55 protein-coding genes and 1 pseudogene (1 of these 56 running past the window's edge) are annotated in these 56,498 nt (G+C 64.3%); 27 read left to right on the top strand and 29 right to left on the bottom strand.

Annotated features, from left to right (window positions below):
• Positions 1-265: 265 nt before the first annotated feature.
• Entirely contained in the window at positions 266-637 is a 372-nt protein-coding gene (locus ABIE38_RS17325; RefSeq protein ID WP_354058414.1) for a hypothetical protein, read from the top strand.
• 356 nt (positions 638-993) lie between these two features.
• On the opposite strand, the gene ABIE38_RS17330 is transcribed toward ABIE38_RS17325, so the two are convergent.
• The 3 genes from ABIE38_RS17330 to ABIE38_RS17340 form a co-directional block, all read right to left on the bottom strand.
• Positions 994-1,575, bottom strand: coding sequence for a recombinase family protein (locus ABIE38_RS17330; protein ID WP_354058416.1), 582 nt, complete (start codon positions 1,573-1,575; stop codon positions 994-996).
• A 70-nt stretch (positions 1,576-1,645) separates the two neighbouring features.
• Positions 1,646-2,311, bottom strand: a complete 666-nt coding sequence (locus ABIE38_RS17335; RefSeq protein WP_354058418.1) for a hypothetical protein — start codon at positions 2,309-2,311, stop codon at positions 1,646-1,648.
• 94 nt (positions 2,312-2,405) lie between these two features.
• Positions 2,406-3,017, bottom strand: a complete 612-nt coding sequence (locus ABIE38_RS17340) for an NYN domain-containing protein (RefSeq protein WP_354058420.1) — start codon at positions 3,015-3,017, stop codon at positions 2,406-2,408.
• Positions 3,018-4,183: 1,166 nt separating this feature from the next.
• Here ABIE38_RS17340 and ABIE38_RS17345 point away from each other — a divergent pair.
• The 3 genes from ABIE38_RS17345 to ABIE38_RS17355 all read left to right on the top strand — a co-directional run bounded on the left by ABIE38_RS17345 (position 4,184) and on the right by ABIE38_RS17355 (position 7,327).
• Positions 4,184-4,585, top strand: coding sequence for a helix-turn-helix domain-containing protein (locus ABIE38_RS17345; RefSeq protein ID WP_354058422.1), 402 nt, complete (start codon positions 4,184-4,186; stop codon positions 4,583-4,585).
• A 392-nt stretch (positions 4,586-4,977) separates the two neighbouring features.
• Positions 4,978-6,651 carry a PQQ-binding-like beta-propeller repeat protein gene (locus ABIE38_RS17350; RefSeq protein WP_354058424.1) on the top strand — a complete coding sequence of 558 codons (1,674 nt, stop codon included), beginning with the start codon at positions 4,978-4,980 and terminating at the stop codon, positions 6,649-6,651.
• Positions 6,652-6,982: 331 nt separating this feature from the next.
• The gene (locus tag ABIE38_RS17355; protein ID WP_354058426.1) at positions 6,983-7,327 is read left to right on the top strand and encodes a histone-like nucleoid-structuring protein Lsr2; all 345 of its coding nucleotides are present in this window, start codon (positions 6,983-6,985) and stop codon (positions 7,325-7,327) included.
• A gap of 832 nt (positions 7,328-8,159) precedes the next feature.
• On the opposite strand, the gene ABIE38_RS17360 is transcribed toward ABIE38_RS17355, so the two are convergent.
• The 4 genes from ABIE38_RS17360 to ABIE38_RS17375 form a co-directional block, all read right to left on the bottom strand.
• The gene (locus tag ABIE38_RS17360; protein WP_354058427.1) at positions 8,160-8,954 is read right to left on the bottom strand and encodes a hypothetical protein; all 795 of its coding nucleotides are present in this window, start codon (positions 8,952-8,954) and stop codon (positions 8,160-8,162) included.
• Between the two features lie 521 nt (positions 8,955-9,475).
• Positions 9,476-11,380 carry a DUF262 domain-containing protein gene (locus ABIE38_RS17365; protein ID WP_354058429.1) on the bottom strand — a complete coding sequence of 635 codons (1,905 nt, stop codon included), beginning with the start codon at positions 11,378-11,380 and terminating at the stop codon, positions 9,476-9,478.
• Positions 11,373-12,764, bottom strand: a complete 1,392-nt coding sequence (locus tag ABIE38_RS17370; RefSeq protein WP_354058430.1) for a DUF262 domain-containing protein — start codon at positions 12,762-12,764, stop codon at positions 11,373-11,375. The genes ABIE38_RS17365 and ABIE38_RS17370 overlap by 8 nt, the downstream gene beginning before the upstream one ends.
• Before the next feature lie 1,962 nt (positions 12,765-14,726).
• Positions 14,727-15,533 (bottom strand): DUF932 domain-containing protein, encoded by an 807-nt coding sequence (locus ABIE38_RS17375; protein ID WP_354058431.1) that lies wholly within the window; start codon positions 15,531-15,533, stop codon positions 14,727-14,729.
• A gap of 168 nt (positions 15,534-15,701) precedes the next feature.
• On the opposite strand from ABIE38_RS17375, the gene ABIE38_RS17380 reads away from it, so the two are divergent.
• The gene (locus ABIE38_RS17380; RefSeq protein WP_354058433.1) at positions 15,702-16,154 is read left to right on the top strand and encodes a hypothetical protein; all 453 of its coding nucleotides are present in this window, start codon (positions 15,702-15,704) and stop codon (positions 16,152-16,154) included.
• Here the strand turns inward: ABIE38_RS17380 and ABIE38_RS17385 are convergent.
• A pseudogene (locus tag ABIE38_RS17385) lies at positions 16,073-16,334 on the bottom strand (hypothetical protein); the annotation flags it as partial. The gene ABIE38_RS17380 and the pseudogene ABIE38_RS17385 sit on opposite strands and share 82 nt — an antisense overlap.
• A gap of 8 nt (positions 16,335-16,342) precedes the next feature.
• Complete coding sequence (locus tag ABIE38_RS17390; protein ID WP_354058435.1) at positions 16,343-17,596, bottom strand: AlbA family DNA-binding domain-containing protein; 1,254 nt, start codon at positions 17,594-17,596, stop codon at positions 16,343-16,345.
• A gap of 572 nt (positions 17,597-18,168) precedes the next feature.
• On the opposite strand from ABIE38_RS17390, the gene ABIE38_RS17395 reads away from it, so the two are divergent.
• The 7 genes from ABIE38_RS17395 (at position 18,169) to ABIE38_RS17425 (ending at position 24,305) form a co-directional block, all read left to right on the top strand.
• Positions 18,169-18,351, top strand: coding sequence for a hypothetical protein (locus ABIE38_RS17395; RefSeq protein WP_354058437.1), 183 nt, complete (start codon positions 18,169-18,171; stop codon positions 18,349-18,351).
• A gap of 70 nt (positions 18,352-18,421) precedes the next feature.
• Entirely contained in the window at positions 18,422-18,580 is a 159-nt protein-coding gene (locus tag ABIE38_RS17400; RefSeq protein ID WP_354058439.1) for a hypothetical protein, read from the top strand.
• 285 nt (positions 18,581-18,865) lie between these two features.
• Positions 18,866-19,627, top strand: coding sequence for a cytochrome P450 (locus ABIE38_RS17405; protein ID WP_354058441.1), 762 nt, complete (start codon positions 18,866-18,868; stop codon positions 19,625-19,627).
• Positions 19,628-19,716: 89 nt separating this feature from the next.
• Entirely contained in the window at positions 19,717-20,823 is a 1,107-nt protein-coding gene (locus ABIE38_RS17410; protein WP_354058443.1) for a tRNA lysidine(34) synthetase, read from the top strand.
• 11 nt (positions 20,824-20,834) lie between these two features.
• The gene (locus tag ABIE38_RS17415; RefSeq protein WP_354058445.1) at positions 20,835-21,644 is read left to right on the top strand and encodes a Fe(II)-2OG oxygenase family protein; all 810 of its coding nucleotides are present in this window, start codon (positions 20,835-20,837) and stop codon (positions 21,642-21,644) included.
• A complete protein-coding gene (locus ABIE38_RS17420) occupies positions 21,644-23,419 on the top strand; it encodes a carbamoyltransferase C-terminal domain-containing protein (protein WP_354058447.1) in 1,776 nt (591 codons plus the stop codon). Before ABIE38_RS17415 ends, ABIE38_RS17420 begins: the two co-directional genes overlap by 1 nt.
• Before the next feature lie 31 nt (positions 23,420-23,450).
• On the top strand, positions 23,451-24,305 hold the full coding sequence (locus tag ABIE38_RS17425; protein ID WP_354058448.1) for an aldo/keto reductase: 855 nt from the start codon (positions 23,451-23,453) through the stop codon (positions 24,303-24,305).
• Positions 24,306-25,533: 1,228 nt separating this feature from the next.
• On the opposite strand, the gene ABIE38_RS17430 is transcribed toward ABIE38_RS17425, so the two are convergent.
• The 6 genes from ABIE38_RS17430 to ABIE38_RS17455 all read right to left on the bottom strand — a co-directional run bounded on the left by ABIE38_RS17430 (position 25,534) and on the right by ABIE38_RS17455 (position 31,261).
• Positions 25,534-26,265, bottom strand: a complete 732-nt coding sequence (locus ABIE38_RS17430; protein ID WP_354058450.1) for an MgtC/SapB family protein — start codon at positions 26,263-26,265, stop codon at positions 25,534-25,536.
• Between the two features lie 6 nt (positions 26,266-26,271).
• Positions 26,272-27,636 carry a magnesium transporter gene (mgtE, locus tag ABIE38_RS17435; protein WP_354058452.1) on the bottom strand — a complete coding sequence of 455 codons (1,365 nt, stop codon included), beginning with the start codon at positions 27,634-27,636 and terminating at the stop codon, positions 26,272-26,274.
• 470 nt (positions 27,637-28,106) lie between these two features.
• Positions 28,107-28,418: a cation transporter dimerization domain-containing protein gene (locus tag ABIE38_RS17440; RefSeq protein WP_354058454.1), complete on the bottom strand. Its 312-nt coding sequence runs from the start codon at positions 28,416-28,418 to the stop codon at positions 28,107-28,109.
• 70 nt (positions 28,419-28,488) lie between these two features.
• Positions 28,489-29,415 (bottom strand): undecaprenyl-diphosphate phosphatase, encoded by a 927-nt coding sequence (locus ABIE38_RS17445; protein ID WP_182611124.1) that lies wholly within the window; start codon positions 29,413-29,415, stop codon positions 28,489-28,491.
• 312 nt (positions 29,416-29,727) lie between these two features.
• Complete coding sequence (locus tag ABIE38_RS17450) at positions 29,728-30,813, bottom strand: hypothetical protein (protein WP_354058456.1); 1,086 nt, start codon at positions 30,811-30,813, stop codon at positions 29,728-29,730.
• Between the two features lie 211 nt (positions 30,814-31,024).
• Positions 31,025-31,261 carry a hypothetical protein gene (locus tag ABIE38_RS17455; protein WP_182611126.1) on the bottom strand — a complete coding sequence of 79 codons (237 nt, stop codon included), beginning with the start codon at positions 31,259-31,261 and terminating at the stop codon, positions 31,025-31,027.
• A 34-nt stretch (positions 31,262-31,295) separates the two neighbouring features.
• Here ABIE38_RS17455 and ABIE38_RS17460 point away from each other — a divergent pair, with 34 nt between their 5' ends.
• The 4 genes from ABIE38_RS17460 (at position 31,296) to ABIE38_RS17475 (ending at position 34,108) form a co-directional block, all read left to right on the top strand.
• Entirely contained in the window at positions 31,296-31,538 is a 243-nt protein-coding gene (locus tag ABIE38_RS17460; protein ID WP_182611127.1) for a hypothetical protein, read from the top strand.
• 923 nt (positions 31,539-32,461) lie between these two features.
• Positions 32,462-33,019 carry a CAP domain-containing protein gene (locus ABIE38_RS17465; protein WP_182618123.1) on the top strand — a complete coding sequence of 186 codons (558 nt, stop codon included), beginning with the start codon at positions 32,462-32,464 and terminating at the stop codon, positions 33,017-33,019.
• Positions 33,020-33,192: 173 nt separating this feature from the next.
• Positions 33,193-33,609: a hypothetical protein gene (locus tag ABIE38_RS17470; protein ID WP_354058459.1), complete on the top strand. Its 417-nt coding sequence runs from the start codon at positions 33,193-33,195 to the stop codon at positions 33,607-33,609.
• A 139-nt stretch (positions 33,610-33,748) separates the two neighbouring features.
• Positions 33,749-34,108, top strand: a complete 360-nt coding sequence (locus tag ABIE38_RS17475; RefSeq protein ID WP_354058461.1) for an immunity protein CdiI family protein — start codon at positions 33,749-33,751, stop codon at positions 34,106-34,108.
• Between the two features lie 32 nt (positions 34,109-34,140).
• Here the strand turns inward: ABIE38_RS17475 and ABIE38_RS17480 are convergent, their stop codons facing one another.
• The 3 genes from ABIE38_RS17480 to ABIE38_RS17490 form a co-directional block, all read right to left on the bottom strand.
• Positions 34,141-34,485, bottom strand: a complete 345-nt coding sequence (locus ABIE38_RS17480; protein WP_182618188.1) for a hypothetical protein — start codon at positions 34,483-34,485, stop codon at positions 34,141-34,143.
• A gap of 248 nt (positions 34,486-34,733) precedes the next feature.
• Entirely contained in the window at positions 34,734-35,156 is a 423-nt protein-coding gene (locus ABIE38_RS17485; protein ID WP_182618189.1) for a hypothetical protein, read from the bottom strand.
• 633 nt (positions 35,157-35,789) lie between these two features.
• On the bottom strand, positions 35,790-37,397 hold the full coding sequence (locus ABIE38_RS17490) for an immunity protein CdiI family protein (RefSeq protein WP_354058463.1): 1,608 nt from the start codon (positions 37,395-37,397) through the stop codon (positions 35,790-35,792).
• Positions 37,398-37,750: 353 nt separating this feature from the next.
• Between ABIE38_RS17490 and ABIE38_RS17495 the strand changes: the two genes are divergently transcribed.
• Together ABIE38_RS17495 and ABIE38_RS17500 are read left to right on the top strand one after the other, a co-directional pair.
• Positions 37,751-37,921 carry a hypothetical protein gene (locus tag ABIE38_RS17495; RefSeq protein WP_182615385.1) on the top strand — a complete coding sequence of 57 codons (171 nt, stop codon included), beginning with the start codon at positions 37,751-37,753 and terminating at the stop codon, positions 37,919-37,921.
• Entirely contained in the window at positions 37,914-38,243 is a 330-nt protein-coding gene (locus tag ABIE38_RS17500) for a hypothetical protein (RefSeq protein WP_182615387.1), read from the top strand. The genes ABIE38_RS17495 and ABIE38_RS17500 overlap by 8 nt, the downstream gene beginning before the upstream one ends.
• Positions 38,244-38,273: 30 nt before the next feature.
• Here the strand turns inward: ABIE38_RS17500 and ABIE38_RS17505 are convergent, their stop codons facing one another.
• The 3 genes from ABIE38_RS17505 to ABIE38_RS17515 form a co-directional block, all read right to left on the bottom strand.
• A complete protein-coding gene (locus tag ABIE38_RS17505; RefSeq protein ID WP_354058465.1) occupies positions 38,274-38,708 on the bottom strand; it encodes a DUF6653 family protein in 435 nt (144 codons plus the stop codon).
• 95 nt (positions 38,709-38,803) lie between these two features.
• The gene (locus tag ABIE38_RS17510; protein ID WP_182615390.1) at positions 38,804-39,427 is read right to left on the bottom strand and encodes a class I SAM-dependent methyltransferase; all 624 of its coding nucleotides are present in this window, start codon (positions 39,425-39,427) and stop codon (positions 38,804-38,806) included.
• Positions 39,424-39,927 (bottom strand): TetR/AcrR family transcriptional regulator, encoded by a 504-nt coding sequence (locus ABIE38_RS17515; protein WP_182615392.1) that lies wholly within the window; start codon positions 39,925-39,927, stop codon positions 39,424-39,426. The genes ABIE38_RS17510 and ABIE38_RS17515 overlap by 4 nt, the downstream gene beginning before the upstream one ends.
• Before the next feature lie 124 nt (positions 39,928-40,051).
• On the opposite strand from ABIE38_RS17515, the gene zapE reads away from it, so the two are divergent.
• Positions 40,052-40,909 carry a cell division protein ZapE gene (zapE, locus tag ABIE38_RS17520; protein WP_354058600.1) on the top strand — a complete coding sequence of 286 codons (858 nt, stop codon included), beginning with the start codon at positions 40,052-40,054 and terminating at the stop codon, positions 40,907-40,909.
• 204 nt (positions 40,910-41,113) lie between these two features.
• A complete protein-coding gene (locus tag ABIE38_RS17525; RefSeq protein ID WP_354058466.1) occupies positions 41,114-41,932 on the top strand; it encodes a mycofactocin-coupled SDR family oxidoreductase in 819 nt (272 codons plus the stop codon).
• Between the two features lie 161 nt (positions 41,933-42,093).
• Here ABIE38_RS17525 and ABIE38_RS17530 read toward each other — a convergent pair whose 3' ends face one another.
• Complete coding sequence (locus ABIE38_RS17530; RefSeq protein ID WP_354058467.1) at positions 42,094-42,948, bottom strand: SDR family oxidoreductase; 855 nt, start codon at positions 42,946-42,948, stop codon at positions 42,094-42,096.
• Between the two features lie 124 nt (positions 42,949-43,072).
• Between ABIE38_RS17530 and ABIE38_RS17535 the strand changes: the two genes are divergently transcribed.
• The 5 genes from ABIE38_RS17535 (at position 43,073) to erm (ending at position 47,723) form a co-directional block, all read left to right on the top strand.
• A complete protein-coding gene (locus ABIE38_RS17535) occupies positions 43,073-43,465 on the top strand; it encodes a winged helix-turn-helix transcriptional regulator (RefSeq protein WP_354058469.1) in 393 nt (130 codons plus the stop codon).
• A 9-nt stretch (positions 43,466-43,474) separates the two neighbouring features.
• Positions 43,475-44,362, top strand: a complete 888-nt coding sequence (locus ABIE38_RS17540; protein WP_354058470.1) for a dihydrodipicolinate synthase family protein — start codon at positions 43,475-43,477, stop codon at positions 44,360-44,362.
• A 162-nt stretch (positions 44,363-44,524) separates the two neighbouring features.
• A complete protein-coding gene (locus tag ABIE38_RS17545) occupies positions 44,525-46,135 on the top strand; it encodes a GMC oxidoreductase (RefSeq protein ID WP_354058472.1) in 1,611 nt (536 codons plus the stop codon).
• Between the two features lie 66 nt (positions 46,136-46,201).
• Positions 46,202-46,759, top strand: coding sequence for a TetR/AcrR family transcriptional regulator (locus ABIE38_RS17550; protein ID WP_354058474.1), 558 nt, complete (start codon positions 46,202-46,204; stop codon positions 46,757-46,759).
• A 184-nt stretch (positions 46,760-46,943) separates the two neighbouring features.
• Complete coding sequence (gene erm, locus ABIE38_RS17555) at positions 46,944-47,723, top strand: 23S ribosomal RNA methyltransferase Erm (protein ID WP_354058476.1); 780 nt, start codon at positions 46,944-46,946, stop codon at positions 47,721-47,723.
• A gap of 30 nt (positions 47,724-47,753) precedes the next feature.
• Here erm and ABIE38_RS17560 read toward each other — a convergent pair whose 3' ends face one another.
• Positions 47,754-48,770: a zinc-binding dehydrogenase gene (locus ABIE38_RS17560; RefSeq protein WP_354058477.1), complete on the bottom strand. Its 1,017-nt coding sequence runs from the start codon at positions 48,768-48,770 to the stop codon at positions 47,754-47,756.
• Positions 48,767-50,491, bottom strand: a complete 1,725-nt coding sequence (locus tag ABIE38_RS17565; RefSeq protein WP_354058478.1) for a PEP-utilizing enzyme — start codon at positions 50,489-50,491, stop codon at positions 48,767-48,769. Before ABIE38_RS17565 ends, ABIE38_RS17560 begins: the two co-directional genes overlap by 4 nt.
• A gap of 159 nt (positions 50,492-50,650) precedes the next feature.
• Here ABIE38_RS17565 and ABIE38_RS17570 point away from each other — a divergent pair, with 159 nt between their 5' ends.
• Complete coding sequence (locus tag ABIE38_RS17570; protein ID WP_354058480.1) at positions 50,651-51,427, top strand: SDR family NAD(P)-dependent oxidoreductase; 777 nt, start codon at positions 50,651-50,653, stop codon at positions 51,425-51,427.
• 43 nt (positions 51,428-51,470) lie between these two features.
• On the opposite strand, the gene ABIE38_RS17575 is transcribed toward ABIE38_RS17570, so the two are convergent.
• The 5 genes from ABIE38_RS17575 to ABIE38_RS17595 all read right to left on the bottom strand — a co-directional run bounded on the left by ABIE38_RS17575 (position 51,471) and on the right by ABIE38_RS17595 (position 55,941).
• Positions 51,471-52,238, bottom strand: coding sequence for a ThuA domain-containing protein (locus ABIE38_RS17575; RefSeq protein ID WP_354058482.1), 768 nt, complete (start codon positions 52,236-52,238; stop codon positions 51,471-51,473).
• A 21-nt stretch (positions 52,239-52,259) separates the two neighbouring features.
• Positions 52,260-53,654, bottom strand: a complete 1,395-nt coding sequence (lpdA, locus tag ABIE38_RS17580) for a dihydrolipoyl dehydrogenase (protein ID WP_354058483.1) — start codon at positions 53,652-53,654, stop codon at positions 52,260-52,262.
• A complete protein-coding gene (locus ABIE38_RS17585) occupies positions 53,654-54,415 on the bottom strand; it encodes an SDR family NAD(P)-dependent oxidoreductase (protein ID WP_354058485.1) in 762 nt (253 codons plus the stop codon). The genes lpdA and ABIE38_RS17585 overlap by 1 nt, the downstream gene beginning before the upstream one ends.
• Before the next feature lie 51 nt (positions 54,416-54,466).
• A complete protein-coding gene (locus ABIE38_RS17590) occupies positions 54,467-55,174 on the bottom strand; it encodes a histidine phosphatase family protein (RefSeq protein WP_354058487.1) in 708 nt (235 codons plus the stop codon).
• A 104-nt stretch (positions 55,175-55,278) separates the two neighbouring features.
• Positions 55,279-55,941, bottom strand: a complete 663-nt coding sequence (locus tag ABIE38_RS17595; RefSeq protein ID WP_354058489.1) for a TetR/AcrR family transcriptional regulator — start codon at positions 55,939-55,941, stop codon at positions 55,279-55,281.
• Positions 55,942-56,062: 121 nt separating this feature from the next.
• On the opposite strand from ABIE38_RS17595, the gene ABIE38_RS17600 reads away from it, so the two are divergent.
• Positions 56,063-56,498, top strand: partial view of a TetR/AcrR family transcriptional regulator gene (locus ABIE38_RS17600; RefSeq protein ID WP_354058491.1) — the 5' portion only. Its footprint extends 431 nt past the window's final position; the window shows 436 of its 867 coding nt (coding positions 1-436); the start codon lies at positions 56,063-56,065; its stop codon lies off the right edge, out of view.

Here is a 56,498-nt window from a genome sequence, read left to right on the forward strand (position 1 = left end):
GTGGAGGTCCGGTTGGACTGTGCGCCAGGGTGTGTCTGTGGACTAGTGGCACGCATCCGGCAAGATTTGGGGATCGTCGGCAGATTAGGAAAGGGGCGGGGCCCGGCAACAGGTCATTCGTCGGGTCGTTTGGGCCCGCCTACATTGCCAGTTGGTGGCATTTGAGTAGCATTGATGGTGCTGAAGCGTTCCGCCGTCCGCGTCTCGCCCTAGGTGGCGGTGGTCGTCGGAGACGCCGGAGGGCAGGTGTTTTTGAATGACTGGGGTGGAGTCGACGACCTTGGCACATACCGAGACCATGCGTCTGTCGACCGCGGAGTTAGCGCGCCAGCTTGTTCAACACCTCGGGCCAACCGTGGTTGCGGTGCTGGCTGGAGTCCGCGACAAGAAGCTGCCATATAAGTGGGCAAGAGAAGGTGGCCCTGTTCCCAGGGACGGGGCGCTGCAGCGGCTGCAGGTGGCGCACCGGGCATGGGTGGCCCTTGCAACGGCCGAGGGGGCGGACATCGCCCGTGCGTGGTTCATCGGGGCGAATCCTCGATTGGATGAGCAGCCGCCGTTCATGGCGATTGCTGGTGGTGAGTTTAGGGAAGTGATGAGCGCTACTGCAGCGTTCGTCGACGGCACCGAACAGTAGTTTTCATTCCTCTGTGCTCGGAGTCGTTAGGACCCCCGTTCGAGTTGGGGCCCGCAATGGACCACATCGCGATTCGACCTGGCAAGCGCAGTAGAAGCGCGTGGAAATGCCAGTTTGAAATTGCTTGAAACAGGCAGGTTCTTGCACTGCACCGATGCCGAAGGTCTATCCGGCACTATCGGCAGCAGTCCTGAACCAAGCTCCCGAAGCGAGGCGGGAGAGAGTCGCCCACGAAATTAAGCTATAGGGGATGTCTGCTCGTGCTCTCAGTCGTGGTGCCGGTGTGTGTGAGTCTGTGGCCAGGCAGGAACCCGCGAGACCAGGAACCAGGCAACGGTTCGACCAGCTGGTGGCCGCTAGGGGGCGAGCTTGTATTCGTTGATGTAGCGGTAGACGGTGGCGCGGCTGACGCCTGTTTTGCGGGCGATGTCGGTGATGGTGTGACGGCGGTTGCCGTGTTCGTCCAGTTGGACTGCCAGCAGGATGATGGCGTCGATTTTCTTGGACTTTTTGATGGTGGGTCGGCCGGGCCGTCTTCCCTGTTCCTTGGCGGTGGTGATGCTGCGGCGGATTCTTTGGGAGCGGCCGGTGGTGTTGACCTCGTCTATGGCGGCGATGGTGCGGAAGAAGATGTGGTCCGGGTCGTTGCGGGTGTGGAGGTCGCTGTCGAGGATGTGCAGGTGGGCGCTGAGGTCTTCGATGTGGGCAACGTGTGTGACCAGGGCCTTGTTGTGGTGCGCTAGGCGATCCAGGCTGGTGACGGTGAGCGTGTCGCCGGGCCGGAGGTGTTCGAGTGCGGCAGTGAGTTGGGGTTGTGCGGCGCCGGTCTGGCGTGTGTCGTCGGTGTAGATGCTCATGCAGCCGGCATCCGTGAGGGCGGCAGACTGCCTGGCGGGGTCGGGGTCGGAGGGGTAGATCCGCTCGTAGCCGATGCGCATAGCGGTGAAGTTACCGGCGCGGGGAGGTCCCTGCCGGGGAGTTGTGCCTGGCTGGGACCTCCGTGTTGGGTTACGCGGCGGAGGGGAAGTGGGCGTCGCGCTCGGCGCGGGCTTGTTTGGCGCCGTCGAGGATGGTGCGCAGCATCCCGACCCCGTCCCACGTGTCGAGGTGGTGTTCGATGTGGTCGTGCGCGGTGGCCAGCACGTCCCATGCGTTCTGGGTGTAGCGGGCATCGAGGTCGGTCTCGTCGAGGAAGACCTCGGGTGTGCGTTGCAGGCGGATGCTGGCCAGGGTGGTGGCGGTGGCCAGTGGCCCGTTGATCGACTCGGTCATGGTGATGGGCACCGTGTTGGCGGAGGTGTTCGTCGCTGTGTGGTGGTGCAGCTCGAGGTGGCAGTCTTCGGCCACGCCCATCGGGTCGGTGTCGTGGTGGATATCGAGCATGGCATCGACGGTGCGGGCCGCTGCTGCCAGCAGGGCCCACGCCTCGTCGCGTGCCCCGGCGTCGAGCAGGATCGCTCCGACGCTGATGAGCCCGGTGGCGCGGGCGAGGTACCCCACGAGGGCGGTGAACTGGCGCTTGTCGAGATCGGTCTCCCACAGGTCGACGTAGGCATCGTCTTCGACGAGGTGGAGGGCGGTGCGGATGTCGGTGCCGACGGTGTGGAGGGCGAGGGCGTCGGTCTCTGCGCTGATTACGGCGAGCCGCAGGGTGGTGGCGAAATTTTCGGTCATGGTGGGTCTTCTTCCTCTGGTGTGTTTTTGGGGTGGGGATGGGAGGGCCGGCCAGCGATCAGGCTGACCGGCCCTGGAGAGTTGATGCTGGGTGTTACGCGGCGAGCTGGTGGTTGCGGGGTGTGGCGCAGCGGTAGAACTGCTCGGGCTCGAGCCAGTGGCACCATCCCTTTTTGCCGCTGGGCAGGGTGACCTGCGGGCCTCCGCGTTGTCCCTGCCAGCGGGCCAGTTCGATGTGCGCGCCCCGCATCCGGACCGCGCGGTCAATGGCTGGCTGCATGTCGCGATCGGCTGAGCACAGGACGACCGCGTCCAGGGAGCGGTCGCCGGACATTTCGAGCAACTGCATGCCGAGCTCCATGTCCACGCCTTTTTCGGGGCCGTGGATGCTGTTTTCCATGCCGATGGCGGTGATCCGGCTGTCGCGCTGCCAGTAGCGGATGTACTGCTCGGTGATGGCGCGGGCACGCGGGTTGTGCTGCGGGTGGTGCAGGCCGATCACCACGGTGATCCGGCTGATCCGAGACGGGCGGTTTCGCTTGCTGGTGATCTGGTCGGAGATTCTTCCGAGGTGGAGCACGTGGTTGTCGATGTTGTCGCCGAAACCCAGGACGGTGTCGGCTCCCCGCAGGAAGTTCCACCCGTCGTATAGGAGACCGATGTTCTCGGCGAGGGGGGTGACGTTGGTGGTGGCAGTGGTGTTCATAGCTTTCCTTCTTTCGTTGTTTTTTAATTGCGCGATGCAGAGCGGGATATTTCGCGTAATGTCAGCAGTAGATTGAACTTTTCTTGGCCTCTATTGAGTTCTCGAAGAATGTCGTTCGGGGCCTCCTGGCGAGGGGGCCGGCGTGCTGACAAGAAGGACACTGCCGGATTCTGGCGGGTCGCGCAAGGGCGCTCGGTGGCGTCCGTGCGACACAACTTGGAGCATCTGCGAACATGGTTTATCAACGCGCTGACGTGCAACAACACACGCCTGTGGGGCGGAAGGTCGCGAACTTTAGTTCCCGGTTTAAACGCTAAAATTCGCCCTTTTTCCTGCGGAACTATCCGGGCTTCTCTATTTTAGTTCGATCAATTCCCAGCACAATTCCAGGATAGTTATGAGTTCACCCGATTAAATCGAATCGAGACCTGGCCAATAAGGGCGCTTGTCGGGTCTGCCTGCAGATATGTGCAAGCCGCGGCGGGCGGCGTGCATGGAGTGGCTGGAGCTCGCGCGGCGCCTCGAACCTGGGCGAAGGGGCGGCCGGCGCGGGCAGGGCGGGTCCGGCGGGGCGTGGCCGCCTTGCCGGAACGTTGCGGCAAGGCGGCCCGAGACCGTAGGAGGAGGGCGCGGGGATCCAACGCAACGCCATCCGCACCAAAACTGTGAGATAGATCACACTACGTCGTGACCTGCGTCTTTATTGGATCCGGCGAAGTGGGACGTCGATCCCTGAGCGCCCAACTTGGCGCTTGGCACCCGCTGTGGCCGTATCACGACAGGACGAGGCGAGCCCAGCTTGAGGCAAGCAGTGCACCTCCTGAGGCTGGCTGCTGTAGAAAAAGTGAGCTTGCGGGTGCCCGCCACGGGCACCCGGGGAGCTCTCTGTCGGGCGCGACGTCGTCAGGGTCCGCACTGTCGCTGGCGTCAATATCGACATCGCGCACTGTTCCACCGACTGGCAAGGGGGCCAAAGTCAGTGAAGTTCATCGTCGGCACGGGCCCGACGGAGGTGCACGCGCACATTGACTTGGACGGGCGAGTGGCTGGTCTCGATCACCCGGGGGGCTGGCAATCTCTGAGCGTGACAGTTGTAGGTACGACGCAGTGCGACGGCCAATGGTCTGTCGTCGCGACAGTGTGCTCGAGGGCGGAGGACGTGGGGCATGACTCCTGATGAGGCTCGATCTCTTGGGCGCGCTATCGGGGCCGCTCGCCTAGAGAAGGGGTTGTCGCAGCTCAAGCTTGCGGTGGCCGTCGGAGTCAGCGGCGGGCAGGTGAGCATCTGGGAACGAGGCCGAGTGTCGGCCTCTCGCGGCCGGCCAGCGCACCCGCCGACCATCAGCCGCGATCAACTCGAAGCGATCGCTCGGGCCCTGAACTGCAGTGTGGCGTCGATTGCCGACCGCGCGGCCCTGACTGCCGCCACCCGGATCCTCTACGGACTGGAGCCTCTTGGCCCCGCCCGCACCCTCGTCGCGGGCCGGGAGTTCGACCTCACCGACAACGAGGCCGACCGCGTCGCCGATTTCATCACAGGACTCATTGCAGCTCGCAGCCTGGACTAAGAGGTTTAGACGGAAGTTCCATGTCGGTCTACCGCGTGGACGAGCTGTCGGGGCCCCGTTGCCGGGCCGCTGGGGAGATCGGCGAACCCACTTCTGCTCACTCGTGCACCGACGCCATTCCTAGGCGGAACCTCTTGGCCTCGACCGAAGGATCTCTCGGCCCTTGACCAGTCGAGATGACCCTCTCTGGCGGAGATGGAGTCGCCCAATTCTGGCGCGGCGTACGACAGCCGGGTTCCCGGCGGTGCACCAGCTACGAGGCGTGCTCATCACTCGGATCCGCCCCTGAGCCCGCCCAGGTGCCACCCCACCGCTGGACTCATGACACCTACAGTGCCTGTCGTTCACATCGCGATGCGCTCTGCTGCTCGCTGCGCCGGCCGAGGAGACCGATGGACCCCCACCGCCCACCACCCAATCGGGGCAACACTGGCGACAACACTGATCCGGGCAGGGACAGGCAGACGCTCCGTCGGGCCCTGGTCCTAATCGCTGCCCTTGCCGCAGTGGGGGCAGTCATCCTCACCGCCGCGGTCTTGCGCCCCAGTTCCAACTCCCCGGCCCCCGCCGCGTCGCAGGAACACCACCAGGGCGCCCCCCACCTCGACCTTCCGCCAGGGGCTCTCACAAAGACCGTCGCGGCCATGCCGGACCGGCCCGAGATCGTGTGGCGGGCGACTCCCGAGTCGCTCGGACTCGGCGACGCACTGGAATTCAATGTGGGAACACGGGGGCAGGACGACGGCGTGATACTCGTCGGCGACCTCGTGGTGACCAGGTACAACACCATCGCCAATCTGCGCCCCGACATCATCGCCGACTTCGGGAACCCGAACGCGCCGCGGAATGTTAGCGGACTGGTCGGCATCGATAGCACTACCGGCCGGGTCCGTTGGGCCCTCGACGTCTACTCGGCGCGCTACTGCTTCCACGTCGAGGAAACGACCTCGGCCGTCTGCCAGGCCCAGAAGATCCCACCCGGGTGGCCACACTCCGAGGAGTACGGGGCATTCGACATAGTCGACCTCACCTCTGGAACTGTCACCGGACGCACAGCCTTACCAATCATGATCCAGGCGATCCGCGAGACAGACGGCCGGATAATCAGCTTCAGCGCTCTTCCCGGCGGGGACGTCGCCGAGATTGCCGCCGGCTCCCTGGCAGACCCCCGGGCGGACTGGGCCACTCGTGTCCCCCGCCGAGCCGATGAGCCGGTGCGCGCCGGCACCCTCGAACACATCGACGCCGAAGCCGTTCCTCTCACCGCCGAGGAGGAAGAGCGCGAGCTCGCGACTGGATGCACTATCCGCTCCTCAGGCGAGGACGCAATCATCGGCTCGTCTGCCACCGTCCGGGAGGGCCGGTCACCTGTTGTGGACCTCACCACGGGCACCCCGGTGGACACACCGACCGCGGCGAAGGTCCAGGTATCCCCGGGAGGAACGGCCATCGCGTCTGCCGCATGCCCAAACGGCTGGGACCAATCCACCCAGAGCGACGACCTCGACTGGGTCTACCAGCGCCTCGACGGCCTGCCCCTGCCCGGGATCGAGGGCTATCCCATCACGGGCTTCAAGCACCCACTACGGTCGATCGTCGCCGACGTCACCGCGGCCGATCTCCCGGTGTTCACCTCGAAAGGCGCCTATTCGCTAGACGGCAAACCCCTGTGGAACTGGCCCGTGGGGGGACGCCTCTACGGAAACGAGGCGATCGCCGTAGCCGGGGACACCGTGGTGGTAGCGGGTGTCATCAGTCGCGACAAAGGCCTAATGAGGGGCTACGACCTCCAGACCGGGCAGGAAATTTGGCACGCGGATCCACCCTTGGAGGAGAACGGGGGATTCCCCCACTTCGTGAGCACCGACGGCACACGCGTGTTCACCACCAACGGTGCCGCGATCTCCCTGCGGTCCGGGCAAACCGAATGGGACCTAGAGGAGTTCCCCGAGCCTCCGCCGTTGCCGGACGTTTTCGCCGAGTTCGGGCCCTCCAGCGCCTTCACCCAGTGGGGCGAGGGCATGGTCGTCCACTCCAACCAGCGCGAGATCATCGCGTACCGATAACAGGGCCAGACACGAGGTGGCTCGAGGGCGCTTTCCCCGTTGGTCACAACTGCCGACCTCCGCTCCTGTGCAGTCGTCTTCCGCGGGAGCGCGGCGCTCGGCCCCAATTCTCCCGAGCTGCAGCTGGCGGCAAACAACAGGAATCGGTGCGTAGTAACCGCCGAGGGGCGTAGCGCCTCACGTAGCGCAGAACGATGACGGCACTTCAAGTGGAAAGTGCCGACAGCTCGCGTTGTTGGCTGATTGAACCGCACTGCCTGAACGACAGAGACTCGCACTATCGGGCATAATTGCGCAGGGAGTAGGAAAGAGTCTGGCAAGAGGAGTGACTATGGCAGTACGGTACGAAACCCGCTACGTCGATGACATCGACGGAACGGAACTCCACAACGAGGAAGCGCGGTCGATTGAGTTCAGCTTCGACGGTAAGGACTACTCGATCGACCTCAGCGCCGCGAACGCCGACGCTTTCCGCGAAGCGATCAGTCCGTACCTCAACGCCGCAACGAAGATGTCGTCCGGCGCGAAGCGCAAGGCCGCCCGCAAGAGTGCCAGCAAGACCTCCACGGGCGAAACCAAGCTGATCCGCGAATGGGCAAAAAGCAACGGCTACAACCTCTCCGACCGCGGCCGCATCCCCGCCGACGTGATGGACGCCTACGCCGCCGCAAACTAGTAGTAGGCAGATCGGGGCGAGCTCAGAGGATCTCGCGGCCAATTCGCCTGGCGCGCCGGAAGCAATCTCCCCTCGGCGGTCCTCGTCGATCCCTGTGGCATCAATGGCTCCTCGGCCTACCGCGGGCGGGGAAGCCTGCCCCGAGTCTGGGCATCTCAGGAACACCGGCGGGCACACGACGTTGGCCCAGATGGAGGTTGTGCGGAGTCGGTTTCGTAGGGGTTCTTCAGCGAACGCGCCCGTTCCAAGTCATTCGGGTCGAACACATAAGCCCAGGTTAAATGGTGCTCAAGGCCTCGGTTGTCCGGAACGGGCGTATTCCAACAGGCGTCTGCAGAACTTCGATGCACCGTCGGCGGAGTGCCCGTCGAACCCGAAACCTATTGCGCGGACGCTGGTGGATTTTAGATTCGCGACGCGCGAATCTAACCAACTTTCTAGAATCGGCAAACTGGTTCCGGTGAGGGGCAGGACCGCCATGACTACGGTACTCCCGTTGGATGAAGGACCGGTGTAGGGAATCGCATCCGAGCGAGTAAGTGCGATTAGCTCTTCGAGATCTGCACGATCTTCCGCCGACACGGTAATGAAGACATTGACCATTCTCACTACAAACTCCTACAAACGTTCAGCGCGTCGACTTAGCCACTTCGCCGCACGGGGGCTCCGGTGGGTAAAGCGCTACCCCTGGCGAGTTAACCCGCCCTGGCGAACTTCGAATCCGCCGTGGATACTCCTAGGCCCTCGCGCCGTTTGCACCTGTGAAACCGAGCACAAGATTGGTCGTGCTGGTAAGGGTGAAATCCGGAGCGAGCGGCACAAATCTCACCAACTAACTCGGAGCGGTCCCCTGTAAACCGACAGGCTGTGGGCCATTCCAATCGCTGGGTTTGGTCAACGGCAGGCTTGCAAGATGCTTCTGAAGCCGCTTGGACATAGGCATGAACGTGGCAAGAGTGAGGCTACCCGAGACCACTCCGCCGACTGCCGGAACGATCTTAGCCGCGGTCTTGGCGAAGATTTGTTTGGTCATCTGAACTCCGAGAAGAGTTGCGACTTTCTTGACTACCGGGTAGATCGTCCCCTTGGTCAGGGCTTTTTGCGGGAGCTTCTTAGCCACTTGCTTAGCGATCAGTGCCGACACCTGTGTCACACCGGCCTGAGCCGCATTGACACCGAACATGACACCGATAAACAGCGTGAGCATGCTTTCGGTCGCAGAGTCGACTCCATCCCCATCGTCCTCAAACAGGTCCGGCCAACTGTAGATGTATGCGAGCTTCTGCACGACACGCAGCACGTGACCGAAGTACTGCGCGAGGTCCGCAGGTACGGTGCCGATTACAGCAAAACCTCCCGGAATCCCCGCTAGGGCGGAGAGGGCTGTGACCTTGCTTGTTTCGTGCTTGATCACGCTTTTGGCGATCTTATCGATTACATCGAGTGGGACGCCCGCTTCAGCTGGAGATGTCAAAACCGCGTGCTCCACCTGGGCGTCAGGGCAAAATCGCCTCAACTCGCTGCGGAGGAAAGCCTCCCTGTCGATCTGAACGCCCGGCATCTGGGCGGACGCGCGCAACGTCTGGTCAAACTTCGTGGTCGCTGCGACCTGCTTTCCCTGTGGCATGCCAGAAACCTATCCGACGTCTCTGACACCGTCCGCCCTTGCGGCGGATTGATCGTGTTTCAAATGTTGGACTACCTGCTGTAGTACAGATTCGCGGGCCGCCCGGTCGTAACCAGCGACTTCGTGAAAGCACTGCGCATCGGTGCTGCCGATACCTTGGGAGGGATGCACGTGACCACGCGCGAGCGCGCATCGGACGTCAGTGGCGTTCGCCGGGGAACGGGGGCCGTGGTGCGCCGAGCGTGAACAATCGGGTCTTCTTTAGTCCCCGCATCACCTACAATGGCTACATGGTCTCTGATCGCGGCCGGATTTCCTCCAGCGAAACGTATGCCTACGAGGCCGCCATCTAGACGTAGTCACCTGGAGGGCCCGCTAGCCGATAAATGGTGGGCACGACACGTCATCAAGATCCCGCGAAAAATGGCCGCCACGCAGTTTGTTTCGCTCTCCATCACCTTTGCCTCCCGCAATGATGGGGCTTGGTCCGCGCTATCTCCTAACGTGACTCCTTATCAGAATCACGGAATTCTGGGCTGGGGAACCGCCTGAGGGTGCGCCTCTGACTTCGAAGTGAAACGAGACATCATCTCGACGCCGTGACGCCTCATCTGGTCTTCTCCCCATGCGTTCTCGGAGTTGGCCATCGATGACATTACTTGGAACTTCAAACTTTGATCCGACGAGAGATATTGGATGATCTTAGCCTCGGGCATAAGGTTGGAGCGCCGAGAGTTTTCCTCTCGGCCCATTATGCACAAGTTGCCAAATTGGTTCACTACCTCAGAAGGTATGGGATCGCGCTCGGGAGCCACAGGATAGAAGTGCTCGATCGACGTCCGGTAGCGGAACCGGAAGTCGCCGGCCTTCACGTCAGACGGGGCTGGTTCAGCGTCGAGGACGAAGGCGCGCCACAGTCGGTAGTCAAGGTAGTTGAACACGAAGTGACGAACTGCAGTCCCCGAGTCGAGTCCCGCCACCGCGTCAAGGTTTGCTCGAGTGGCTGCCATGCTTTCGATGACTTCAATGAGCCGTGCGGGATCGACAGACTGAAATTCGAGCCACTGGTCACGTAGTTCTGTGAGGATCCCGTACAAGAACTCCTTGTAGGAGCGCCGAGAGTCCGTCACCTGGTACATCGCCTGCAGCATCAGCACTTGAGCTTGTACATCGACATCGAACGTAGACTCCGGTGAGACCTTTTCACTCCTTCCTTCACCCGTACGATGCGGCCGGTGGATCACCCAGTTCGAGTCATCGTGCGTTGTGTCACGAACCCTGTCAGTCCGGATGACGAAGTTGTCGAACAAGAATCGTGCTCGGATCAGTTCCTCCCCGAAGCGCTTGACCGCTGGCGCGTCCCCAGGAAGGAAGTGCGTCCTGAACTGTTCGACCAGTCTCTTATCGTCAAAGGCGACGGTTGACGGATCCACGTCCGGCAACTCGGCGGCGATATGAAGACGTAGAACGTGCAGGAGAAAGTTGGGGAAATCGATAATGGCGCCATACCGCGGAGTCTCGTCGTCATCCTCTGACGTATTGGGGTTGCCTTTGGGTCCGGCGGTGTTGAGCAGGTGGAGGATGCCCCGATCCGCTCTGGGGGTCTCGGACATCGCGAGCATCTCGCCGAGCGAGTCGAAGTTAAGGGGCTTCAGCGCGTTCCAATCCGGGCCGAACAGGTGCGTGCGGTTCTTTTTCGGCGTTGTCGCCTGAACATGTTTGGCGAGATCCGTGCACATATCCCAGATGCCAGCGAAGGCTCTCCTGTCGACTGCCTCGTCGAGACACTCCATCAGGTGCGCCTTGACGATCTCGTGCTTCTCCAGCTGCTCCCCCCGACTGTTCATGATCTCGAAGTAATGGTTCAGGTCGGTGTTCGCTGGCAGCAGAGTGCGGACGATCGCGACGTTATCGAGCAGGTAGCGGACGTCTTCGGACGTGATGTCGTTCCTCTGAGTTAAGGCTGCGATCAGTTCAGAGGCGGCGCGGATGCCGTCATCATGGAGCGATTCGAGCTCGCGCTCGTCCTCCATGAGGACCAGCGAGCCGAGATCGCCGCTTGAGCGTGGACGGCCCTCATAAGTCAGCATCGACGGGCTCACCACAGGCAGGACCGTCCCCGAGCCGATATAGCTGCGAAGAACGGGATTGGCGAAGGTCAGAAAGAGCGTAGTGAGGCGCTGTTGGCCATCTACGACATCGAAGGTCGGGTAACCGTCGTCTGCCGGCCGGGAGCGGTGTGCCACGAGAGTGCCGATGTAGTAGCGACCTTGGGCGGCGTGCTTGCGCATGTCCCGGATGTCGGTGAACAGGGCTTCGATCTCATCGGCCCCCCACGCATAGGCCCGCTGATACATCGGCACGCGGTAGCGCGTGCCATCGAAAAGCTGGCTGACGAGCATCGGCGCGGCGGTGTCGTCAGCCATTGGTGTCTACCTCGCCCCAGATCTTGGGGACGATGACGTCGAAGCCGCCGAATGGGCGCACTCCGGGTCTTCGCGATGGACGATCGATCGTTCGGCGAACGATCTCTCGCGGTCGAATAGAGTCTCGGATTTCTCGGAAGAGGTTTGGTTCGCTGAGCACGTATCTGTTGACCATGGAACGCTTCACGGCATAGTGACGCGCGCGTAGAGTCACGGCGTACCGCGCGAACAGCCGCACCGCCGATTCCAAATCCTGCTCACCGAATCGGTCGACGTAGTAGAGCAGCTGGGTGTCAAAAAGGTTCCTGATCAGTGCGTATCGTGTGTCACCGCGATGTGCGTCGAGGATGTCGATCTCCCCGGGTAGGTCCGTGCGGCGTGTTCGTCCGTCGAAGAGGCCCAATGTCGTTGCCAGCTCGTGGTAGTGGCGCACGAAGGTGAAGAACGTCTCGCCGTTGATAATCGGCTGATCGATCTGGTGAGGATAGTCGATCGGCTTAAGCATCCCGAATCGCACCAGTGCCCCGTTCTCCTGACGAAAGTCCTCCGTGAAGTTCTTGGCGTACAGCAACGGCCTCGCCCAGTGGTTGTGGGCGTTGTGCGGATCGCTTTCTCGCACTCCCTTGAACGCGTCAATGTCAGCAGTCCGCAAACCGCCATCGGGGACATCTCGTCCGGTGCTCCACCGCTTGATCTTGTAGAGGTAGTCGGCGAACAGCGCACTAACTTCAGCTGGCTTGATCGCCTCCCAGAGAGCCACCATCTGGCGCCTGGTGTCCTCGGAGACTGTCTCGGAATCCATCTCTCGGATGTGGAACGCCTTTAACAGATCGGTCGGGTCGAGCGCTTTCCCCCTGGTGTTCTGAGAGTCGAACATCTGAAAGGCTTCATCGATGTTGGCCAGCCGCAAAACCACTACTTCGCACGACTGGAGAAAGAAGGTGGTGAAACTATCCCGGTCTGTCGTGGTCCACCGCTCAACGAATTCGCGAATGTACGCGAAGTTTTCGGTGAGTCGCTCGTGTGTCGTGGTCAACCCGTACCCAGAAACAGTGTGGCCCAGAAGCGATTCTTGGTCGATCTGCTTCGAGCCCGCGCAGCCCAAGGCGTGCGCGATGAGCACGAAGGTGACGAAACGCTGCTGGCCGTCGACAATATTCAAGTCGTGATTTTCGTCCTCGTGAAGGATGATCGATCCCAGCCGGTAGGCACCTCGGTGCATGAAAATCTGAACGTCGTCGATGAGCTGAGCAACGTTTCGCACATTCCACTTGTACGGACGCTGGTAATCAGGAATGCGAACGTTCTTCTCACGGAGAAGGTCACCGACTTTCCACACCTCTACGTTCAACTGCTTAGCGTCACTTGTTGCCAAAGTCTCCACATTGCCAAAGCTACCGAAGAGTTGGTCAAGCGTCTGCTGGGCCGTTCAGATACCGTCAAACTCGCCACCACGGAAGCGCACTCATGGTTGGCGGCCATCCCTGACTGAAATACGCTCGTTCTCGACCGACCTAGGAGGCAGCGCGATCCGCCGCGCAGCTTCTGGTCTGGCTGCAGATTCTCGAGCACCGGAGTCGTCACCTGGCCCGAGGCTGAGTTCCCGCGAGTGATGCGAATCGCGTCGCCCCATAGACTTGCGAATGCTGCGTCGCTTGTCATTGAGCGACCGGCCCCTTGAGTGAACCCGGCCCACCTAGTGGAACTGCCCGTACGTCGAAAAGACTCTCTAGACCAACGCCGTGGCCACCGGACGAGGCAAAGACGGCCTCGGGCTGCGACTGCGTAGCCCTACTAGACTCGCCACTTAACGTGGGTGTCGCGAGCGTTGTTTCAGGAAACCGAACTTAGAAGAACTTTCGTCTCGACGGCCAACCAACTCCTCAACCCGTGACCACGGTACAACCCGGCGTATCGCTGCACACTGTGACGAGAAGTTCGGTCCAGCCGCATCCGCCGCCGCTACAGCCCGATGGACCGTTGCAGAGTCCTCCCCAAGCGCCTCAGCCATCCAGATCAAGGCCGGCGCGCACCGAAGGCTGTTGTATGAAGCTTTCGCGTCCCGCCCCCGAGTCTTTCTCCCGTAGGCACCAGGGCCGTCGGTCTCGGCCATCCAAGCAACCATGTGGTCCCGCTGGCTGTGGTAGCTGGTCCTCGGGTCCGGCGAACCCTGCCGGTGGTGTTGCTCGAATGCAGTGGTGATCGGGGGGTTGGGCGGCAAACCCGCCAGCAGCCTCGCGAACTCTCGTCCTCGCATGCGACCAAGATACGTCCTGCCGGTTCCCGGAAGTCGATTTCAGGCAGAGAGGTGACAGCCCAGTCGCTCCCCTCAGCGTTGTTTGGCGATTGGGCTAATTTGGCCACTCTGCGACCCGGAACGTGGGCAAAAAGCAAGGGTTTCAACGCTAGCCCCGCGCGTCAGTTGTTGTTGCCGCTCCTATATTCAGGAGTGACCGCAGGCGGGGGGCGGAGATTCCGCCGAAACTACGAGGATCGGAACCGAGCGTGATGCAATTCCTCAATGGGGAAACGCAAGGGCATCGGCCGGCCAGGGAGCTACAGTCACGCTCCGTGTCCGCACTGTCGCCGGGTTGCCGTCGTCATAGGCAAAGCGATGACGATTCAACCGCACGCTCAGAGAAACGGGTCAGTGTGCCCAGGCTCTGAGGAACCCGTCACCCCAGCGGACCTCCTCAGCGGGCCCGTCACGAACGTGGTCTATCCCCTCAAGCGCGGCCGCTCAAAGAAAAGTGGACGTTCCGGCGAATCCCTTCGCACGATCAGCGGAGGCCTCCCGGGGTCACGTCGAGGGCACTGACGCTCACTTTGCCAGACGTCACGAGGAGGCGCGGCCGTAGTGAGCACAGGGCTGGCGGTGTGCGCCCCTCAGTTCCAGTCGACGTCGACTAGCGACTCATCGTCTGTGCCAGCAGCTGTTCCAGCTGCTGCAGACGTCGGGGCGGCGGGGTCGGGACTGCGGCTTGCGCGACGGGCGGGGCGGTGGCGGGGTTCGCCATCGCCTGGGGCGGCCGGTGTCGTGATCTGCGCGGGCGCGTCGTCTGCGGCCGTGTCGTCCTGGTCTTCGCTGTCAGTGCCCGGCCGGCCACTGACGACTCCCTGCGGCGGCTCCTGCGTTGGCGCCGCAGGTCCCTGCGCGGGCAGCTTGGGAACCTGCGTCGATTCCCGCTCCGGCATTTCAGGCTCCTCCGCTGGCTCCTGCTCTGCCTCGGCTGCGTCGTTCTTAACCAGCACCCAGCGAGGCTCGTTGCCGCCGTCGGCGTTGGTGATGCCGATCTGCTGGTACCCGTTTGGCTCCAGGTCGGCGCGGACCCGGTCGGTGGCACCGCTAAGCGTGGCTGAGGGATCCCAGGTGCACGGTTCGTTGCGGGTCGGCAGGTAGGGCACCTGCACCACTAGGTGCCCGGACGACGATGAGTAGGCCCACGCTCGATTTCTTGGGGCATCCCGGCGGGGAAGCGGGTGCCGTGGTTGTTGTCGATGAGCTGTTTCGACGTGTACTTGTCGGCAGGTCCGACACAGAACCGGCACCCGCATATCTCTTCGAGCTGTGTCGACACGCGGTCCTGATCGGCGGACGCGTAATACCGGATCGACCAAGTCCGCGATGTTGACCCGTTGTTCGCACCAGTGTCAGACCGTTAGTGCGTACACGTCGCCGTGCGGTCACCGACTGGTTGGCGGCGCCGCCGCCCGAATGGGAGGTCGATATGACGACATTAAGCTGCACCTCGTAGTGCCCACCAATCTTGGTGGAGGCCTCGGGGATCGTCGTTAACATTAATGTGGTGCGGCCGTGGTCGATCTCGCCGGCGGCGTCGAACTGGGCGCCGAGAATGCAAGAAGGGTTGGCGACCTTGAAGGCGGCAGCGTTGTCGATGGTGGTGTAGCGGGAACCGATGGCGTCCAGGATGGTGTAGTCGTCGTCGCGGACGATGAACCGGCGGCCAGGCATGCTGCCGATGGTGATGGCGTCGGCGCCCATGAGCGTGACGGAGACGCTGGGGATGCCGCGCAGGCCCCAGTTCAGACCTGAGATGGTCAGCGCCTCGTTGACGGTGCGGGCAGCGCGAATGTCGGTCCCGAGCTGATGCTCGAACGGGGCACGGTCGGTGATGGTGAGTGCAGAGCTCATTGCGTCCTCCTGGGGTGGGATCTTTCGATAGCTCGACTCAACCACCGGCTTTCAGCTGTGCAGCACTTCCAGAACCCCGACCGCCCGGGAAGACCGGCGTCCGCCCTGACCAGCTCTTATGAGACTCATTCCGCTCCCGGTCCGGCGCGGACGTGGGAGGCTCACGGCATGGGAGCAGCTGCCAAGCGGTACGGGATCAACGATGACGACTGGGAGCGGCTTATCGCCGCCACCATCAAGGTTCTTAAGCAGGTCGCCTCGGAAACCGGGGTAACGAACTACTCCGAACTTAACCGCGAGATCAGCGACCAGCCAGGCCGGCCGCGGTTCGACTTCACCCACCCCGAGGGCCGCAACGCCCTTTCCGAACTGCTCGGGGAGGTGGTCGAACGCACCGTGGACGAGATCGGTGGGATGCTGTCTGCGGTCGTGATCTACACCGATGGGAACAACCCTGGCCCTGGCTTCTTTCACCTGGCAGTTCACCTCCGCGATCTCCCCGCTGACGCAGACGAAGACCTCAAGCTGAAGTTCTGGAACTACGAGATTAAACTCGTCCAGGCCGCGTGCAAGGCCAAGCACCGCCGGCGCCGAGCAACGGACCACCGAACGCAACCCTGAGCTAGATGTACTGACCGGGGAGGTTGGTTCCAGCAGGCGGTGTGGGAATGATGGTGATTGTATTCGTGGACGAGGGCTCGCGGTCCAGGCGTGTGCGCGGCAGCAGCTGCCGTTGTCGCTGAGGACCCGGCGAGTAGTGATCCCGCGCTCAGCGAACCAGGCGACGGCGTTGGCGAGTACGGCGGCGACTATCTCCAAGCCGCTGGGGGAGGGTCAATCATTCGAGGTTCCAGGATCTCTCCCTGATTGAGGCAGTCTCGAGCGACCTCGTAGACGTAGTCGGCGTAAGTTCGTTCGGAAGCTGCGGCGTCTACCGAACGCTCTACGAGCGTGAACCCGTGAAGTCGTGCCGGATCGTCGAAGCTAACGCCACGCTGGTCGACGCGCAGGATGGAGAGCCGTTGATTGACAGTCCATTCGATGCCGATGCGCAGGTCGTACTCGTGGTTGCCGGTCACCTGCGCCCCGGCACGGACTAGCCCCATGAAGTCCGCTACGGTGCACTCGAACGCAGACGACTCAATCTCGAAGCCCTGGCGGTGCATTAACTTCCCGCCAGCGTCCATTTCAAACGGATGGCCACCCACCGGGGTTGCGAGGGTGACCGATCCGCTCTGGTGAACGCTCGCCCATGCTTGCTTCCATCCGGCTGCTTTCTTGCTCGGCGCGACCCACCTCCGTAGGCCCGGTCGAGGCCCCTCTGTGTCAGCGCTTTCGAGCGGATGGTATCCAGTCTGGCCGGTAAATTCCCGCCCCAAGAGGTGCGCATTCTCAAATACTTCACTGGCCGATGCGTAGTTCAGCTTTGGGAAAAACCGAGGGCTCCGCGGATGAGCCACTGCGATCAGCCACGCGCGACGATCGGCATCGCGACCGCGGGCCGCCTCTGCGTACAAGGTATCCAGCGTTTCGGTGGAGTGGCGACGCTCGTCGAATCGGGCCCGATACATGGCCTCGATCTGGGGTTCCCTCATCCACACAGTGTCAGCATCGTTGCGGATAGGCGCTCCGAAGTACTCACCTCGATAGATCAGGTGTGGACCATCGAGGCTCGCCGGCACTTCGACCACCACAGCGCGCTTTGGATGCTCGCCGATGCGGAGCACTTCGAGCCCGAACACGGGAGGAGTAATCGCGTTGATCGCCGCAGCACGCAAAGCTCGTTCGTGCTTTTCGTCCAGCACCCCAACGTCGGTTCGTGCCGCCGCGGATCTTTGACTCTCGGTCACGCCGTAAACGATGATCCCTCCCCCGCTGTTCGCCATCGCTGCGACATCCTTCGGAAAATCCGTCTGGCCCAGACCCCTCGCTGGCGGGAGTGCAGATTTCCAATCGAGATCATTACTCTCCATCACCCCACCGCTCACGGCCTGATCCAGAAGCCCATCTGTGAGTGGACCAGACTCGACCCCGACGGCGCGGTGTATAGCAGTAAATGTCATTTGCCGAATCTACTTTCCATAGCGAAGCTAGACAGCAAAGACGCCGACCCTTCTATCTGGGTGCCGTACTTGATGATCGTCTAGCGCGACTCTTCCCAGCGCAGCCGGGCAAAGCGCCCAATGCCACGGGCGCAGGTAACGGCCGCTACCGACCTCGACATTATGGACTCAAGATGTAACCTCGCCTAATCAAACTTGCCCCACTCCGGTATCCGATCTAGTCCAGGTGGCGGAGAAGTATGGGGATGGGCGGCCAATTCCGCCGCAGGCTACCATTCTCTGCACCAGCGTAGGCGCCTCCGCCGGGACCAGTGTGCAAGCCTCCACCGACGCCGGTATAGGGGCCACCACCAATACCGGTGTACGCGCTGCCGCCGACTCCCGAAAACGCGCTACCACCACCGGTGTACGCGCCGCCGCCAACGCCCGTGTGCGGTCCGCCGCCGGCGCCGGCGTAGGGGCCGCCGCCACACCGCCGCACCTTGCTGAACAGGCAAGAGTTGCTGACGGACAAGCAAATAGTCCGGTTGTGAACGGCGTTCGTGACTGATGGCGTCCGCGTCGCCGTGGACATGACTTACAGCATCCAACAGCGGCGCATCGACGCCTCCGGGCGCCGCAACGGCAAGGTCGCGAACTACAAGTCGCGGCGCTCGATCCGCTCCAGAATGCCCAAGGAACTACCCGAGCTCGCACCGCTCGGAAGATCGCTGGGGCGCCGACGCATGGACGCCTCCGAATTCTCAGCGCATTGATCGGGAGTTGGGCCTTGCCACGCTCGTATAAAGGATCTTATAGTGTGGGTTCAGCCACTAAGGAGCAGCCATGAGCAGCCTGTCCGCGACTTCCGAAGCCCCGTCTTTGACCAACTACGCGCCCGCCGAGGTGGTCTTCGGGACACTATCAGCTCTAGAATTCGAGACGATGACCGATGGCGGCGTTGAATTCGTCCTATGCGCTTCTGCCCTCACCGCCCAAATGTAAGCGCTGACATCGCAAGTGGCTTTTTCTGCCGTTTTGTCTCTGCCGGGACTGCAGTTTGCTAAGAGGGCAGCCCTATTCGAAGCTTTGGTGAGAGCCGAGCATCGCGCGGGCTCGGTCCTCGACGTCACTGTCGGGGACCGAGTTGCCGTTCTTCTCACCGACCCCGATGCGGTACGAGGCCTGTTACGGTCTGGGGCTCTAAAGGGGCGACCCAGATCGAGTCTTGTCGGCGTTCCCGGTTACGTAAGCGCGGGTGAAGCGGAAAGGAGTGCCGCTCGCGCCAGCGTGAAGACCGCGCTCGGGGCGGCCTCATCTTCTGCAGCTGCCATCCCAGACGACCCCGACGTCGCCGTCGCGCTGATGGCGCACCTTTCCGGTGCCGCACCGTGTCCGATTCTTCGCGCCATCGCGACTGAGAGCCGCATCGCGCTTCGCGCTGCGGTCGACCGCAAGCCGGGAGCACCGTTGCAAGTGATTACTGATGCCCTCCCGCTTCGGGAGCTGCTCACGTCCTCGGCATTCGTCAATGTGCTGCGAGAGCGCGGTTGGGACGACGATGCGATCGCCGAAGAGATCGTGATGCTCACATTCGCGGGCTGGGCGAGCATCTCGGCTGTCTTGGAATCGGCTTGCACGGTCGGGGTGGGTGGCCGATCTGTCACCGCATTTGACGTCGATGAGCTGCTTCGCCTCGCTCCTCCGGGATGGTTAATCACGCGAGAGCTGACGGCACCGACTGTTCTTGCAGGCTGCACCCTCCCGTCGGGCATCCTCGTGATGACGTCGCCGTGGCTCATCCAACGCGATGCGGCTTGGTGGCCTGAGCCCGGGCGCTACGATCCGCATCGCCCCGGTCTCCGCAAATCCGCGGCCTACCTTCCATTCGGACTCGGCAAGTGGGCCTGCCCCGCTGAGCTTTATTCGCGGTCGATCCTCCTCGAGCTGCTGCGGCGGCGTGACGCCGGGGCGGCTGCGGTGACTATTCGCCCGGCATTGATCGACGAACGATCCGCGTGCCTGATGAGAATGGGAACCGATACGAGATGAGCATTCAGATTTGGCTCGAGGACGTGCAGCATTGTGGACGGGTCGAGCCCGCTGGGGAGACCGTGCGGTCTACCCTGGCTGCGCTCCGTATGCCGCACACGATGTTTCAGGCGTATCTTGTTCGTCCCGAGAACGACGTCTCCCTCATCCCGAGCTGGACGAGGCTAGACGCGCTCGACGGCGAGGACGGGTATGTTCTGCTCCGAGCAGTCCGCAACACGCTGTTCGACACGGTCCTTCCGCCCGAGCCGCTTAGAGGAGAGGGTTTGAGCACTGGCGTGGGTGTTGAACAGGTCGTGCCTTCGGACGACGGGAGCACCGCCCACGCCCAGCGTGCCGTGCTCGACGCGCCAGCTGCCCAGCGTCTCGTACAGAACGAGGTCGTTTCCTTCATGGAGAAAAGCGGGACGGCGGAGCGGGGCTGCATCTTCGGGGTGAGCGGCGGCGGCGATAGTAATGCGCTAGCGTACGGGCTGCGTGCCGGGCTCCCCCAAGAACGCCTCTTCGCCTTCACAATCGTCTTTAGGGACGTTATGACCCAGGCCGCTGCAGATCGTGCAACGGTGCTGTGTCAAGAACTCGGCATTCACCATGAGGTGATCCAGCCCGACGAGTTGGGTGCTTTGCTCGGCATCACAACCTCCGTCGACGCGCTCTACGCCGACTTCAGCGAGGTGTTCGGCAGTGAAGCACTGCACTTCTTCGGCACCTTCCTCATTCTGAAGACGGCGCGCACTCTCGCGTCGCGGAGGGGCTGCTCCGATCTGGCCTTCGGCTACAACCGTGAGGATCTGCTCGCAGAGATGCTCTTCCAACTAGTAAACGGTCGCCAGCCCCTTGCGTATCCCATCCGGCCAATCGGCAATGAGCGCATCGTGATGCCGGTGTGGCGGATCCCGAAGCTTGTCCTCGATGCCTGCCACCCCAAGTTCAGCCTGGAAAACTACCGGGAGCGCGATGCGCACACGACCCGGCAGCGTAGTCTGGCGTTTTACTTAGGGCATTCATTGGACTCTGTCTACCCCTCTCTGGGACTGAGTCTGCTCGACGGTTTTCAGAGGGCCTACGGTGATGAGCCCTCCCAACTGCGGTATGACTCCGAGCTCGATGTGTACGTGACGGAGCTGGCGGATGACAACCGCCGGTCCGTAGTCGCGGGTCTTCTGCACCGCCACTTCCGTTTTGGCAATGGGTAATCGCGGTGCCGATGAAGCCCATTCTTGCTCCCCCAACTGACTGGGAACGGGTCGCGCTCGACCCGCCCGACGACGTTCCGGCTGCAGCTAGTCTTCTGTGTAGGGGGCGCGTCCACGAGGCACTTGCAAAGGTCCCGACAGACGAGCTTTTCGAGCAGGCATTCTGGAGCCGGCTTCGAGGACCTGACTGCCATGTTGCTGTGGGAGTGCCGTCTGGGCTTTCGCCGGCCCTACTGGCTTGCCTCGTCGCGGCGTGGATGGGACTGAAACCTTCAGCGATGCATAATGACATCGGCGGCACCGTCAGTCGTGTCGTCTCTGGGGACGGGCACCGACACGACCAGTCATGGCACACCGACAGTACCGCGTGGGTTGAACCGAATCGGTACTCCGTCTTGGCGCTTCTGGCCGGCCGGCCGACGGTCCACGAATCGACGGACATGCTTCCCGTAGCGACGGTGGCCCGGGCGCTGACGCGCGATCCGGTCGTCGCCGAGTCGTTGGCCCACGAATCAGTGACGTGGCGGCGTAACTTCCCGCACTTGCCCAATCTTGACGCACCAGTCCTCGGCGATCCGGTGACGCGCTGGGTGTGGCCTGTAGTCGAGGAGGAGATGGAGCGGGTATCTGTAAACCTACGGCGGGGCGTCAAGCTGACAGCGCATATTGTCAACGAGCTGCCTTTCCACCGCCCAGTCGTCTCGGCAGAAAGGCTGCTTGTCTTCGACAACTGGCGCGCCTTGCACCGAGGACCGCAGGTGGAGCGGGCGTCTGGCCGGGAACTTATCCGGATTAAGGTCACCGGCGTGGCGGTGCTCTGATGGCCGTTCTGGGGCTATACGAAGGGCACAACGCTGGCGCGGCCCTCATCTCAGAGACTTCCGGCCTAATAGTCGCGGCCGTCGAAGAGGAGCGATTCAGCCGGATTAAGAATCACGATGCCCGGCCGCATGCCAACGGTATGCCTCGCCGCAGCCTGGACTGGGTACTCTCGGTCGCACGTAGACACGGCGAAACAATTACGACTATCGCGATTGGCTTGATGGACCCCGACGCGCTAGCGGAGCGCGCCCTAGTCAACTTTGACTCCGCGGTGCGCGACGGCGAACCGCAGCGTCTGACTCGTGCCCAAGAGCTCGGCCTGGACAACTCCGAACTCCGCGAACTCCCCCGGTCGACCCAGACTGTCCGGCTAGAGCGGGCCGTCGAACTCCTCCGAGCTTCAAGCGTCGCGGTCGATGACGTTGACCTCGTGCTCGTCGAGCATCACCTCGCACACGCAGCAGCGGCATTCCTGACGTCGCCTGTCGACGATGCGTTAGTGGTGACGCTCGACGGGAAAGGCGATGACCTCAGCGGTAGCATTTGGTTGGGGCGCGGCTCAGCTCTGACGGAGATCGCACTGATTCCCACTGAGCACTCTTTAGGGCACGTCTACTCGGCCGCAACAGTTGCGTGCGGCTTCCGACCGCAGCGCGACGAGGGCAAGTTCATGGCTCTTGCCGCACATGGGCGCGTTGACCGGGCCCTTGACCGAGAGTTGCGTCGCTGGCTCTTTTTCGACGACTCGAGCGGGTTGCCTGTGAGCAGACTGAATCGCGGCATTGTCCAGGGGCCATATCCCGATCGGATCCCCGGGTTTCACAACTCCCGCATGACCGATTTGATCGCCGGATGCGACCGCATAGATGTGGCTGCCACGGTTCAGCGACTCTTGGAGGAGGTTGTCCTCCAGATGGTCACGCATCATCTCGCAGCCACGGGGGAGCATGCTGTCGTCGTGTCCGGTGGCCTCTTCGCCAACGTCTCGGTAAACAACAGGATCGGCCGGCTGCCTCAGGTGCGTGAGCTGCACGTCCACCCAGGCATGACCGACTCGGGTGTAGCGCTCGGGGCTGCGTCATGGGCGTTCACGCAGCGGGCTGGGCACCGGCCGATTGCGTTGCGCGACCTCGGTCTCGGGCCGCATTTCTCGGAGGAGGAGGCCGTGGCGGCGTTCATTGCGGCTGGTTATCGCCGGCAGTCGACCACGGATCCGGTGGAAGGTGCGTTGGCGGAAGCGCTCAGTCGCGGATTCGTGGTCGCGCGGTTTGATGGCGGTTGCGAGTACGGCCCACGGGCTCTCGGCCACCGGAGTATTCTGGCGCCCGCGCATGACCCTGAAGCGCTGCGCGATTTGAACGATCGCCTCGGTCGCTCGCAGATGATGCCCTTTGCACCGATGGTGTTGGCAGAATGGGCACCGTTACTCTTTTCGGGGTGGGAGGTGCTCCGCGGATCGATGCGCTTCATGACGACAGCGGTCGACTGCACACCGAGGGCCCGCGCGGAGATGCCTGCAGCGATCCATGCTGACGGCACAGCACGCCCGCAGCTGGTCGACCCAGACATCGAGCCGAATCTCGCCTACATCCTGACCGAATACCAGCGCTTGTCCGGCCGGATGGGATTGGTGAACACCTCATTCAACCTGCACGACGAACCCATAGTGTGCACCCCGGAGGAAGCGGCACATTCTGCCGCCACGGCCCGAATTGCCGCTGTGCAAGTCGAGAGATCGCTACTGGTGAAGGATTCGTATGCCGGGTGCGATTGATACCGCCGCGTACCGTCCTGGCCTTGGCACGATGACGCTGACCGGTGGTTACGGTTATATGGCCCCGACAGACGCGCGCGACGTATTGCGGCACGCGCTCGATCATGAAGTCGCCCTCCTCGACACCTCCGACGCCTACCCAGGCGGAGAGGAGCTCATAGCGCGAGCACTAGCTGGCCGCCGTGATCGGCCGCTGGTAGTTACTAAGTGCGGGCTAACGGGTTATCCAGGCCACCGCGTGCCATGTGGGAGACCCGAGTATCTGGCCCACGCCTGCGCTGCCTCCCGCCGCCGCCTCGAGGTCGAAACGATCGATGTCGTAATCCTGCACCGGATCGACCCACAGGTTCCGGTCGAGGAGTCTATTGGCGCGTTGGCGGACCTACGGGACCGAGGACTAATCGCTCAGATAGGGATTTCATCCTCAGACGTGGAGACGATCCGCAGGGCAGCCGCAGTCGATAAGCTAGCTTTCGTCGAAGCGCCGCTCTCCGTTATCGCTCCAGGCGACACCGACCACCTGATCGCTGCAGTCCGAGAGGTTGGCTCCACGCTCCTCGCGTACAGCCCCCTTGGACGGGGTCTCGCAGCGCCGTCGCAAACCGGGAACTATGGCATTGGTGATGCCCGTGCTCACATCGCGGAGATGCGCGAGCCGGCCCGCATTAAGCGCGCCGAAGCGCTAGCGGCCCTTTCTGCGGGGTCCGGCCTGACAATGGTCGCGCTAGCTCTGGGGTGGCTCGTGTCTCTGGGCGCTGATGTCGTTCCGATCCCAGGGGCGCGCAACCGGCAGCAGGCACTCCAGAACCTCGAGGCCCAGCGACCCCTTTCCCCAGAAATCTTTGCGGCGGTCGAGGCATTCACGCGCCGGGTATCCTTCTCTTAGTTACCAGGAAGCAAATTAGATTAGCAATCCGTTGGTCTTGCGTCTTCAGGTTCCAACCTGACGTCCAATGGTGACAGCTCTCTGGGGGTCAACAACGGGGGCAAGCATTCCGTCGACGTCACCTACCTCGCCCAGGCGGAGGCGACCGGACTGCGAGTGGTCCTGCTGATGGGCGACAATGCCCGAGACAGCTGGAAGCGGTCAGGCCTGACCCCTGACGGGATCGTCATCCCGGCAGTAGCGCCCCACCCGTTCAAGAAGGGCAGGCTGAACCGCGACGCATACCTGCGGCTGCACCGCGGATTGGTCGCCACGATGGCCGCCCTCGTCGGGCCCACCCTCATCTTCCCTACCGAACCGCCGCCCAGCCCGAAGGCTCGTGCCGCCGGCAAAAACACCCGGGCAGTGGCCCCGAAAGTATCGGCCAAGTCCCCGATGTCGCCAGCCTCGCCAGCACCTGCTGCTGCCATCGCGCCTGCCGAACCTGCGCTGTCCGACGGCGAGCTATGGGGCTCGTGGCCCACGTTCGAGCACATTCCCAGCCCCGGGTTTAACCCATGGGCACCTCGCGCAGCCGCAAGCGCGTGGAGGTCGCGATTAACCGCAACAGCCAGCCAGGTAGCAAGATGAACCCGGTTGCCGGCCGCACTCCGGCTGGGTGGGTCTTGGTGGTCAAGCGCCGCAAAGCCCGCACAATTGAGATGAAGCCGCGCCAGGTCAACAGGTACATCATCGCTTGTGCTGGCGGCTCCTGGGGCAACCAAGGGCAGGTCCCGCCCGCCCCTGAGCTGACGCGCCCCACCGTCGACCTAGACACGTCTTAATAGGGGCAGCGTGGGAAATAGTTCAAGAAAGTGAGAGTAGTTGAAAGTGAAGAGGTAAGCCTTGCCTGGCAGGCCGAGTCCCAAACTCGACCGCCGAATCGCTCCCAACGCGAGTGATTGCGCTGGTAAAAATCCCAACTTTCGCCTCGCGCGGCAGTAGGTGCTTGTCTGTTCCCAAGCACTTTGTCAGTGCGTCAGTGCGTCAGTGCGACAGTGCGACAGCGCTGGCTGTGGCGTCCCGCGAGAGTGGGTAGTAGCCACCCAGTGAAGTCCGTTGTCAGACGCCGGCTGAAACACGGATTGACACTCCGACTGAGGACGAGGGTTCGGGACCTGCTGGTCTGATCGTCAAAACCTTTCCTCTTGCTGTGTCGGCGTCCGGGTCTTCCACACGGTGCGGCAGCCTACAAGTCTGCTTGATCATGTGGGCGGACCCGCCACCGTACGGAGGTGACCGCCTGTTCCATGCTGAGGCGACTGACTGCGGCTTCGAAAACCGCGTCGTCGCGCTTGCGGGTGGTCAACAGTGCCCGGACCTGGACCCGGTCGGTGGCGGCGATGTTCTCCGAGTCCACGCCTTGCAGGTGAAAGCCTTCGGCAAGCATGGCCTGGACGAGCAGTGCGCGGATGTGCGCTTCGTCCGGGTCCTGGCAGACGACGGTGAATTCGTAGTCGACCGGTTCGTTCTCGGTCTGGTTGTCGGGAACGGTGCGCTCGACCCGCCGTGCGATGGGGCGCAGGAGCGCGTTGCCCAGGATGATGGCGATGATTCCAGCGAGGGCGGGGATGTACATCCCACCGCCACACAGGCACCCGATAGCAGCGGAACCCCATAGCGTGGCCGCAGTATTGATCCCTCGCAGGCTGCCCCCTTCCTTGATGATGACCCCGGCGCCCAGGAAGCCGACCCCCGAGACCACCTGAGCTGCGACACGGCTGGGTGAGGCGTCATCGGGAGTCAGAGAACTGAGCAACACGAACAGACATGCGCCGACGCACACCAGCGTGTTCGTCCGCAGGCCGGCGGAACGGGCCCGCCATTGGCGTTCGAGGCCGATGAGGGACCCGCCGAGGAATGCTGCAGACACCCGGATGACGGTCTCCATGATGAGTTGATCGTCGGAGACGAAGAACATGGCTGCTCACCCTCCTGCCAGGGCAGTGACCACGTCGAGCTGATCGGACAGCACGAACGAGGCGATCACGAAGTAGATGATCAGGCCGGTGGCATCGACGAGCGTGGTGACCACCGGCGCGGAGAACACCGCAGGGTCGATCCGGAGCTTGTGCGCGATCAGCGGGAGAACTCCCCCCACGGCTGAGGCCCACAGGCAGATCAGCACCAACGTCAGCGAGATGATGATCCCGATGTCGACGCCGTAGAAGAACGACGCCACGGGGAAGCCCACGGCAGCCAGAAGCAGTCCGAGGAGCAGTCCGACCCGCGCCTCGCGCCAGAGCACGCGTGGCAGGTCCGACACCCGTACCTCGTTGACCGCCAGGGCTCGGATCATCGCACTCGCAGCCTGCGAGCCGGCGTTTCCTCCGGTGTCGACCAACAGCGGGATGAACAAGGCCAGGGTCACCACTGTGGCCAGGGTGTCCTCGAAGTACTCCAGGACATTGACGGTCATGACCGCTGCGAGGATCAACGCCAGAAGCCACACCGCCCGGGTGCGCGCCAGGCGGAACACCGTGGCCGACAGGTACGACACGCCCAGCGGCTCAGCGCCGCCGGCACGCAGGGCATCACGAGTGACCTCCTCCTCGAGTACCTCCATGGCCATGTCGACGGGGATCATGCCGATCACCCGCTGTTCGGCATCGACCACCGGAAGCGCCAGGAGATCCGCCTCCTGGAGCAGGCGCGCAGCAGATTCCTGGTCGTCGCCGGCGGCCACGCTGTACTTCTCCGTCGACATGATCGCCTCGACCCGAGTTCCGGCCTCGCTGGTGACGATGTCACTGAGCCACACCACCCCCACCAACCTGCGCTCATCGTCGGTCACGGGCAGCAGCGAATAGTCCTCGGACCGGCCGCCGAGCCCGCCGAGCCTGTCCAAGGCCTGCTCCCGGGTCTGCCCTGGGGCCAGGGTCACGGCCGCCGGGATCATCACCCTGCCCGCGGTGCGGGGCCAGTAGCCGAGCAACTCCGCAGTCGCCTCCCGCTCGGTATCGCTGAGCCCGTGCTGGAGCCTCGTGGCGACCTTTGCCGGAACTTCGTCCAGCAGGCGCACCCGATCAGCAGGGGACATCGCAGCGAACAACTCGTGAACCCGCTCGTCCCGCAATCCGTCGATCAGAGTGCGCTGGTGCTCAGCATCGAGTAGCTCGAACACGCTCATGGCCTTGTCCTTGTCGAGCAGACGGAACGCCACCGCCCGATCAGACGGATCCATCCGGGCGAGTTCCTCTGCAACACGGACTGCATGGTTGCCGCGCACCCAGGTGCGGGCCTGGTCGGTGGCGTTGTCCCGGACGAGCCGGACGAGGTCGTTGTTGTACATGGGAAGACACTCCTTGGAAAGCGTGAGCCGCGCATAGTCGTAGCGCACGGAAACGCCCCGTGCGGCACATGCGCACGGGGAAACGATCAACAGGTGATGAACTCTGGTGGGGATCTGGCGGTAGGTGGCACGCTCGCGCGGACGCACGGAGACGGGGGCAGCATCGCCGAAACCGGCGATTGCAGACGGACCGCCTCAGGTGCCGGTCTCTACGAAGGCACAGTCAGAACTGCCCGAAGACAGGGTGCCTCTACAGACAGGTTGCCTCTAGAGAGGGAGGATGGCGGCGGGGCGGGGGCGGCGGCTTTCGCCGCTCGGACTCGGACTCGGCACGTCACTCACGAAACCCCACCCCCTCTCGCTCCAGCGAAGCCGCAACAGCCGCAGTGTTGACGCGCAACGAGAACGGTGTCACTGCGTGACCAGGCACGGCTTCGACCTTTTTCGCCGGGAACCTTAACACACCTCTTTCACACCACAAGACCGTGTACGTCTGCTCGTCGTGAGCATCCACATTGTGGGGTCAGTAGAAGCCGAGTGGATCCTCCGGCTCGACATGGATGAGTGTCTCTGCCAGGGAACACTCCTTCGACCTGGTCCTCAAGTCTGTCGGCGAGTTCATGAGCAGTAGAGACAGCCCAGGACCCGGGCACGCCCATGACGAGATAGATATGGCGGTGGCGGCCAGTCTCCACGGTCCGGGCAGGGGCGAAAAATACGCCGTGAACTGCGGAGAACTTCGTCTGAGCAGTGGAGAACCGCTCCATGTCCCCAGCTGGCATGGCCGCGCTGAGCCATGCTCGTGGTCTTCAGCGCGGTGGCAGTTCAGCGTGGGGATCACGAAACCGAAACTCATCGTTGGTGAAGGGCCAGTTGGTCCTGGTCCAGCGGTAGTTGATCCACCGGTGGGGCCTCACTGAGGTCTGGCTGGTTGATCAGTACGAACAGCGCCAGTCCCACCACGTAGACCGCGAAGACCCGGAAATGCCCCCGGTAGAGCAGTCGCAGCACCATCCACAGCGCTCCCGCACCGACGACGGCGGCCACCACGAATCCCAGCGCGTAGTCCTGCCAGCCCAGGAACAGCCCACCCTCGAAGCTGGCGGGATCGAGCAGGCTCAGCGACTGCAGCCCGGTGGCGGCAACGATCGTGGGAATGGCGACGAAAAAGCTGAACTGCGCTGCCAGCGGCCGGTGCATGCCCAGCGCCAGCGCCGCGGCGATGGTCAGCCCTGACCGGCTCAGACCTGGAAAGAGCGCCGCCGCCTGGGCCAGACCGATCACGACGGCGACCAGCACCGTCATCTGCGTGGCGCCGCGCCAGGTGGTCTTGACCGAGTCCGACCACCAGAGCACCGCGCCGGTGATCATCAGCATCAGTGCCACAGCCCACGGGGTGGTGAAGACGTCGGTGCCGTATGCACGGATGAGCAGGCCCAGGACCCCGGTGATGGCCGTGGTCAGCAGGCCCAGCAGCGCGAGCCGCAGGTGGATCAGATGGCGCAGCGTGCGCCTCCGTCGCCAGTGCCCGAGGTCGCGCCGGATGCCTTTGATCAGCTGCTTCAGCGGTCGCCACATCACGACGACGACGGACACCATCGTGCCGAGGTGTACCACCAGGTTAAACAGGATCATCTCTGGGGTGTCCGGCGCTGGCAGGGGCGACCCTTCGGCCGCCAGCCATTGCTGCATCAGCACCAGGTGGCTGGAGGAGCTCACCGGGATGAACATGAAGAGTCCCTGGATCGCTCCCAGGAGGACCGATTCCCACAGGCTCATCGAGCGCGGTGCTCCGCCGCCGTACCGGCCACCCTGGCCTCAGTCGGCGCTTTTTCGGGACCGGGCGGAAGATCAGGCATGACTCATACCGTATCGATCAGTGGGTACCAGTGAGGAACAGAGACGGACTGGGGACCACACCTAGGCGAAGGTCTCCGCTCGCTGCTCGTGCCCTGGTGCTCTGCTTCAGCTTCCGAAAGCCTCTCGGGGAAACACAGACAAGGCCGATTGGACAACGCGCGGGCCTCGCGTTCGTCCCAACAAGCAGCAGTTCTGCGCAACTACGGGTGCCGGCCCTGGCGCGCGGCGGCTTCATTGGCCGATAGTGGTTTCTGGAGTCTCGGGAAACCGTCTCGCTGGCGGTGTGAAGAACTCCTCGTCGCCGAAGATCTGCGTGAGGTCGAGCAAGCGTGGAGCGCACACGTATCGTATCGCCCTGAGTCGCACCTTCACGCCCGGGAGCTGATCGGCAAGGCTTGAGGCGATCGCGTGGCCCTCGCGATACCAGGCCGCCGGGTCCACATCGTCGGCCCATTCCGGCAGGGCGAGACCTCCATTCGGCAGGCCGAGATCGGCGCTGGTCCCATTTCCATCTAGCCCGTAGTCGAGGAAGCCGCGGTGCCAGTCCTCGTTCCAGCGTCGGAGTCGGTCCTCCAGCTGCGAGGTAAGACCGAGGCTGCGCGGGGTCGCAAAACCCCCGGGACCCGGGCCCGCGCGGAGCCGAGGGGGCTGGTGGTACGGCAGCCACCCGTCCCAAAGGCCCCACTCGACCCCGTACTCCAGCATGAGCTTGAGCTCGGCCGGCACATCCGGATCGGGTTCATTGCCGGGCATCCGCCAGCCATCTTCGCGCGTGATCTGCCCGGTCAGGGCGCACACGTAATCCAGCTGATCCGCAGCGAGCTCGCACACCACGTACTTCTCCGCGCAGCAGAACACGAAGTGCTCCGGGTACTGATCCCCGAGGCGCTCGGCCAGTGCGTGGCCGCGGTCGAGCCAGGCCATCTCGTCGAATCCGTCCGACCACACGGGCTGATCAACCGGCCTGTCACCGAGGTGATGGAAGTATGCCTTGAACTGGCCGATCCAGTCTTCGATCTCATCCCGCAGCACCTGCGGGATCTGCAGGTCAGCCGCGACGCCCTGGTTGTATCCCGGATGGCCAGGGGGGAACACGTCAGGGGATGCGGAGATGTAGGGCCGATAATCGATGACCGGGTGGAGCGCGACATAGCGGCGATCGAATGGGCCCGGGTCCGCGGGTACCCGACACGCCGCACGGCACAGGTGCGACTCACGCAGCCCATGGAAGGATCCATCCGGCGACACACGCATTACCTGAGAGGATCGGGTGAGGACCTCGGCCACTTGGCGGCGCGATTCGACGAACAGCAGCACGCGATGAGTGTCGAGTTGTAGTCGAACTCCGGCTTACCGGGGGCGATCCCGACCGCCGAGCTGACGACCGGGGCCTCGGAAGCAGAGCCGACGTCGTGCACGATGGTTCGGGCGGAATGAAACTCTGATGCCTGGGTGTGGTGTGTTAGTCGCCCGAGACGCGCCAGTTCCTTTAGAAATGCCTACTTTGGATGCACGCGCAGAATCGTCGCTAGTTGTAATCGACCCCAACCGTGACAGGGAAGTTCTGCCCATCGTCAGGGTCGCATTCTTCCCAGTTCCTGGTGCAACTTATGTAGACGATCTCGACCTCTACCGTCGGAGTCGTGATACCAAAGGACCCGTAGCTGGAGAACGCGTAAGGGCCTTCCTCTGTGTACACGTAGCCAACGCTTTCGCCCCCGTAGTTGAGCTCTACAAGTGACGTATCCGGCGCGATGCCGGTCACCTTCAATACGACTACTCCGGGGGTGCCAGTCGCCGTGACCGTGAAGTTGCTTGCCGGGTTCACGGGAGTGGTCGAAGTTGTCGGAATCGTCGGGACAGTCGTCGCCGTGGTTGTGGACGTGGTCGTCGTCGGTGTCGTCGGTGCGGTCGTCGTCGGGGGCGCGGTCATGGTCGTTGTAGTCGGCAGGGTGCTGCCTCCTCCCGGCCCGAGAGAACCGGAGGGGCCGATGGCCAAGCCCGCACCCATCGCAGCGGCACCGAGAGCGATGGCGATCTGAACAGCGGGGTCACGGAACAGGCGCGGAGGAAACTCGAGGCTCACAGGGGAAATCCATTCTGATCGGAGTTCTGCAAAATCGCAGCAAAGCGCCAGATCCCAAAACCCAAACGAGTGCACCTGGATTCACAGCATCCGCAAATTCTGTGCTCCACCTACGATACGCCGCGACCCCGCGCAGGCGTGAACCGCTCTACCGCGACACCAGCTAAATGTTCGCACTACAACGCAATTGCAAGATGTGCGTAATGATTGCAACTTCAGGTTATGGCTGAGCCGGGAGCGGATCGCGGCGTTGGAGCGGCGCGTGGCCGCCCTGATGGCATGGACTGCCCCCGACTCGGTACCGGAGCGGACCGCCAACGCCGAGGACCGCTGACACCGAGGACCGCTTCTGGGCACTTGGGGGCCTGCGGTCCCGTGCATTCGATCCCGGAGCCGTGATGTTGGTCGGTAGTTTGCGGACCCCGAAGGGCTACGAAGCCCGGTGGTAGATGCTCGAGCAGCCAGATGGGCTGTTCGCCTCCGACTTCGCCGATCAGGCGGAATCACAGCCGGCACCCGCAACACGGACCGACGAAGACTCCTCCTGTCCGTTCCTGGTCGTGTGGTTCGTAGTGGTCGCGGCCCGGGGGCTACTGCCGGTGGCAGCGGCGACCACCTGGGGTTGGGTCGCCGCCACCACGGTCTACGCTGCTTCGGCGGGTTGGCGTTCTTACAGACGTTGCGAGTCCCGTGGATCCACCCCGACACATCGCGACGGGAACTCGCCGGGTCCGCCGTCTGGCTGGCTGTTTTCCTGACCCTGACGACGCCCTCTCTCCGGTATCTACTCTGATCCCCTGGGGCGTTCGCGGTGAGGACTCGCTCGACCAGGTCGTCGTGCATTGGCCACCGTCGGTACATTCGGACCGGGTGATCAGGATGAGCAATCGGACAGTCTCGAGGGTCGCGGCCGCATCGCCACTTCTGGTGGCCTCGATGTTGGGGAGCGGCTGTGCAGAGTGGGACGCTGCGGTGAACCGGGAACTCCCGTCGGTTGACTCGTGGAGTCAGGCTGAAGTCGAACCCCCGGCAGATCCGTCGCCGGTGGAAGAGCAGACGAACGTGAAGCGGGGCGAGAACGGCATTCCGACTCTGGATGCCAGCGAGAAGCTCCGAGAAAGCGCCTGCGCGAAAGCGGACGACATGATCGCGAGGGACTACTGGGGGCACCATGCGCCTGATGGCAGTGGCGATCCGTTCATGTTTATCCGCGAGGCTGGCGTCGACTATTCCACGGCTGCAGAGAACCTCTTTTACTCAACCGCGGGCGGACCCGATCCGGTCGACAGCTGGATGCAGAGTCCCGGTCACAGGGAGAACATCGTCAACCCGGACTTCACCAGGGTGGGCGTCTGCGTGCGGACGGCTGCGTACCAGGGCCTCCCAGAGGCGCATCTCTATGTCCAGCACTTTGCTACTCCGGTATCGGAGAGGTAGTCGGTGGCCCGAGCCTCACAGCGGGAGACTGCGCCACACCCACGAGAGGACCCTCACGACGGGCGCTTGCTGCGAGCTAGGCGACGCTGAATCGATACGTTGACCGAATGAGCACCAACGATGAGGCATCCCGGCCGTGGCTGCGGCGCACCGGCCGCCCTACCGCGGTGGTCATGCTCGCCGCGGCGGCTCTCCTCGTGCTGGTGTCGATCGTGTCGATTGTGGACATGATCGGGTCTCCTCCACCTCCCGCTGAGTTCCAGTACGGCCCTTTCGGTGATCTCGACTTCCTCATCGGCGGCGGCGTCCTAATCGTGATTTTCGCCGCCGTCGGCGTGTGGGGCGCCACCCGCGGAACCGAGCCCGGACTCTCTCGGGTGACAGCGGCCCTCATCGTGTGCGGCCCGATCGGATGGGGACTTGGCCTTGTGGACTCGCTGAGTTTCAACCTCATCAACTCGATCGGGCCGGCAGGCTCGGTCGCGGCGATGGTTCTACTTGTCGTCACCTTTGTGGTGACTGTGACCGGAATCGTCGCCGCGTTCGCCGAATACGCCGCATCGAGAGGGCAACGAACGCCGGCGCCGTAAGGCGCATGCATCGTTGCGACCCATTCCCGTTTCGAGAGCTGGTCAAAGTCCTCCGTGAGCCTCCGCCGAACCACAGCGCGCCTCGGCCCTCAGGACGACGCCGACCTCGCCTCACGAGTCACAAAAGGAGACTGCCCACATGAACATCGAGCTGCAGGGCAAGCGACTAAAACTCATGCCGGATATCGGCCCCCGGTGGGGACTTTGGTCATCCACACCTAAGTTTTCGGCCGACTACGTGCAATCTGGTGGACTCGTTCCACAGAAATTTGGACTAAGCGCCGAGCTCACGCAAGCCCTTCGAGAATGGAATGACGTGTTCATTGAACATTTCACGGTCAGCTTCGATCCGGTCCAGTACGGATGGGCCGGAGAAATCGATGTGCAGGCTTGGATGAGAGACGGAGAAGTGATCGCCGAAATGCTGGCACTCGAACTGCCTGAATACTCGATCGAGACGAGGTTTCATCACTACGCTGAGTATCCGCATCTAGGCTGACACTTCGCGGCGCTCAACAAGGGCGCCCGCGCTCAATTGCCAAAGAACGCCCCTGCGAACCCGACCACCAGTGCAGCCACAACGCCGACGGCGACACCGGTGGTCACTGCGTCCAGGGTGGGGCCATGTCTCACCAGAACGCCCGCACCGGCCCCCGCCAGGCCGATCACGAAAAATCCGATGAAGAACGAGAACAGTGTCATGAAGGCGACCATTGTCAATGCAGCAGCGTAGACAGAGTTAACGTCACCGCCGCCGATACCGACAAGAGCAATCGGGAACTTCCACACCAGAGCCATCACACCCGCCGCTACCGGCGCCGTGACAACCGCGAACCCTGCACTGATCCAGGCGTTCCGGCCCGACGCTTTCTCCATCACCCGAAGGTAACCCCCCCAACTGTGCTGCCATCGCCTTTCGCCGAAGACTTCAGCGAAGAGAGAAGACGCCGATGAATCTTCGACTGGCAATCTGGAACTCGTCCGCTGATGGACACGGTCGCGTGTGGGCGATTCTCTAACGCCCTCAAAGGGAATGGCGGGGGCGTTTGCCGTGGCGGAAACGCCGCTCGCCTCTGGGAATCCAGCCTAGTCTCAGTTATCCCAGCATTCTTCTGCCAAACGGCTCAAATCTTGCCGAACTCATCTTCCGGGAAGTAGAGGTAGGCGCTGACGAAAGCGATAATCCCGATCACGCCTACGGAGATAAAGCCATCGCCCGTCACCTTTGCGATTACTGCACCGGTCGCAGATGCTACCGCAATCGTTACGCATGTAGCTGCGCTGAACGCAATCCTCCAATACTGCGTTCTGACTCGTCTTGAGCATCTCCTGGCGATCGCGATCACCACTTGTCCGGACATCACGGCCAAGAATCCCAAAACCAACGCGAAAGGAAAGGAAACCACTATCCCGAGTATCGCTCCGATAAGCATCGATATCACGTCAGGTGCAGAAAAATGCCCAGCGATATAAGCTCCATAGGCCCCCGCAAAGAACACTGGAACTGCAAAGGCTCGCCAACTCCAGGTTAGATCGAGAAGCCTCATGCGACTTACGCTAGTGCAATGGGGCGCAACTGGAGAGCCTTTTGCCTACGTTTTGGGAAGGCGCGAACTGGTGTTTTACGTCCAGGGCGGCTCCGGGCGAGAAAAAACAAAGAGTAGAAGCGACTGTGTTCCGGTTTTCGGCGTCGCGCCAGTATCAACTTCCGCGTTATTGCGTTCTCGGCAGCGCTGTCCTCGCCGAGGTCAGAGAGCGCCCCTCGATGGGGAGGGCAGGAGCGATGACTAAGCGCCCATGGCGACCTCGGGCGACACGCATGGCACTTCCTGATCCACAGGGCCGCGGCGAGAAGCCGATCGTGTTAGCCACCCACGACTACATGCGACGCTTCCGCCAGGCCCAGACCGCCAGGACCGCACCGGTAGTAACACTCGCGGCCGAGACTGCGTTCAACCAGTTCAGAACTGTGAAGTAGTCGACCGGCGCTCCGTCGCCCTGCACATAGCGATTCGGACCGCTGCCAGGCGATGGCGTTGAGTCCGGCAAGAAACCCAAGATCATGACTCCCGCCGCTAGGCATGTGAACGGGAACACCACCCAGAACCACGGAAACCCTCGCAGCTGTCGCTCGAACGGCGAGAAAGCACCGCCGCCGCGATGCACAGAGCCACAAGCGTTCAACGCTCGCTACTCGCGATGGGTAGCTTTCCTGTGGGCTGATCGCTGGATCCGATGGAGATTTCATCGACGCGAAGGCCGGAACGTGCGTCAGGGTGAATCCAGCGCACTCGGCCCCGAGACCGCGGGTGCAGGTCGATAGTGTGACTCGGCCCGCCGGCATGCTCGACGGTGACGCGTCCCGCGGCGGTCCATGTGGTGCCGCCTTCTGGAGTGCTGGCGATGTTGGCTCGCTCGTCGCTGGCTCGTGCTCGCGCTCGCGCGATTGTGGGCACGTCGGTGACCGGAATCAGCTCATCTCCGACCACTTCGCGAGCGTGGACGCTGTCAGGGCCGGCACCTCGAAGCGCGCCGTATCGATCGGACAGCTGGGTCGCCAGTCCCGGGTAGGTGAGTACGAAGAGGCGGCTGTCGAGCTCGACGGTGTCGTCGCCGCCATCGGTCGAGACACGTTGCAGGGTCAACTCGGCCGGGCCATCTCGACTGCAGCGAACTACTTCGTCACCAACGGTAATCCAGCAACCATCCCGGTCAGCGTGAACTCTGCGCGTCCACATCGTGGTGGGAGGTTCGATTGCCAGCGGCAAGAGATACTCGGTGACGCGGCGCGGCCTGGGCGCGGTGTCGATGTGGATGAGGACGGGGTTGGTCCTGTCCATCACCCACACGTCGGACCCACAAACGGCTATCGCCCCAGCATCGAAGCTGCCAGGCGCGACCGGGACGTCGTCGAGATCGAGGTCCACGAGCATGCCGGTGGGACTAAACGGCTCGGTGACGGGGAGATTCTTCCAGTTGGGCCAGTAGTGGTCCGATTCGTGATTCAGTTCGCTGACCCGCTCGGTGCCCGGTACGCGATCCCGCCCACTTGCAGTGCTTTCGTACCGCTCCTCGACTAGCTGCAGTCGCCGAACCCTCCCCGTAGTGGTGTCGGGGTGTCCGGGGAGAGCTCGGACGAAGTCAAGGGTCAGGCGCCCGGCCAAGTGGACTCGCCCGGCGAAAGGTTCGTGGTGGAGCCATCGTGCAGTCCAGCCGTCGCCGGCGACCTGGAACGGCCACTGCAAGAAATTCTCGCGATCGAGGACCGGCGTCCTGCGGTACTCCGGGCGCACAGTGACGCGGTAGGTTTCAACTCCGGCATTGGAGTGGGCGACGTCTGACTCGAAGAGGAGGGAGAGATTGATGACATCACCCACTTCGAGCGGCGGGAGTGAACCGTCCACGAAGACGGCTCTGGAGACGAACACTGAGATCATGTGATCCGAGTCCACGGACGAGTCGGCTCGCCGTCGTTCGTCGCGAACTTCGGCGAAGCCGGACACTTCGACACGGAGATCGGCGACCAGTGCATCTCCGACACGTTCGGATTCCGCGGCCGCCTCAGCAGACTTCCATCCGGTCTCAGGGATGACATTTGACTCCCAGTGCTTCATCCACTCAGCTAGTCGTTGGGCCAGCGATTCCGAGAGTCCGTAGTCCTCCGGATCCATACCGTATTTGTCGGTCCCGCTCTCCCACAACGGGTGCTGTCGGCCGTAGTCAGGGAAGAATCGGATCACTCGCTTATAACCGCCCGATCCGTAGATGGACTCCGGGTCATCTTCCACGGCCCCTCCCTCGCTCCTTTGGCCCGCTGGTTCAACCTACGTGCAAGAACGTCAGGGGTCGCGGATACAGAGTCGGCCGCCCAGAGGCCGCTATTGCTTAGCGGCTGCTTTGACAGGGTCCGCTGGCGCTCCCGTTCGCATAAATCTGTCACCTGGTCCGCAGTAGGAGTTCTTTTCACCCTTGACCTGCGGGAGACAAAGACGCGCACAGGCCAGACCGCCGCGGTGGATGGGGCCGATGCACAGGTACCGGACTCGTCCCGGCGACGGTGGGGGAGCGCTGTTTAGTCTGGCGCCGTGTGAGTGAGATGGTGGCCCGGGCATTGTCACTCAACGGGGCTTAGAGTGACATTGTGAACTTGGAGATGGTCGTCGACGACGCGACCGGCGCGCTCGCGAATATCGCCGGCACCGATGCTTGCGCCGATCTGGCCGGTTTGTCGTTCCCCCTCGGTGACCACGACGAGGCCATGTCCTTCGCGGACGCGGGTTACGAGGCCACCGAACGGCACGCCGATGCATGACCCATCTGTCCTGCGACGGGATCTCGAAGAGGCACAGGACCATTTCGAGCAGTACCGGGCGTCCGTGACCACGATGTTCGAGGAGCGCGCTGCCGGCGAGCTGTCGCGAGCCTTGGAGGTGGTCTTCCCCGACCTGGCCTTCTACGAAGGGCAGGCCGTCGCCGCGGCTGTGGCGCTCGAGTACCTTGCCGTCGACTCAGCTTCGGTGTCGAAGGTGCTTGCCAACGAGCTCGTGGAACAGCAGGGCGCGCGACGCAGCAGGGAGTACCTGGCAGGTTTCGCCAAGGTGCTCGCCCGAGTGAATCAGCACGAGCCGGGGTAAGCCGGGGCACTCACCCGGACAGCGACTGGATCAGTGGGCCGTCCGGCGTGTTTCGCGCGTGAATCGGTCCGCCCACAGTCGCCACTGCCATAACGTGAGCGTCACGAAGATCCCGGTGCATGCGACTGCGCCGGTCTTCTCGCGCTTATAGCTGGCCACAATGGCGCACAGGAGCGATGTACTGGCCATGCCAGTCAGGGCGAGGATCATCGGCTCGGACGTGGGGTCCCGAGTCCAGGACTCCTCGCCCAGGATTGCACGTGTCGCGAACGACGACGTGTTGTGAGCCGGCGGAGTCATCACCGGGTTGAGCGCGAACCAGGCGCCGATGGGCACGTACCACCACCAGTGGCGAGTCCACGGGGGCACCAGCAATAGCGGTGCGCTCAGGAGCCTCGACCATGCACTGACCGGATGAGCGTGCCGCCGGAACATGCGAGCGTAGGAGTTGTCCTCGGAAGCCACGAGGTCAGCCTTGCACCTCTGCCGCCGCGACGGCTGCCAAATTCACGACTCTGATCCGGTTGGGCGACGGCGAGACCTGGCACACCGTCGGGCTCCTAGTCTCGGTGGGCGAGTAGCGCGGCGTGGGGCCGATGCCCGGGATCGTGTCGATGTTCCCGATGGGTGACTGTGAACCCTGCACGGTGAACGGTGTCGATCATCGTGGTCAGGGGCCAGTAGAACGCAGGCGCCACAGCATGGGGAAACTCCTCGACCATGTCTCCGTCGAAGAACGCGAGGAGAAGGCGACCTTCCGGCGCTAGCGACGCACGCACCGTCGCCAGTGCCTCGGGCACGTCGCCGGGGTCGAGGTGGATCAGTGAGTACCAGGAGAAGACTCCGCCCAAGGGGTACGGTAGGTCGCCCAGATCGTCAAATGCTCCCTGACGGAACTGCACCTGCGGGTAGGTGCGCTGTGCGTGGTCTACGAACTCTGGCACCGGGTCGATTCCTTCGGCCGTGACCCCAGCGTCGGTGAGGTACGCCGTCCAGTGGCCGGGACCGCAACCGACGTCGACGACGCGACCCGTGCAGTCGCGAGCCCAGCGGGCGACCAGCGCCTGGTCCTGGGGTGCCGTCGCGTCGATGTGGCCGAGACGGTCGATGTACTCGTGCGCGCGGGCGGAGTAGGCGGAATGCACCGTGTCCGCCTCGGGTGGTGTGCGTGACTCCCTGGTCATGCGGTGCCGGCGAGTATCAGGGTGCGCAGAATGTGGCCTTCGAGGCGGTCAAGGAGCTCGGATGCGCCGACTTCAGGGTGCGAGTGCGCGTGCGAGCGCAGAAGCCTCTCTGCTTCGTCGAGGGAGAAGAGGCACGTGGCGAGCCCAGCGCGCTGGTCCGCTCCGCAATCGGCGTCCAGGATCAGGGCGAGGCGCGCGCGAACGTGGTCTCGCCGGGTGGCGGCGAGGTCGGCGAGGTAGGCGTCGATCACGGTGTCTGGGCTCTCTCCTGCGTGACGCGCCACGAGGTCGTGGAACACCGCTCGCGACTGCGCAGCGAGGAACTCGGACACGCCCGCGATGAGGGCCGCGCGGGTGCGGTAGTAGTACGAGGTCGATCCTTTGGCTATGCCGAGCTCTGCGTCGATGGCCTGGTGGGTGAGGGCATGGCTTCCGCCTCGAGCGGCCAGTGCGATAGCTGCCCGACAGATCTGGTCTCGTCGGGATGGTCGCTCGGGCACGAGCTCAGCCTACCGCCGGAGCCTCTAGGAAGCTAGAGTCTCGGAAATGTGGAGATCTCGGGCGAGGAGCCAGTCGGCTGGCGCCATCGGGCTCACCGCACGCCAGCACGCGGTGATGGATTCGATGGGCGGCCGCGGCGACGTCTATGTCTACGGGCCCCCTGGTAGCGGCAAGACGACAGTGCTCGACTTAGTCCACGGCGCAGCGCCCACGTCGGTGCGGTGGCACTGCGCAGAGTTCTTCCGCGCGGTCCATGCTGAGCTGCCCAGACACGGGCGCGACCTGGACACAACGGTACGAGCGCTGACAGGTCCGGCTAGTGCAGTGTTCTTCGACGAGTTCCACGTTCACGATGTCGCCGATGCGATCTACCTACATCGCGCGCTGACCTGGTGGTCTTCCCATCGGGTACGAGTGGTAGCTACGTCGAATTATGTACCCGATGAGCTCCTGCCAAATCCTCTCCTGCATGCTGCGGCCGAACCTGTCATCGATCTCATCCGGTCCAGGTTCGCGGTGATAGATCTCGATGAGGGCATCGACCATCGCATCGCCGCCACCAGCAGCGAGCACGGCTTCACCGCGGGGAGATGGCTACCGCCCATGTCGCACGAGGAAGCGGCCTCCTCACTCATGCTGGGAAACCGAAGCCTGCCTGTCCTGCCACAGCCGAGGGAAACGCAAGCGATAGTGACGACGTTCGCCGCGCTATGTGAGTGCCCGTGGTCGACCAGTGACTATCTGACCCTCCTCGCTGACGGAAGCCACCTCGTCATCCACGACGTTCCACATCCTGCGCGTATCGGACGCGAACCCGGGCAGCGCCTGGCCAACCTCGTTGACGTCGCGTACGACCTTGATGTTCCGTTGACCATTCACTCCCCGGGAGCGCCCGACCGCCTGGCAGCCTCGGCGTTTCCACCGCTAGATGTCGCCAGAACCGTCAGCCGTCTGCGCAGCCTGAGCGTCTCTCAACGCTGACATCGCGCTCGTACGGGGCTGATGCACGAGTAGGTGACTTTTGATCTGGCTTGCCCTCGGGGGCCGGCCTGGAAGGACGTTGCTGTGCCCAAGCCCTACCCCCAGGGGTTTCCGGAAGAGCTGGACAGCGCCAGCGCGGCGAATCGTCACCAGCGCACAGCATTCCGAATACCGTAGGGGTACACCGGCTTAAGGAGACTGATCATGACGGGACGGCTCGAGGGCAAGGTCGCATTCATCACAGGAGTGGCTCGGGGCCAGGGCAGGACGCACGCGGTTCGCCTTGCCTCCGAGGGTGCCGACATCATCGGCCTGGACATCGCGGGACCGATCATCGACGCGATCCCATATGACGAGGCCACCGAGCAGGACCTGGAGGAGACGCGCCGTCTCGTCGAGGAGCAGGGGCGCCGGGCGCTGCTGTCGGTCGGTGATGTGCGCGATCTTGACGGGATGAAGAAGATTGTCGACGACGGCGTGGCTGAACTCGGCCGCCTGGATGTGGTGGTGGCCAACGCGGGCATCTGTATCCCGCAAGCGTGGGACTCGATCACCCCGGAGACCTTCGGCGCGACCCTCGACATCAACACCACCGGCGTGTGGAACACCGTCATGGCCACCGCGCGTCACGTGATCGCCGCGGGCGGCGGGTCGATCATCGTCACCAGCTCGTACGCGGGCAAGAAGATGCAGCCGTTCATGGTGCACTACACCACCTCCAAGCACGCCCTGGTGGGCATGACACGCGCCTTCGCCGCGGAGCTCGGGCCCAAGAACGTGCGGGTCAACAGCATCCACCCAGGTGGGGTGGCGACTCCGATGGGCGGCGGCGACATGGTGAGCCAGCTCGAAGCCGTGGGCGAGACTAATCCGCCGCTGAACCTGATGGGTTCGACGTTCCTCGAGCAGGCCTATGCCGAGCCGGAGGAGATCTCGAACGTGGTGGCATTCCTCGCCTCGGACGAGTCGAAGTTCATCACCGCCGAGCACATCAGCATCGACGGCGGCTCGCAGTACTTCTGACGCTGCCCGAGCCGCTGAGGTCGTCGCGAAGATAGTAGACGCCACCGTTTTCATCCGCGATCGAAGCAACGAGTGACGCCGCTCGGCAGCAGCACTCCTCGTCCGCCGCCGGGGCCCGGGCCGGCTGGAGGTCAGATGGCCCGGGCCGCGGGGGCGGCGGCTCAGGCCAGCGCGGCCCGGACAGCCTCGGAGAGCGTCGTCGTGGGACGGCCGATGAGGGCGCTCAAGGAGCGGGAGTCGTCGTGGAGCTCACCAGCGGCGACGGCCCGGTCGATGTCGGCGAGTGTCTCGACGACGGGGGCCGGCAGTCCGGCATCGACCAGGGCCGCCGCGTACTCGGAGTGGGGCAGGTCGGTGTAGGACACGGGCTGGCCGGCCAGCTCGGACAGGGTGGCGGCGTACTCGGCCATCGTGAAGCTCGTGTCGCCGGCCAGCTCGTAGGTCGTGCCGGCGCTGTCGTCGGCGATCAGAGCGGCCGCGGCGGCCTCGGCGTAGTCGGCGCGGGTGGCGCCGCTGATCTGGCCCGATCCGGCCGCACCGAGCACACCGTGCGCCACGTGGCTGGGGATCTGTTCGGTGTAGTTCTCGAGGTACCAGCCGTTGCGCAGAAGAACATGCGGGATCCCCACCTCTGCGAGGGTCTGCTCTGTCTGCAGGTGCTCAGGGGCGAGCCCCAGCGAGGCGGAGTCCGCGTGGAGAACGCTGGTGTAGGCGACCAACTCGACACCGTGACGGGCTGCGGCCTCGATCACGGTGCGATGCTGAGCGGCCCGCCGGCCGATCTCGTTGGACGAGACCAACAGCAGTCGGTCGACACCGTCCAGCGCGGCGTCCACGGACGGCACGTCGTCGTAGTCGAGGCGGCGGGTCACCACGCCACGTGCCGCGACGGCGCTCAGTCGGTCGGTGTCGCGGGCGGTGGCGACGATGTCGCCGGGAGCGACGCCCCGGTCGAGCAACGACTCGATGGCGAGGGCTCCGAGGTGTCCGGCGGCGCCGGTCACGAGGTAGGTCACGAGTTATCTCCTGGGTACTGGGTCTGTCGACCGATGGACGTCAACTGTCTGACACGACTACTAACCATCGGTTGCGCCTAACTGTTTCCGATCGCGCGTACCCACCTTGAAGTAAGGTACTGGTATGAAAGTTAGTGACACGTCGCTCCGGCTGGCCGCAGCCTTCGGCGAGGGCATCTACACCGAGAACTGCCCGACCCGTGAGGCGCTGAGCCGGGTCACCAGCAGGTGGGCGCCGTTGCTGCTGGCGGCGCTCTCCGACGGCGAGCCGCTGCGGTGGAATGAGCTGCGCCACCGGGCCTCCGGTATCACGGACAAGATGCTGTCCCAGACCCTCCGCACCCTCGAAGCAGACGGATACGTGCACCGAGATGCGAGGCCGGTCGTGCCGCCGCACGTCGAATACTCGCTGACTCCGGACGGCGTCGAGCTCACCGAGCGCCTCCTTGACCTGATGATCTTCGTCTCGAACAGAGAACTCGGTTCGGCGTCCGCGGCCACTCGCCTCGCTGATTAGCGTGGAGCCATGTTCACTGGCATGAGCGCGTTCCCGGTTACTCCTCTGAGCGATGGCGGCGTGGACTCCGGCAGGGTGTCCCGGATTGTCGAGCGGCTCGTGGGGGCGGGCGTCGATTCGATCGGGGCGCTCGGATCCACCGGGTCGTACCCGTATCTCTCCACGGCAGAACGGGCGCAGGTAGCGCGGGCGGCCGTGTCGGCCGCGGGCGAGGTGCCGGTGATCATCGGGGTCGGGGCACTGACCTTGTCCGACGTGCTCCGCAACGTCGATGCCGCGCAGGCGGCGGGAGCCTGCGGCCTCTTGGTCTCGGTGATGACCTATCAGCCGCTGACGGACGAGGAAGTGGTCGGGTTCTTCGAGGACGTCGCCGCGCGGTCCTCGGTGCCGATCTGCGTCTACGACAACCCCGGCACGACGCACGTCGCCTTCACCGATTCGATGCACGAGCGCATCGCCGCGCTCCCGCAGGTGAGATCCATCAAGCTGCCCGGCGCCCCGGTGCCGGCGTTCACCGATCGCCTGGGCGTCCTCCGGCAGGCAGTTCCCGATGACGTGACCCTGGGGGTCAGCGGCGACGCGTTCGCCGGTGACGCGCTGCTCGGGGGCGCTGACGTCTGGTATTCCGTCGTCGGCGGCACGCTGCCCGAGCCCGCGGTGGCTCTGACGCGTGCGGCCCGGCGCGGTGACAGGGCGCAAGTCGATGCGATCGCGGCTCGGCTCACCCCGCTGTGGGACCTGATCGCCCGGTACGGCAGCTACCGGGTGGCCGCCCACCTCGCGGTCCTCCTCGGCCTGACGGACACGGTCGCGGTGCGCCGTCCCGTGCGTCCGCTCGCCGATGCCGCGGTAGCCGAGCTCCGGGCGTTGCTGCCACGTCTCACCGCGGCCTGGTGACGACGACGACGATGATTCCGTCCGCCCGATAGTCCAGCACTCGCACGGGAGCCTCGGGAGGTCATCGCGCTATGTGGAACTTCTTGACAGGTTGAGGTCAGGTGTCTAGTTTCACCCGGGGCGAGTGGCGCGCGTCACTGCCGACGAGGACTCGAGGATTCAATGCACTCACTCTCACGCCGGGGATTTCTGGGTTCGGTGGCCGCGGCCGGCATCGCAGCGGCCGCCACCGCGCACTCCGCGACGGCATGGGCGGATGACCGCTCGGAATCGTCGCCTGCCACGGGCCGAATTCCCCACCAGGTGGAGGAGCACCGTGTCCTGGTGGTGGGCAGCGGGTTCGGTGGCGGAGTCTCCGCTCTGCGACTGGCCCAGGCAGGAGTGCCCGTCGTGGTCCTCGAACGGGGACGGCGCTGGCCGGCCGGTCCGAACTCCGATACGTTCCCCAGTGCGACCTCACCCGACGAGCGCGCGGTGTGGTTCCGCGGCGCCGCGGAGGTGTTCGGTCGTCCGGTCGAGCTGCCCCGCTACACCGGGCTTCTCGAGGCCTCGGTGGGCGACAACATGACGGCGGTCCTGCCCACGGGAGTGGGCGGTGGATCACTGATCTATCAGGGCATGTCACTCCAGCCCACAGAGGAGCTCTTCTCCGACTGGTTCCCCAGCGCGATCGACTGGCGCGAGATGGACCGGGAGTACTTCCCCCGCGTCGCCCGCATGCTCCGGCTCGCCGAGGCGCCTGACGCGCTCATCGAGTCACCCCAGTACGCGGCCTCCCGGTACTTCGCCCGGCGGGCCCGGGACAACGGACTTCCACTGAGCAAGATCCCCATGCCGATCGACTGGAACTACGCCCTGGCCGAACTGCGGGGTGAGATGAGGCCGTCGTTCACCAATGGTGACAGCTCACTGGGAGTCAACAACGGAGGTAAGAACTCCGTCGACGTCACCTATCTCGCCCAGGCGGAGGCGACCGGGCTGGTCGACGTCCGGCCGCTACACGATGTCCGCGCGATGCGCCGCGCACCGGACGGTTCCTGGGAACTCGACGTGCATGTGCTCGACGTCGGCGGGAACCTCCTCAGGACGCTCACCCTGCGCGCACCGGCGCTGATCCTCGCCGCCGGATCCGTCAACACCACCACCCTCCTCGGCCGGGCCCAGGCGAACGGTGAGGTGACCGACCTGCCCGACGCGATCGGCGAGGGGTGGGGCACCAACGCCGACCGGATATACGTCTGGACCGATCCCACCGCCGGCTTCCCCGCCGAGCAGGGAGGTCCCGTGGTCTACGGAAGCCTCAACTGGGATGACCCGGCCTCGGCTCACACCGTCATCCAGGCCTCGCTGACCTCCGTCAGGGTGCCCCTCCACAGCACCATGCTCGTGGGTTACGGGGTGAGCGCCGACCGCGGTCGGATCGTCTACGACCCGTCCCAGGATCGAGGGGTCATCCAGTGGCCCGCCGGCGGCGACGGCCACATCGTCCATCAGCACATCGCGCGAACCGCACGCACGATCGCCGGGGAGACCGGTCACCTCACCGACACCAACGAGGTCGTCAACTCCACCTGGCACGCCCTGGGCGGGGCCGCCATGAACCAGGTCTGCGACCTGGACGGCCGGGTCGCGGGCCAACGGGGTCTGTACGTGATCGACGGCGCCCTCATCCCGGGCACCACGGCCGCCTGCAACCCGTCGCTCACCATCGCGGCGATCGCCGAGCGCGCCCTCGACAGGATCGTCAGACACGACGTCGGCCACGTCTTCTAGCCACCGATCCCGGCGGAGGATCCCCGTGCGTCGACACACGACCCGACGCTGGCGGATAGTGGACGGGTGCGATCCCGGGAGATCATCCTCGAGGCCACCCGAGCCGTGATCGGGGAGTCGGGCTTCACTGCCGTGAACGTCGCCGGAGTGGCCAGGCGTGCGGGCGTGAGTCGGCAGACCGTCCACTCGATCTTCGGCACCCGGGAGGAGCTGGTGTCCCAGGCGGTCTCCGACCGTCTCACCTCGCTGACCGGGGCGTTCACCGACCTGATGGAGTCGACCGGAACGCCATTGGAACTGTTCGTCGAGATGATGGTCCAGGCGCGCCACCACGTCCTCGGCGATCCGTTGCTCCGGGAGCTCACGCTGTCCGGAACGGCCAACCCGATCTTCGACCCGGGAGCATCCCAGCGCGCACGTGACTACGCGGTGGCACTGCTCTCTCCCGCCGTCGACCGCTTCCCCGAGCTCGAGGGCCGGGTGGAGAACCTGGCCGACATCGCCGTGCACGTCGGCTGGTCGGTGCTCTGCCTGGACGACCCTGCCTCCCGGCCCGACGACGAGCTGCGCGCGTTCATCTCGGGGTGGATGGCACCGGTCGTGGGCCCGCCGCCCCGGGAGTGATGGCGGGGATGACGCGCGGAGGGTCCGATACACTCCCCGTCATGGCCTGCTTCACCACATTGATTCGGGACCGTCGCTTCTAGCGGCGGATTCCCTCCTGTAGGACGCTTCCGCCGCTCCGCGGTCCAGCCGGGCGGCGCTTCTGCATGCCCGGGCGCACTCTCTTCATCCGGAGCGTCTACACATGCCCACCTATCGGGGCGGCCGACACGAGCACGGCCAGAACTTCCTCACCGACACCACCGTCATCGACGCGATCATCGAGATCGTCGACGACACCTCGGGGCCGATCATTGAGATCGGGCCCGGCCGGGGTGCACTGACCATCCCGTTGCAGTCCCTGGGTCGCCCACTCACCACGGTGGAGATCGATTCGCGGACGGTCGAGCACCTCCGGGGTTCACTCGCTCCAGACGTGGAGCTGGTCCACGCGGACTTCGTGCGGTGGCAGCTACCCTCGACCCCGCATGTGGTCGTGGGCAACCTCCCGTTCCACCTCACCACCTCGATCCTGCGCAAATTGCTCCATTCCCCGTCCACGACGACGGCCGTCCTGCTGGTGCAGTGGGAGGTCGCGCGTCGGCGAGCTGGCGTCGGGGGCGCGACCATGATGACCGCGCAGTGGTGGCCGTGGATCGAGTTCACGCTGCACCGCAGAGTGTCCCGCCGGGCCTTCCGGCCGGAGCCGACAGTCGACGGAGCGCTGCTCGTCCTGGCCCGGAGGCCTCGTCCTCTTCTCGCGGAACAGGACCGGGGTGCATACCGCCGGTTCGTCCACGACGTCTTCACCGGCCGCGGCCGGGGCGTCGCGGCGATCCTGGCCACCGTGGTGCACCCGCGGCGCAGATCTGGTGTCCGCGGAGTCATCGCCCGGGCGGGCGTCTCACCTGACGCCCTGCCCAGGGACCTCACCGCGCAGCACTGGGTCGCGCTGTACCACGCTCTGCGGCAGGTGATGCGGTAGCGACGCCGGGAATGTCGACCCGGCCGGGCTTCAGTTGAGCTCGACGAGCATCTTGCCGACGTTGCCGCCGCCGAGCATCGCCAGGAAGGCGTCGACAGCGTTGTCGATTCCGCGATGAATGGTGGCCTCGGCCGTCAACTCTCCACGTGAGATCCAACCGACGGTGCGATCTTCGAACTCCGCGCGCAGGTCCTCGTGATCCCGGACGATGAAGCCTCTCAGCGTGACTCTCTTGAGTATCGCCTGCATGAGATGGTCCATCGGTGGTCGATCCGTGCCGCCGTTGGAGATCATGCCGCACAGGGCTACGCGCCCGTTGATCCGCAGACTCTGCAGGGCGGCGACGAGATGGTCGCCACCGACGTTGTCGAAGTAGAGGTCGATGCCGTCCTCGGCGCACCGCCGGAGTCCCTCGGCGACAGGCTCCGAGCGGTAGTCGATCGAGGCGTCGTATCCGAATCGCCCGGTCAGCAACGACGCCTTGGCCTGGCCGCCGGCACTCCCTATGACCCGCCCCGCACCGAGCAGCTTCGCGAACTGGCCGGCCGCGCTCCCTACGGCACCGGCCGCCGCGGAGACGAACACGTCGTCACCGGGCTGCAGTCCCCCCGCGCGCAACAGCCCCGCGTAAGCGGTGAAACCCGGTTGGCCGAGGACACCGAGCCAATGATGCAGTTCCACACCACGTGCGTCGATCACCGTGGCGGCCGCGGCGTCCACGACCGCGTGCTCACGCCAGCCGAGCCGGTGCCGCACGAACGAGCCCTCGGGGATGTCCGCGTTGCCGTGGACCACGACACCGATCGCCGAACCGTCGAGGGGCCGTCCCTCCCGGAAGTTGGTGGTGTAGTGCATCTCCGAGGTGCCCAGCCGGCCCTTCATCGACGGGTCGACGGACATGAACCGGTTCTCGACGACCAGCTGGCCCTCTCCCGGTTTGGCGAGATCCAACTCGCGCACCTCGAAGTTCTCTGGGCGGGGCAGACCGTCCGAGGGGCGTCGACGGAGGACGACGGCTCGGGTCCGCGTGCCCGCCGTGGCCGTCATGGCAGCTCCAGGATGGTCACGGTGCCCCTGGAGCCGTCGACCTCGACCAGGGTGCCCTCGGGAATGCGGCGGGTGGCACCGGGCACACCCGCCGTGCAGGGGATCCCGAGCTCACGACTCACGATCATGGCGTGCGATCCCATCGCTCCGACATCGGTGATGGCCGCTGCGGACACCATGAACAACGGTGTCCAGGAGGGGTCGGTCTGCGGCGCGACGAGGATCTCGCCGACCTCGAAACTCCGTAGGTCGTCCATCGACGTGATGGTGCGGGTGCGGCCTCGCGCCACGCCCGGTGAGGCGCCGGAGCCGTGGAGCACCTCTCCGGTCTCGGCGAGGATGACCTCGGTGTCGCCTTTGCGCCGCAGGCTCTCCAGCGGTGGAATCGGTTCGCGGGTGTCCAGGAAGGTCGGCAGTTCGAGGCCGAACAGGCCCTTCCAGGCGCGGTGGCGATCGATGAGAACATCCTTGAGAGCCCCGGGCTCGCTCGCGAGCAGGTCCAGCTCGTTGTCCACGGCCATGAACACCAACTCGGGCTCGTCCAGATCTCCACTCTCATGCAGACGCCTTCCGAGTTCCATCAACGGGACCCGGGCCTCGTGAAGCACCTTGATGCAGTTCGATTTGGCCCGCTCCCGCCAGGCGGCGAAACGGCGAGCGGAGGCGAGCGCTGCCGCCAGGGTGGCCTGTGCTTCTGGGTCGTCCCCGACGATCGATCTCGCCTGTTCGAGCGCGTCGTCGGTCTCCTGCGAATGCTCGGCGAGGCGCGCGGTCGGCGAAGCGGTGTCTTCCTGGAGCCGGAGGCGATCCACCAGCGAGATCACCAGTTCCGGGTTCGTCTCCCACGAGACCGATCCCAGATCCCATTCGTTGGGTCCGCGATAGCCGAAGTCGGCGATGAACCGCGCGAACGCGGCATCGAAGTCGGGGTCGATCCCCCGAACCCGCGACGTGATATCCGACAACCCTTCATCGAACGCTGCGGTCAACTCCCCGTTGGCTCGCACCATCCGACCGAGCTCCCAGAGAGCGTAGGACGGCAGGGCGGAGTCGACATCGCCGGCGGACCCGACCAGTCGGACGACGAGGTCCTGGTTATCGGGTCCGAGGAGCTGGCCGAGAACCGACGGTCCGACCGCCGCACCGTTGGTGGCCACGACCTCGCCGCGCCACGCGGCGCGCTCGAGTGGCATGACCGAGCGGGCCCGTGCCACCAGCGCCGCCGGGGTCATCGTCGAGAGATCGGGCCGCTCGGTCCGCAGTCGATCAGCGAGCACCCGATCCTCCTCGAGTTCAGGGAACGACTCGGTGGACATGATCCAGGCGTTCCGATCCGCCAGCCGCGCGCTGGCCTCGGAGTTCTCGTCGTCCGGGTGGCCGACGTACTCCGGGATGTCCGGGTCGCCGCCGTAGAAGAGCTGATCGACCAGTTCCACCGAGAGCCCGCCGCGGATTCCGACCAGCCGCGACATCGACAGGTTGATGTACAGGTGCCCGTAGAAGACTCCCGAGGAGGCGGCGACGTCCGGCCGCTCGGTGAGTGAGTAGCTGCCGTGGAACGCGTAGCCGTAGTTCCAGCCGGGCAGGATGTTCTGGATCCATCCCAGGTCCGCGCCGAGCGGGGTGATCGGGTCGGACAGGACATCACTGGCATTGAGGCGGGTGTAGATGGGCAGGCGCGCACTGGGATCAGTGTCGACCAGCCAGCGTTCTTCGGTCATGTCGTCCTCATATCTACAGGGATCGGAGTGTTGGATCGGTCGAGTTTCTTGAGAGCATGTACATCTAACTGTGATGTATGACACCCTACAGTCGCTACTGTAGTCAATGGCAAGTTAGTCGGCGTCGAAGTCACGGTTGTCCACCGAGGAGGAACTCGCATGAAATTGCAGGACAAGGTATTCGCCATCACCGGCGGCACCCAGGGGATCGGTCGAGGGATCGCCGAGGCCGCCCTCGCGGAGGGGGCCAAGGTGATGCTGAACGGGCGGTCACAGGAGAAGGGGGACAGGGCGCTGGCCGACTTCGACGCAGGTGACCGGGCGGTGTTCTACGCCGGAGACGTATGTCGGCAGGACGACGTCGAGGGCTTCATCGAGCACACCGTGGCCACGTTCGGCCGCATCGACGTGCTGGTCAACAACGCGGGTGGCGCCAAGGACCTGCAGCCGGCCGCCCAGCTGACCGACGACGAGTGGAATCTCGTCATGGACTGGAATCTCAACTCCAACTTCTGGGCGACCCGGCGGGCGCTGCAGCACATGCTGCCCACCAAGTCGGGACGGATCATCAACATCTCGTCCGTGGAGGGCAAGCAGGGCAAACCGGTCTTCACCGCGTACGTCGCGGCCAAACACGCCATCAACGGGATGACCAAGTCGATCGCCCGCGAGGTGGGTACCGAGGGCATCACCGTCAACGCCATCTGTCCCGGGCTCGTGATCACCGACATCATCAAGGAGAACGGCCCCGCGACCGCGGAGGCGATGGGGATGTCCTTCGAGGAGATGGTCGCGCTCTTCTCGCAGGAGTCCTCCATCAAACGCCCGAACACCGTCGAGGAGGTGGCTGCGATGGCCATGCTGCTCGCCTCCGATGCCGGGGCAGGGATCACAGGCGCACTCCTCAGCGTGGACGGTGGCACCGCGTCCTACTGAGGCCGGCGCCGTCGCCCCTCCGGCCGGAGGGGCGACGGCGCCGTCAGGACCCCCCGGTGACCGCCCAACTGACGCATCTGTGCAGAATCTCGCGGAACTCGGGGACGTCCCAGCTGCCGCGATCCACTCGACCGAGATCGTCGATCCCGAGATCCTGGACGTCGAACCTGCCGCGACAGTGTCCCAACGTGAAGTAGCAGACCGTCCCCGTGTCGTGGTGCTTGAGATAGAGAACCGGCCTGGGTTCGTCGTGGACGGTGTGTCCCTCTTCGAAGCCCGTCGACTCGCCGACGTATCGCGTGTGCGCAAGAACCTCGATCGGCTCGTGCAACTCGCTGACATACAGTTCGTCGTGGGCTTCGAAGTCCGAGATCCCGGCGACGAGCGGATGCTCGGGAGCGCTGATGGTCACCCGGAACGGGGCGATCGGTGGGTGACCGAGGAACTGGCTGCCCAGTAGCCGGGGCAGCACACCCATGGTGCGCGGGGTGACGTACCTGCTCGGTGACCCGCTGTCGGTCCGGACGATCGCGGAGTTGGTGCCGTGCAACGCGAGCCACCGTCCCCCACGGTCCAGGAAGCGGGTCAGAGCGGCCTGCGCCTCCTCCCCGGCGACGCGGTTGCAGGTGTAGGTGATGAGGAGGTCAGCGCGGTCGATGGCCGGCACGCAGCCGTAGTCTTCGAACACGCGCGTCCGCACGGACTCATGTTCCGCCAGCAGCGCGAGGATCTGCAGCCTGGCGTGATCGAAATCGTGCCACTGGCCACCGCAGATCACCACCGCGTCGAGCCGGTCCGCGGGTCCCGACATCTGGCCACCTCCGTGTCGTGTTCAGGCGTGCGCGTGCAGTGCTTTGCCGGCCAGCGCCATGTGCGCCTCGCCCAGGGCCTCGGCCTGGGTCGGATGCGCGTGCGTCATCCCGGCGACGTCCTCGGCGGTGGCCTCCCAGTTGTAGATGAGTTGCGCCTCTCCGATGAGCTCGCCGACGCGGGCCCCGACAAGGTGGATGCCGACGACCGGACCGTCGGAGCCGGACCTGATGAGTTTCACACCACCTGCGGTCTGCAGGATCCGGCTCTTACCGTTGCCGCCGAGATCGTAGACGGAGGTCGAGATGTCACCGTACTTCTCGGCAGCCTGCGCCTCGGTGAGTCCCACCGAGGCCACCTCGGGGACCGAGTAGGTGACGCGAGGGATGCCGTGGTCGTCTCCCGGCGAGCAGTCGACCCCCGCGAGTTGCTCGGCGACCAAGACCCCGTTGGCGAATCCGCGGTGCGCCAACTGCGGTCCCGCGACAACGTCTCCGACGGCGAAGACCCCCGGCAGAGCGGTCTGCAACCACTGGTCGACCACGATGAACCCGCGGTCCGTTGCGATGCCCACGTCGTCCAGTCCCAGATCGCGTGTCCGGGGGTCACGACCGACGGCCACCAACATGAGGTCGGCGGTGATCGATTCACCACCGAGGTCGACTGTGACACCCTCGTCGGTGGCGGTCGCGCCTGAGAGCTGGGTGCCGGTGCGGAGTGTGATGCCCCGTTTGCGAAAGGCCCGTGCGAGCTGCGCGGACGACCAGTCGTCTTCGGTGGGCAGCAGCCGCGGAGCCGCCTCCAGGATGGTTACCTCCACCCCCAACGAGGTCCAGAGGCTGGCGAACTCGCACCCGATCACGCCACCACCCAGGACGATCGCCGACCCGGGTAGGGATTGCAGTTCGAGTGCCTCATCGCTGGTGAGTATCGGCCCGCCGATCTCGACTCCCGGCAGGGTCCGGGCCTGCGATCCCGTGGCGAGCACCAGCGCTTCCCCGCGGCATCGAACACTGCCCTCGGCGCCGAGGTCGACCTCGACTTCGGTTCCCCCGAGCAGACGACCTCGACCCTCGAGCACCCGGATCCGCCTGGAGGAGATCAATCCTTCCAGGCCGCGGTGAAGACCGTCGACGACCTGTTGTTTGTACCCGTGCATGGCGTTGAGGTCGACTCCGCCGAGCGTCGCCTCGATCCCGACATCGGCGGCGTGACGGATCGTGTCGGCCACCTCCGCGGCGTGCAGCAACGCCTTGGTCGGGATGCAGCCGTTGTGTAGACAGGTACCACCGAGCTTGCCGGCCTCGATGAGGATGACCGACAATCCCAGCTGGGCCGCCCGTAGCGCGCAGGCGTACCCACCCGAGCCGCCACCGAGTACCACCAGGTCGGCGTTCTCGACCTCGCGTTCTGTCATCAGAAGTCGAAGCGGTTGGTGAAGCCACCATCGACGACGAGGTTGGTCCCGGTGATATGGCCCGCCGCCGGTGAGGCCAGGAAGGTGACAGCGTTGGCGACGTCCTGCGCGTCGGCGAGCTTGCCGAGCGATGCCGCGGACAGCGCCGCTTCGTAGAGCTCCGGCCGCTTCTCCTTGATCGTGTCCCACGGGCCGCCCTCGAAATAGACCGGGCCCGGGGACACCGCGTTGACGCGGATGCCCTTCCCGCCGAGTACGCGGGCCTGCGCGGAGGAGTGCTGCAACACCGCGGCCTTGAGCGCACCGTAGCTGTTCGCTGTGGTGATCGGGCCGGCTTCGATGGCCGAGGTGGTGCTGATGGTGACGACCGAGGCCGCCGGGCTCTTCTCCAGGTGGGGCGTCGAGGACTCGATGAAGCTGACGAGGCTCATCAGGTCCACGTTGAAGCTGTTCTCCCATGCCTCGCGGCCCTTGCCCGTCATGGCCGATGCGTTGACGATGACGATGTCGACACCGCCGAGCGCGTCTGCGGCGTCGTCGACGAAGGAGGCGACCGCGTCCGGGTCGCCGACATCGACGGACTTGTGGAAGACGGTTCCATGCTGTGCCAATTCGGCTGCGGTCGTGTTCAACTGCTCCTCGCCGCGAGCACAGATGCCCACCGAGGCCCCCTCGGCGAGCAGGGTCCGCGCGATGGCCAGACCGATGCCCTTGCTCGCGCCGCTGATGAGGGCCCTCTTGCCCTTGAGGTTCAGATCCATGGGGGATTCCTTCGTGTCGGTCGGGATCGCCGGGTGGACGATCCGGAGGGGTTACAGGTTCATCGCTCCGACTTCGGACTGGAACGACAGGACGTGGGTGAAGTCGTTGATCGACTGGACCGCGCGTCGCGTGTCCGCGGCGCGCACGACGCTCAGCGAGGTGTGGTGGACTCGGACGGGCATGTCGAATCCGCTGCCGAGTGCGTCGGCGAGGATCGCGTTGATCACGCCACTGTGGCAGGTGACCACGACGCGCCGGCCCGGATTGGAGTCCGCGATCGCGGCGACCGAGCCGAGGACACGAGCGCGGAACGCGATCGGGTCCTCCGCGTAGGGGAACGCCTGGTAGCTCCGCGTGCGGGCGTGTTCCCGGAAGATCCGGGAGATCTCCTCATGCGGCAGCGTCTCGAACGGAGACTGGTCGGCGGGGAAGTCCTGCCAGGGCTCGTACTCGGTCAGGGCTTCGTAAACGGTGGGTTCCAGGCCGTGGTGGCCGGCGATCGCGCGGCCCGTATCGAGCGCGCGGCGCAGTGGTGACGAATAGACCGCGTCGATCCGGCTCGACCGCATTCGGTCGGCCACCGCCTCCACCTGGCGCCGGCCGAGGTCGGACAGGGGCGGATCGACGGTCTCGGACGCGCTCAGCTCCCGCGTCAGCAGTTGCTCGCCGTGACGGACGAGGATCAGCTCACACAATCCGGTCAGCGGTGCAAACGGGTTGTCGAGATCGATGGTTCGCGCACGGGTCTTGTTGAGCACGCACTCAGTGAACCACAGACTATGGACGCTATAAAGATACTAACGAAAAGGTGCTGGTAGAGGGATCGTGCACAGGTCGAAACTTGATCCCTTCGAGTCTCACGTCACACATTGACGATGTCGGCTGCGATGTCGCGCACCTCGTCGGAGAAGCGACGCCGTCCGAGATTCGCCAGCACGGCATCCTCGGTCAACCACGAGGCCGCCGCCACTTCGAGAAGGCTCGAGAGAGCGGTCGCCGCTGCGCCCTGCGTCGCGGTGGAGGCGATCCGATCGCGCACCCTGAGTTCACCGGCGAATATCGCCAGCAACTCCAACCGGACCTCACGGCGCAGCGCCTCGATCGAGAGACTCCATCCCGGAGAGCGCACGAAGTACACCAACGACGCCGCTCGATGGGCATCGGACCATTCGAGGACCGCCACGATCAACTCGCCCAGTGAGGCGTCGGGGTCGTCATCGATCCGCGCCCGGAGGTACTCCAGCATCCGTTCGGTGAAGATCCGCAACCCTCCGAGGAGTACCTCCTCTTTCGATGAGAAGTGGTAGTAGACCGCCGCCGAGCTCATCTGCGCCTCCGCGGCGATGTCGGCCACCGTGACGTCCTCGATGGACCGCATGGAGTAGAGGTGCATCGCGGCCTCGACGACGACGTCCCGCCGAGATGGGCGATGGGCTGCACGGCGCCCTCCGTTGACAGTTCCCGAACCGGAGGCGCCGTTCGACCGCTTGGCGCCGGCACGCTCCGTAGCTTTTTTGGCCACCATGGCTCAAGCATGACAGCAACCTCACGTGGACGCCTGTGCCATCCTGTTACCACGCCGCGATCACTGCCCTCCGGGCATCATCGCTACCGGTCGCGGCCTCCGACCTCCGAGGGGAGCACGCATGGCGCGGTCCGCGAGATCATCCGAGGCCGCCGACTCGGCATCCCGGCCCGATCCGGAGTGGCTGGGCTGGGACTCGACACCGGCGGCCGACGATCTGCCGCCAGCCGGGCTCGGTCCCGACGACTACCCGGGCCCGGACGGGGACCCGGACGCTGTCGACCGCACGGGCTCCGACGAGGTGTCGACCGGGGACTCGAAACCGCCGAGCACGGCGTCATCGCGGTCGCCCGAGTCCTCCGAACCACGCAGCGGTTCGGGGGCCCACCGCCCGTCGCGTCGTCACCTCATCGTGCAGGCCGCTGTCCGGGTCTTCTCCAGGAAGGGCTTCGCGGAGGCGGCCATCCAGGAGATCGCGCAGGAGGCCGGAATGGTGCCCACGGCGGTCTACTACCACTTCGCCAGCAAGGAAGAGCTTTTCGAGAGCGCCCTCGGTT

The organism is Dietzia sp. 2505, assembly GCF_040546785.1.
In the GTDB taxonomy this organism is placed as follows: Bacteria; Actinomycetota; Actinomycetes; order Mycobacteriales; family Mycobacteriaceae; genus Dietzia.

Bases quoted from the DNA above. Each gene is read 5' to 3' on its own strand.
- ABIE38_RS17330 (WP_354058416.1), bottom strand. From the start codon at position 1,575: ATGCGCATCGGCTACGAGCGGATCTACCCCTCCGACCCCGACCCCGCC.
- ABIE38_RS17420 (WP_354058447.1), top strand. From the start codon at position 21,644: ATGGCCGTTCTGGGGCTATACGAAGGGCACAACGCTGGCGCGGCCCTC.
- ABIE38_RS17355 (WP_354058426.1), top strand. From the start codon at position 6,983: ATGGCAGTACGGTACGAAACCCGCTACGTCGATGACATCGACGGAACG.
- ABIE38_RS17365 (WP_354058429.1), bottom strand. From the start codon at position 11,380: ATGGCTGACGACACCGCCGCGCCGATGCTCGTCAGCCAGCTTTTCGAT.
- ABIE38_RS17410 (WP_354058443.1), top strand. From the start codon at position 19,717: ATGCCGCACACGATGTTTCAGGCGTATCTTGTTCGTCCCGAGAACGAC.
- ABIE38_RS17445 (WP_182611124.1), bottom strand. From the start codon at position 29,415: ATGAGCCTGTGGGAATCGGTCCTCCTGGGAGCGATCCAGGGACTCTTC.
- ABIE38_RS17540 (WP_354058470.1), top strand. From the start codon at position 43,475: ATGTTCACTGGCATGAGCGCGTTCCCGGTTACTCCTCTGAGCGATGGC.
- ABIE38_RS17500 (WP_182615387.1), top strand. From the start codon at position 37,914: ATGCATGACCCATCTGTCCTGCGACGGGATCTCGAAGAGGCACAGGAC.
- ABIE38_RS17425 (WP_354058448.1), top strand. From the start codon at position 23,451: ATGACGCTGACCGGTGGTTACGGTTATATGGCCCCGACAGACGCGCGC.
- ABIE38_RS17525 (WP_354058466.1), top strand. From the start codon at position 41,114: ATGACGGGACGGCTCGAGGGCAAGGTCGCATTCATCACAGGAGTGGCT.
- zapE (WP_354058600.1), top strand. From the start codon at position 40,052: ATGGGCGGCCGCGGCGACGTCTATGTCTACGGGCCCCCTGGTAGCGGC.
- ABIE38_RS17595 (WP_354058489.1), bottom strand. From the start codon at position 55,941: ATGGTGGCCAAAAAAGCTACGGAGCGTGCCGGCGCCAAGCGGTCGAAC.
- ABIE38_RS17380 (WP_354058433.1), top strand. From the start codon at position 15,702: ATGGGAGCAGCTGCCAAGCGGTACGGGATCAACGATGACGACTGGGAG.
- ABIE38_RS17560 (WP_354058477.1), bottom strand. From the start codon at position 48,770: ATGACGGCCACGGCGGGCACGCGGACCCGAGCCGTCGTCCTCCGTCGA.
- ABIE38_RS17545 (WP_354058472.1), top strand. From the start codon at position 44,525: ATGCACTCACTCTCACGCCGGGGATTTCTGGGTTCGGTGGCCGCGGCC.
- ABIE38_RS17390 (WP_354058435.1), bottom strand. From the start codon at position 17,596: ATGACATTTACTGCTATACACCGCGCCGTCGGGGTCGAGTCTGGTCCA.
- erm (WP_354058476.1), top strand. From the start codon at position 46,944: ATGCCCACCTATCGGGGCGGCCGACACGAGCACGGCCAGAACTTCCTC.
- ABIE38_RS17350 (WP_354058424.1), top strand. From the start codon at position 4,978: ATGGACCCCCACCGCCCACCACCCAATCGGGGCAACACTGGCGACAAC.
- ABIE38_RS17535 (WP_354058469.1), top strand. From the start codon at position 43,073: ATGAAAGTTAGTGACACGTCGCTCCGGCTGGCCGCAGCCTTCGGCGAG.
- ABIE38_RS17585 (WP_354058485.1), bottom strand. From the start codon at position 54,415: ATGGATCTGAACCTCAAGGGCAAGAGGGCCCTCATCAGCGGCGCGAGC.
- ABIE38_RS17465 (WP_182618123.1), top strand. From the start codon at position 32,462: ATGAGCAATCGGACAGTCTCGAGGGTCGCGGCCGCATCGCCACTTCTG.
- ABIE38_RS17575 (WP_354058482.1), bottom strand. From the start codon at position 52,238: ATGTCGGGACCCGCGGACCGGCTCGACGCGGTGGTGATCTGCGGTGGC.
- ABIE38_RS17430 (WP_354058450.1), bottom strand. From the start codon at position 26,265: ATGTTCTTCGTCTCCGACGATCAACTCATCATGGAGACCGTCATCCGG.
- ABIE38_RS17480 (WP_182618188.1), bottom strand. From the start codon at position 34,485: ATGGAGAAAGCGTCGGGCCGGAACGCCTGGATCAGTGCAGGGTTCGCG.
- mgtE (WP_354058452.1), bottom strand. From the start codon at position 27,636: ATGTACAACAACGACCTCGTCCGGCTCGTCCGGGACAACGCCACCGAC.
- ABIE38_RS17510 (WP_182615390.1), bottom strand. From the start codon at position 39,427: ATGACCAGGGAGTCACGCACACCACCCGAGGCGGACACGGTGCATTCC.
- ABIE38_RS17440 (WP_354058454.1), bottom strand. From the start codon at position 28,418: ATGCCAGCTGGGGACATGGAGCGGTTCTCCACTGCTCAGACGAAGTTC.
- ABIE38_RS17375 (WP_354058431.1), bottom strand. From the start codon at position 15,533: ATGAGCTCTGCACTCACCATCACCGACCGTGCCCCGTTCGAGCATCAG.
- lpdA (WP_354058483.1), bottom strand. From the start codon at position 53,654: ATGACAGAACGCGAGGTCGAGAACGCCGACCTGGTGGTACTCGGTGGC.
- ABIE38_RS17475 (WP_354058461.1), top strand. From the start codon at position 33,749: ATGAACATCGAGCTGCAGGGCAAGCGACTAAAACTCATGCCGGATATC.
- ABIE38_RS17470 (WP_354058459.1), top strand. From the start codon at position 33,193: ATGCTCGCCGCGGCGGCTCTCCTCGTGCTGGTGTCGATCGTGTCGATT.
- ABIE38_RS17565 (WP_354058478.1), bottom strand. From the start codon at position 50,491: ATGACCGAAGAACGCTGGCTGGTCGACACTGATCCCAGTGCGCGCCTG.
- ABIE38_RS17395 (WP_354058437.1), top strand. From the start codon at position 18,169: ATGACTTACAGCATCCAACAGCGGCGCATCGACGCCTCCGGGCGCCGC.
- ABIE38_RS17400 (WP_354058439.1), top strand. From the start codon at position 18,422: ATGAGCAGCCTGTCCGCGACTTCCGAAGCCCCGTCTTTGACCAACTAC.
- ABIE38_RS17415 (WP_354058445.1), top strand. From the start codon at position 20,835: ATGAAGCCCATTCTTGCTCCCCCAACTGACTGGGAACGGGTCGCGCTC.
- ABIE38_RS17485 (WP_182618189.1), bottom strand. From the start codon at position 35,156: ATGAGGCTTCTCGATCTAACCTGGAGTTGGCGAGCCTTTGCAGTTCCA.
- ABIE38_RS17570 (WP_354058480.1), top strand. From the start codon at position 50,651: ATGAAATTGCAGGACAAGGTATTCGCCATCACCGGCGGCACCCAGGGG.
- ABIE38_RS17340 (WP_354058420.1), bottom strand. From the start codon at position 3,017: ATGAACACCACTGCCACCACCAACGTCACCCCCCTCGCCGAGAACATC.
- ABIE38_RS17335 (WP_354058418.1), bottom strand. From the start codon at position 2,311: ATGACCGAAAATTTCGCCACCACCCTGCGGCTCGCCGTAATCAGCGCA.
- ABIE38_RS17360 (WP_354058427.1), bottom strand. From the start codon at position 8,954: ATGCCACAGGGAAAGCAGGTCGCAGCGACCACGAAGTTTGACCAGACG.
- ABIE38_RS17345 (WP_354058422.1), top strand. From the start codon at position 4,184: ATGACTCCTGATGAGGCTCGATCTCTTGGGCGCGCTATCGGGGCCGCT.